Origin of the sequence: Pseudomonas sp. IT-P74 (genome assembly GCF_949768175.1) — a bacterium.
Taxonomy (GTDB): Bacteria; Pseudomonadota; Gammaproteobacteria; order Pseudomonadales; family Pseudomonadaceae; genus Aquipseudomonas.
In genome coordinates this window covers 115,344-169,443 of the sequence record NZ_CATKQD010000093.1, presented here as the reverse complement: position 1 = coordinate 169,443, position 54,100 = coordinate 115,344, and the positions used below count along the sequence as shown (strand labels likewise).

Here is a 54,100-nt window from a genome sequence, read left to right as displayed (position 1 = left end):
CCCTTATTTACGTGCGCGAGCGCGGTATCGTCCTGAATGAGCCATCGGTTGTGGCCATTCGGACACACGGTAACCAGAAAAGTGTCGTTGCTGTCGGCACCGAAGCCAAGCGCATGCTGGGCCGTACGCCGGGCAACATTGCTGCCATTCGTCCGATGAAGGACGGCGTGATCGCCGACTTCAGCGTTTGCGAAAAAATGCTGCAGTACTTCATCAACAAGGTTCACGAAAACAGCTTCCTGCAGCCTAGCCCTCGCGTGTTGATCTGCGTTCCATGCAAATCCACCCAGGTTGAGCGTCGTGCAATCCGTGAATCGGCCCTCGGTGCCGGTGCCCGTGAAGTGTTCCTGATCGAAGAGCCAATGGCCGCTGCGATCGGTGCCGGCCTGCCGGTAGAAGAAGCCCGCGGTTCGATGGTCGTGGATATCGGTGGCGGTACCACTGAAATCGCGCTGATCTCCCTCAATGGTGTGGTTTACGCCGAGTCCGTACGTGTGGGCGGCGACCGTTTCGACGAAGCGATCATCACCTACGTGCGCCGCAACTACGGCAGCCTGATCGGTGAATCCACCGCCGAGCGCATCAAGCAGGAAATCGGTACCGCCTACCCGGGCGGCGAAGTTCGCGAAGTCGACGTTCGCGGTCGCAACCTGGCCGAAGGCGTTCCACGGGCATTCACCCTGAACTCCAACGAAGTGCTGGAAGCTCTGCAAGAGTCCCTGGCAACCATCGTTCAGGCCGTGAAAAGCGCCCTGGAGCAATCGCCGCCGGAACTGGCTTCCGACATCGCCGAGCGTGGCCTGGTACTGACCGGTGGTGGCGCCTTGCTGCGTGACCTGGACAAATTGCTGGCCCAGGAGACCGGTCTGCCGGTGATCGTTGCCGAAGACCCGCTGACCTGCGTTGCTCGCGGCGGTGGCCGTGCATTGGAAATGATGGATAAACACACCATGGACCTGCTTTCCAGCGAATAAGTCGCCGGATTGCCTCTATGCTGTTGAGCGCGCAGGCGGCACTTTGCAGTGCTGCCTGTTCGCGTTTATCTTCTGTCAGTCTGCATCCAGGCCGGATTGCCGCCGTATGAATAAACAGAACATTTGCCTGGGAGGAGCGGCTTATTAAACCGCTTTTCACCAAGGGCCCTTCACTGGGCGTGCGCCTGTTGGTGCTGGTCGTGCTATCGGTCGCACTGATGGTGGTCGATGCCCGTTTCAGTCTGCTCAAGCCTGCACGCAGCCAGATGTCGCTGGTGCTGATGGACGCCTACTGGATCACCGACCTGCCCGGACGACTGTGGGAAGGCGTTGCCAGTCAGTTTGGCAGCCGGACCGAACTCGTCGCCGAAAACGAAAAACTCAAGACCGAGAACCTGCTGTTGCAGGGGCGCATGCAGAAGCTGGCCGCCCTGACCGAGCAGAACGTTCGGCTGCGCGAGTTGCTCAACTCTTCGGCACTGGTCAATGAGAAGGTCGAAGTGGCCGAGTTGATCGGCATGGACCCCAACCCCTTCACCCATCGCATCATCATCAATAAAGGTGAGCGCGACGGCGTGGTCCTCGGTCAGCCGGTACTCGATGCCCGTGGCCTGATGGGCCAGGTGGTCGAGTTGATGCCCTACACCTCCCGCGTCTTGCTGCTGACCGATACCACCCATAGCATTCCGGTGCAGGTGAACCGTAACGGTTTGCGGGCGATCGCCAGCGGCACCGGCAACCCGGAGCGTCTCGAGTTGCGGCATGTGGCCGATACCGCCGACATCAAGGAAGGCGACTTGCTGGTCAGCTCCGGCCTCGGTCAGCGTTTCCCGGCCGGTTATCCGGTGGCGACGGTCAAGGAAGTGATTCACGATTCCGGCCAGCCGTTTGCCATTGTCCGCGCCGTTCCAACCGCCGCCTTGAACCGTAGCCGTTACCTGCTGCTGGTGTTCAGCGACAACCGGACCGCCGAAGAGCGCGTCAACGCTGCCGCCCAGGCCCAGGAAAACCTGGATGCACAGGGCGGTGGGCCGACCATTCCGGCGACGGTTCCGAAGCTGGTCAGCCCCGCGGCCCCCGCTGCACCGGCTGCGGCACCGGCGATTCCTGCCACGGCGGCGCCTGCGGCCACCGCACCCGCCAAGCCTGCCACCACGCCAGCCAAGCCTGCGGCCTCGCATCCTGCGGCGGCTAAACCGCCGACAGCGCAACCCGCTGCCGCGAAGCCTGCCGCCAAACCGCCAGTCTCCGCGCCGGCCACTCCAGTGGGGAGAGAATAATGGGCGGTGTAAAAGCATCCCGAAACGGCTGGATAGTCTGGCTGACGTTTGCCGTCGGCCTGCTGCTGAGTGTTTCGCCTTTGCCGCAATTCATGGAGATCCTGCGCCCGCTGTGGTTGGCCTTGTTGCTGGCATTCTGGGCGTTGAACCTGCCGCAGACCGTCGGGATGGTGACGGCGTTTTGCCTGGGGCTGGCTGAAGACGTGCTCTACGGCACGCTCCTGGGGCAGAACGCCTTGATCCTGACGCTCATCACCTATCTGGTGCTGGCGCTGCAGCAACGCCTGCGGATGTTCCCGATGTGGCAGCAGAGCCTGGTGATCCTGGTGATCTTCGGCCTCGCCCAGCTTGTACAACTGTGGCTCAGCGCCTTGACCGGCAATCGTCAGCCGACGCTCGCGCTGGTGCTGCCGGCACTGGTCAGTGCGCTGCTCTGGCCCTGGATCAGTTTCGGTTTGCGCGGACTGCGTCGACGCTACAAAATCAATTAATTCGCTCAGGCATTGGACAGGGAGAGGTCTTGATGAAACGGTTGTACCTCGCCTCTGGTTCGCCGCGTCGACGTGAGCTGCTCACGCAGATCGGCGTACCGTTCCGCGCCATCAGTGCGGATATCGATGAAACTCCTTTAGCTCAAGAATCCCCGTCGGCCTACGTCGAGCGCTTGGCGCGCGGCAAGGCCGAAGCCGGGCGCGGCAGCGTCGTGTCCGACGAACCGTTCTGCGTGCTCGGCGCCGATACCGCCGTGGTGCTCGATGGAAAAATTCTCGGCAAACCGGTTGATCAAGCGGATGCGTGCGCCATGCTGATGATGCTGTCAGGGTGTGAGCATGAAGTCCTGACCGCGATTGCCGTGCTCGATGGCGAACGTTGCGAATCCCGGGTTGTCACCAGTCGCGTGCGTTTTCGGGATATCAGTCGTGAAGAAGCCGTGGCTTACTGGGCCAGTGGCGAACCACAGGACAAGGCGGGCGGTTATGGCATTCAAGGACTGGGTGCGGTGTTTGTCGCCGGGCTCGATGGAAGTTATTCAGCGGTGGTCGGACTGCCGCTTTGCGAAACCGCGGAACTGCTCGGCCATTTCGGCATACCCTGTTGGCAACCCCGGAACGCACACCAAGCAACGTTCTGAACAGATGCGGCCATTATCGTGAACATGCCTGAACGAGACCCTGCCATGAGTGAAGAGATTCTGATCAACATCACGCCGATGGAATCGCGCGTGGCGGTGGTCGAAAACGGTGTCCTGCAAGAGGTCCACGTCGAGCGTACGCAAAAGCGCGGGATCGTCGGCAACATCTATAAAGGCAAAGTCGTGCGGGTATTGCCGGGAATGCAGGCGGCATTCGTCGATATCGGCCTGGACCGTGCCGCGTTCATTCATGCGTCGGAAATTTCCCTGCGCGAAGGCCCGGCGGTCGAGAGTATCAGTGCGCTGGTGCACGAGGGCCAGAGCCTGGTGGTGCAAGTGACCAAGGACCCGATCGGTTCCAAAGGCGCACGCTTGACCACCCAGCTTTCGATCCCTTCGCGTTACCTGGTGTACATGCCGCGCACCGCCCACGTCGGCATTTCCCTGAAGATCGAAGACGAAGCCGAGCGCGAACGCCTCAAGCAAGTGGTCACCGACTGCGTGGCCAAGGAAGGGATCAAGGAGGCCGGCGGTTTCATCCTGCGCACGGCAGCCGAAGGTGCCGGCGCCGATGAAATCCTCATGGACATCCGTTACCTGCGCCGTCTCTGGGATCAGATCAACGCCCAGATCAAAACCATCAGTGCGCCCAGCGTGATCTACGAAGACCTCGGTCTGGCGCTGCGCACCCTGCGTGACCTGGTGAGCCCGAAAATCGAGAAGATCCGCATCGATTCTCGGGAAACCTTCCAGAAAACCACGCAATTCGTCGCCGAGCTGATGCCCGAGATTGCCGACCGCCTGGAACATTACCCGGGCGAACGGCCGATTTTCGACCTGTATGGCGTCGAAGACGAAATCCAGAAGGCACTTGAGCGCAAGGTCCCGCTCAAGTCCGGCGGTTATCTGGTGGTCGATCCGGCGGAAGCCATGAGCACCATCGACGTCAACACCGGGGCGTTCGTCGGCCATCGCAATCTCGAAGAGACCATCTTCAAGACCAACCTCGAAGCCGCGACGGCCATCGCCCGTCAATTGCGCCTGCGTAACCTGGGCGGAATCATCATCATCGACTTCATCGACATGGAAGATGAAGAACACCAGCGCCAGGTGTTGCGTACGCTCGAAAAGCAACTGGAGCGCGATCACGCCAAGACCAACATCATCGGTATCACCGAGTTGGGCCTGGTGCAGATGACCCGCAAGCGCACCCGCGAAAGCCTTGAACAAGTGCTGTGCGAGCCGTGCAATGCCTGTCAGGGACGGGGCAAGCTCAAGACCCCGGAAACCGTTTGCTACGAAATCTTCCGTGAAATCCTGCGCGAGGCTCGCGCCTATCAGGCGGAAGGCTATCGTGTATTGGCAAACCAGAAAGTGGTGGACCGCCTGCTTGACGAAGAGTCGGGCAACGTTGCCGAACTGGAAGGGTTTATCGGGCGAACCATCCGCTTTCAGGTCGAAACCATGTATTCCCAGGAACAATACGACGTGGTGCTGCTCTGAAGCGTTTCGTATTGATTGTTCGAGAAGGGCTGGCCTCAGCTTTTTGCAAAACTTTTGCCATGGGAGCCACCTGACATGGATCGTCTGACACGCATTTTGGCCGCACTGACCCGCTGGGGTCTGGGCCTGTGCGCGTTGGTTTTGGTGTTGATGGCGCTCTACGTCAGCCTTGGCCGGGAGCTGACGCCGTTAGTCGCCGAGTACCGTGCCGACATCGAAACCAAAGCCAGCGATGCCTTGGGCATGCCGTTGCAGATCGGCGAGCTCGAAGGCAACTGGAGTGGATTCGCCCCTATATTGATGGCCCGCGACGTGACTGTCGGCGAGGGCGCCAATGCCTTGCGCCTGGATCAGGTGCGCGCAGTGCCGGACCTTTGGGCCAGCCTGCTGGCACGTCAGGTACGCATCGCTCATCTGGAATTCAGTGGCCTGAAGATCAACCTCAAGCAGGCTGAGGACGGTCAATGGGCACTGGAAGGTTTGCCGGTGCAGCAAGACCAGCCGACCGATCCGGAACAACTGCTCAATCGCATGCAGATGATCCAGCAACTGTCGGTGCTCGACAGTCAGGTGACCTTGCAGCCGTTTGGCCAGTCGCCGCTGACCCTGACTTATGTCGGCCTGAATCTGAAAATCGGGGCGTCGCGGCAGCGGCTCGACGCACGGCTGACCCTGCCTGACGGGCAACCGGTGGCCATGAGTCTGCGTACCCGTATTCGAGCCAGCGAATGGAAGGACGCTGAAGCGGAGGTCTACCTGAGCCTGCCGCAAAGCGACTGGTCGAAGTGGTTGCCTGAAAGTCTGACCCAGCAGTGGAATTTTTCCGAAATCAAGGCCGGCGGCGAGCTGTGGGTGAACTGGGGCAAAGGCACCTTGCAAAGCGCTGCGGTGCGCTTGAACGCGCCACAACTCAAGGGAGCCTACGCCGAGCGTCAGCCGATCCAGATCAATAACCTGGCGCTCAACGGATACTTCCAGCGCGGCGCCAAAGGCGCGTCAGTGACTCTGGACTCCCTGGCGATGAACCTCGGCGAGACCCGCTGGGAAACGCATTTGCAGCTCACGCAAAGCGCCGCCACTGATAAAACCGAAGAGCTCTGGCACCTGCAAGCCGACCGGGTTGATCTCACTCCGCTGACCCCACTGCTAAACGCCCTGGCGCCGTTGCCAGAAGGTTTTGCCACGGTTGTCGAGCGGCTCAAGGTCACGGGTGGCCTGCGTAACGTGCTGGTCGACTTCCGCCCCAATGCCATCGACGACAGCAAGTTCGGGTTTGCCGCCAACCTCGACCAGGTAGGCTTCGACGCCTATCACGGCGCGCCGGCGGCGCGCAATGTCAGCGGCAGCATCAGCGGTGACCTGGGGCAAGGTGAGTTGCGCATGGACAGCAAGGATTTCATGCTGCACCTGGACCCGATTTTCGCCAAGCCATGGCAGTATATTCAGGCCAATGCGCGGCTGACCTGGAAACTCGACAAAGAAGGTTTCACTCTGATCGCGCCGTATCTGAAAGTGCTGGGCGAGGAAGGCAAGATTGCCGGCGACTTCCTGATTCGCCTGCACTTCGATAGCACTCAGGAAGACTACATGGACCTGCGGGTCGGCATGGTGGACGGTGACGGTCGCTACACCGCCAAGTACCTGCCGGCAGTCCTCAGCCCGGCGCTGGATGAATGGCTGCGCACGGCGATTCTCAAGGGCGCGGTGGATCAAGGCTTCTTCCAGTATCAAGGGTCGCTCAGCCATGGTGCCGCGGACGTCGATCGCAGCATCAGCCTGTTCTTCAAGGTCCACGATGCCGAACTGGCCTTTCAGCCGGGCTGGCCCCATGTCAGCAAGGTCAGCGGTGATGTGTTTGTCGAGGACAGCGGCGTGCGGATTCTGGCCAGCAAGGGCCAGTTGCTCGACACCCAGGTCAACGATATCTACGTCAACATTCCCCATGTGCCGGCCGGGCAGAACGTTCATTTGTTCCTCGATGGCGGATTTGCCGGCGGTTTGGGCGATGGCCTGAAAATCCTCCAGGAAGCACCGATCGGCACCGGGGCAACCTTTGCCGGCTGGGAAGGCGAGGGTGACCTGCAAGGCAAGTTGAAGCTGGATATTCCCCTGGCAAAAGGCGAGGAACCGAAGATCCTCGTCGACTTCAAGACCGCCAAGGCACGCTTGAAACTGGCCGAACCTGTGCTGGAACTGACCCAACTAAAAGGTGATTTCCGTTTCGACAGCGACAAAGGCCTGAGCGGGCACAACATCAGCGCCCGGGCGTTCGACAAACCGGTCACCGCACAGATTTTTGCCGATGGCAGCCCGGGCAGGCTCAATACCCGGGTGGCTGCGTCAGGGCAGGTCGAGGTCAAGAAACTGACCGACTGGCTGAAGGTGACCCAGCCTCTGCCGGTGAGCGGCGTGATCCCGTATCAACTGCAACTGACCTTGGACGGCGCCGACAGCCAGTTGATGGTCAATTCCAGCCTCAGGGGCGTGGCTGTCGATTTGCCAGCACCGTTCGGCATGACTTCCGAGGCCGGGCGCGACACGACGTTCCGCATGACTTTGCAGGGCGACGAGCGGCGTTATTGGGCCAACTACGGGGACCTGGCGAGTTTCACGTTCGCGGCCCCGGCCAGCAATTTCGCCGATGGTCGCGGGGACTTGTTTCTCGGTGGCGGCGAGGCTGTGTTGCCGGGCACCAAAGGCCTGCGGATACGGGGCGTGCTGTCGGAGCTGGACGTTGGCCCGTGGAAGGACCTGGTGGACAGATACGCCGGACAGGACCCAGGCGGCAGCGCCAGGCAACTGCTCAGCGGCGCGGATTTCCAGGTCGGCAAGCTCAGCGGTATCGGCACCACCCTCGATCAGGCCTCGATCCAGCTGGCGCGCAAGCCTTCCGCCTGGGCGCTGCAACTGGACAGCCAGCAGATCAAGGGCAGCGCCAATCTTCCCGATTTGAAGGCCACGCCAATCACGATCAATCTGCAAACCGTGCGCCTGCCCGCACCGGACCCGACCGTGCTGGCCGATGAAAACTCGCCGGATCCGCTGGTGTCGGTGGACCCGACGAAAATCCCCGCGATGGATATCACCATCAATCAGCTATTCCAGGGCCAGGATCTGGTGGGGGGCTGGTCGCTGAAGATTCGGCCAACGCCCAAGGGCATCGTGTTCAACTCCCTGGACCTGGGCCTCAAGGGCATGCTGTTGGTCGGTAGTGGTGGCTGGGAAGGCATGCCCGGCGCCAGCAACAGCTGGTACAAGGGACGCATCAGCGGCAAGAACCTGGCCGATGTGCTCAAGGGCTGGGGGTTTGCGCCGAGCGTCACCAGCCAGGACTTCTATATGGACGTTGATGGCAACTGGCCCGGCTCGCCGGCCTGGGTGGCGACCAAGCGTTTCTCCGGCACGCTCGATGCGACGCTCAATCAGGGCCAGTTCGTCGAAGTTGAGGGCAGTGCCCAGGCGCTGCGGGTATTTGGCTTGCTCAACTTCAACTCCATCGGCCGGCGCCTGCGCCTGGACTTCTCCGACCTGTTCGGCAAAGGCCTGAGTTATGACCGGGTCAAGGGACTGCTGGTCGGGACCAATGGTGTGTATGTCACCCGTAAGCCGATCCAGCTGACGGGGCCGTCGAGCACCATTGAACTCGACGGCACCCTGAACATGGTGGCCGATCAGATCGATGCGAAACTGATGGTGACCTTGCCGGTGACCAACAACTTGCCGATTGCCGCACTGATCGTCGGCGCACCCGCGGTCGGCGGGGCGCTGTTCCTGATCGACAAGCTGATCGGTGACCGGGTCGCCCGTTTCGCCAGTGTGAAGTACAGCGTCAAAGGGCCGTGGAAAGAACCGAAGATTACCTTCGACAAGGCTTTTTGAGATCCTTTTGAAAAGGCGCTCGGCAAGCCTATGGAGTAGCATGGCCGCATACGACTCCAGGAGTGCGCCATGTCTGTAGCGGTGATTCAAATGGTCAGCCAGAGCGATGTGCCGGCCAATCTGGTCCGGGCCCGTCGGCTGCTCGAGCAAGCGGCCGCCGGTGGCGCGAAACTGGCGGTATTGCCGGAAAACTTCGCCGCCATGGGCCGGCGCGACATTGCCGACATCGGGCGCGCTGAAGCATTGGGCGAAGGCCCGATCCTGCCGTGGTTGAAACAGACCGCACGCGACCTCAAGTTATGGATTGTGGCCGGCACGTTGCCGTTGCCGCCGGTGGATCAGCCGACGGCGAAAGTGCATGCCTGTTCATTGCTGGTCGATGACCAGGGCGAAACGGTGGCGCGCTACGACAAGCTGCACCTGTTCGACGTCGACGTGGCGGACAATCGTGGCCGTTATCGTGAATCCGATGACTATGCTTATGGCAACGGGGTGGTCGTGGCGGACACGCCTGTCGGCCGGGTTGGCCTGACGGTTTGCTATGACCTGCGCTTTCCGGAGCTGTACAGCGAATTGCGTGCCGCCGGCGCGGAGCTGATTACCGCCCCTTCGGCCTTCACGGCGGTGACCGGCGCGGCGCATTGGGATGTGCTGATTCGTGCACGGGCCATAGAGACGCAATGTTACGTGCTCGCGGCTGCCCAGGGTGGGACGCATCCGGGGCCGCGGGAAACCTTTGGCCATGCGGCCATCGTCGACCCGTGGGGGCGTGTGCTGGCACAACAGGATCAAGGCGAGGCCGTGCTGCTGGCCGAACGCGACAGCAGCGAACAGGCGTCCATCCGGGCGCGGATGCCGGTGTCCAGTCACCGGCGCTTTTTCTCGCAGGGCGCCCAGCGACCTGCATCAGAACGACGAATTTAAGGCGTAAAGCATATGAGCGAGTTGTTGTCCTCAGTCAGTGAACACCTGCTGGCGCCCGGTGGCGTCACGATCGAGAGCCTGCAAGGCGTACTCGGCGACCTGGCCGGGCCGGGCATCGATGCGGCCGACCTGTATTTCCAGGGGCAGATCTCCGAGTCCTGGGCGCTGGAAGACGGCATCGTCAAGGAAGGCAGTTTCAACCTTGACCAAGGTGTGGGCGTGCGCGCGCAATCGGGTGAAAAGACCGGCTTTGCCTACAGCAATGCCATCACCCTGGAAGCCCTGGGCGCGGCGGCGCGGGCCGCCCGTTCCATCTCCCGCGCTGGCCAGAATGGCACCGTACAGGCATTCACCAGTCAGGATGTCGCGCAGCTGTATGCGCCGGACAATCCCCTGGAAGTGCTGACCCGTGCCGAGAAAGTCGATTTGCTCAAGCGCATCGATGCCGCGACCCGCGCCCTCGACCCACGCATCCAGCAAGTCACCGTGAGCATGGCCGGTGTCTGGGAGCGGATTCTGGTGGCTTCCACCGACGGCGGCCTGGCGGCGGATGTGCGGCCGCTGGTGCGTTTCAACGTCAGCGTGATCGTCGAGCAGAACGGTCGCCGCGAGCGCGGCGGCCATGGTGGTGGCGGTCGCACCGATTACCGTTATTTCCTCGGCGAAGACCGCGCCATGGGCTATGCCCGTGAAGCGTTGCGCCAGGCGCTGGTCAATCTCGAAGCCATTCCGGCACCGGCCGGTACCTTGCCGGTGGTGCTCGGTTCCGGCTGGTCGGGCGTGTTGTTGCACGAAGCGGTCGGTCATGGTCTGGAAGGCGATTTCAACCGCAAGGGCAGTTCGGCTTATAGCGGGCGCATGGGCGAGATGGTTGCGTCGAAGCTGTGCACCATTGTCGATGACGGCACCCTGGCCGGTCGTCGTGGCTCATTGAGCGTCGATGACGAAGGCACGCCGACCGAGTGCACCACGCTGATCGAAAACGGCGTACTCAAGGGCTACATGCAGGACAAGCTCAACGCCCGCCTGATGGGCGTGGCGCGCACCGGTAACGGTCGTCGCGAATCCTACGCGCACCTGCCGATGCCGCGCATGACCAACACCTACATGCTCGCCGGCGAAAGCGACCCGGCGGAAATCATCGCCTCGGTGAAGCGCGGCATCTACTGCGCCAACCTCGGCGGCGGTCAGGTGGACATTACCAGTGGCAAGTTCGTGTTCTCCACCAGCGAGGCGTACTTGATCGAGGACGGCAAGATCACCGCTCCGGTCAAGGGTGCGACCCTGATCGGCAACGGGCCGGAAGCCATGAGCAGGGTGTCGATGGTCGGTAATGACCTGTCGCTGGACAGCGGCGTGGGCACGTGTGGCAAGGATGGGCAGTCGGTGCCGGTGGGTGTCGGCCAGCCAACGCTGAAGATTGATGCGATCACCGTGGGTGGCACGGGTTCGTAAGCAGTGAGGCTGCGGGTGAGCTGCGAGGCAGCTCACCCGATTCGAGAATTAACGCAGACCGCGTTGAGTCTCGTCCAGCTCACGGATGTACTTGAAGATTTTACGGCTGGAAGCAGGAGGCTTGTTTTGCGCAACCTCATGCTGGGCCTGACGGATCAGGGAACGCAATTGCTGGCGGTCCGCGTCCGGGTAGTCGACGACGAATTTTTCCAGAACGGCATCGTCGCCGGCGATCAGACGATCGCGCCAGCGTTCCAGGTTATGGAAGCGTTCGTTGTATTGACGGGTGGAGGCATCGAGTTGATCGAGCAGAACCAGAATGGCGGCAGTGTCCTGATCGCGCATCAGTTTGCCGATGAACTGAAGGTGCCGTTTACGCGCGATGTTCGCGGTGTGCTTGGGCGCATCGGCCAGAGCCCGACGCATTCCGTCGGTCAAGGGCAGTTTTGCCAGCAAGTCAGGCTTGAGTGTTGTAAGGCGCTCGCCAAGGTCAACCAGAGCATGCAGCTCGCGTTTGACCTGGGATTTGCTTTTTTCTCCCGTATCGAGGGAGTCGTCGTAAGAATCAACCATGGTGGCCGTCCGCAAAGAAACGCCGCCATGATAACCAGTCGGGGGCCGCTTGTCCGGCCCGGTCGCTCGATGACCGTTACCGAAAGCAGAATTTGAGTGGAGAACAGCATGAGTGCAGTTGAAAGCGTCGGCCCACAAGCGTTGCCGGCACTGCAGGAGCAAGTCGAGCAGATCATCGCTGAAGCCAAGCGCCAGGGCGCCAGTGCCTGTGAAGTGGCAGTGTCCCTGGAGCAGGGCTTGTCGACCACGGTGCGTCAGCGTGAAGTCGAAACCGTTGAATTCAACCGTGATCAGGGTTTCGGCATCACCTTGTACGTGGGGCAGCGCAAAGGCTCCGCCAGCACCTCGGCCAGCGGTCCGGAAGCGATCCGCGAGACAGTCGCCGCAGCACTGGCCATCGCCAAGCACACCTCTGAAGACGAAGCCTCGGGCCTGGCGGATGCCGCACTGATGGCGCGGGAAATCCAGGATTTCGACCTGTTCCACCAATGGGACATCACTCCGGAACAAGCCATCGAACAGGCCCTGGCCTGCGAAGCCGCGGCGTTTGCCGCCGACAGCCGGATCAAGAACGCCGACGGCACCACCCTCAGTACCCATCAAGGCTGCCGTGTTTATGGCAATAGCCACGGGTTTATCGGCGGTTACGCATCGACTCGCCACAGCCTGAGCTGCGTGATGATCGCCGAGGCCGATGGTCAGATGCAGCGCGATTATTGGTACGACGTGAACCGCCAGGGCAATCTGCTCGCCGACCCGGTGAGCATCGGCCAGCGCGCCGCGCAACGGGCGGCGAGCCGTCTGGGCGCGCGTCCGGTGCCGACTTGCGAGGTGCCGGTGCTGTTTTCCGCAGAGTTGGCTGGCGGCCTGTTCGGCAGTTTCCTGTCGGCGATTTCCGGCGGCAGCCTGTATCGCAAGTCGTCCTTCCTTGAGGGCACTCTCGGGCAGAAACTGTTTCCGGAGTGGCTGACCATCGACGAGCGTCCGCATCTGATGCGTGCCATGGGCAGCGCCGCGTTCGACGGTGATGGTCTGGCAACCTACGCCAAACCGTTCGTCGAAAAGGGCGAGTTGGTGTCGTACATCCTCGGCACCTATTCCGGCCGCAAGCTCGGCATGCCGAGCACGGCAAACGCCGGCGGCGTGCACAACCTGTTCGTCACCCATGGCGACGAAGATCAGGCCGCCTTGCTGCGGCGCATGGGGCGTGGCTTGCTGGTGACTGAATTGATGGGGCAGGGCCTCAATATGGTGACCGGCGATTACTCCCGTGGTGCGGCGGGTTACTGGGTCGAGAACGGCGAAATCCAGTTCGCGGTGCAGGAAGTGACCATCGCCGGGAACATGCGCGACATGTTCAAACAGATCGTTGCCGTGGGTAACGATCTTGAGTTGCGCAGCAACATTCGCACCGGTTCGGTGCTGATCGAGCGGATGACGGTGGCGGGCAGCTAAGCCTCGGCCGCTTCACCAAAAGGCGCGCCACCCATTGGGTGGCGCGTCTTTTTTATTGGCTACAACACAGTTCCCCTGTAGGAGCGAGCCTGCTCGCGATAGCGGTGCGTCAGACGAAATCAATGTTGAAAGTGATGACGCCATCGCGAGCAAGCTCGCTCCCACAATGACCCTGTTGTATTTTTTCGGTATTGTGTTGTTTCTCATTATCATTTAATAATAAATCTCATTATCGAATGAGCCCCGGATCATGAGTTCTGCCTTGCACGAGCAGCCTTACCTCGAAAGCTGGCGCTGGATGAGTCGCCAGATCCGTTGCGCGATGAACCCCGATGAGCCTCGCCTGATCGATCACTACCTGGCCGAAGGCCGGTATCTGGCGTGTTGCACGGCCACCTCACCCTGGACCGTCGCCGAAACTTCTTTCCGTTTGTTGCTCGATACCGCTTCCGATGTCGCGCTGCCGTGGCACTGGCGCACCTACTGTCTTGACCAGGCCTGGCGCCCGCTGCGCGAACTGGAACGCCTTTCGTTGTGCAAATGCCGCCTCAAGCGTTGGCAAAGCTACACCTGGCAACTTGCTACCTGCGAGTTGCAGCCCTCGATTCCTCTTACTGAACTGGTGCAAGGATTTTCTGATGAACAAGACACGTATTGAGCGCGACAGCATGGGCGAGCTTCAGGTCCCGGAAGACGCCCTCTACGGCGCACAGACCCAGCGTGCAGTGGATAACTTCCCGATCAGCGGCAAACCGATGCCGGTTCAGTTCATCCGCGCGTTGATCCTGGCCAAGGCAGCGGCCGCCCGCGCCAACGTCGAGCTCAAGCAGGTCAGCGAAGCCCAGGGCAAAGCCATCGTCGATGCGGCCCAAGGCTTGCTCGAAGGCGATTTCATGCAGCACTTCCCGGTGGATGTCTTCCAGACCGGTTCCGGCACCAGTTCGAACATGAACGCCAATGAAGTGATCGCCACGCTGGCCAGCCGCTTGCTTGGCGAGGCGGTGAACCCCAACGATCACGTCAACTGCGGGCAGAGCAGCAACGACATCATCCCGACCACCATTCATGTCAGCGCAGCATTGGCGCTCCATGAACAACTGCTGCCGGCGTTGACGCATCTGGTGCAGGTCATCGAGCGCAAGGCCGGGCAGGTTCATCGCCACGTCAAGACCGGGCGCACACACCTGATGGACGCCATGCCGGTGCGCATGAGCCAAGTGCTCAATGGTTGGGCGCAGCAGCTCAGGGCCAACATCAGCCATCTGCAGGACTTGCTGCCAAGCCTGCAATCCCTGGCCCAGGGCGGTACGGCGGTGGGCACGGGTGTCAACGCCCACCCCGAGTTCGCGGCGCGTTTCAGCCGGCAGCTAAGCAAATTGACCCATGTTGAGTTCCAGCCAGGCAAGGACCTGTTCGCACTGATCGGCTCCCAGGACACTGCCGTTGCCGTTTCCGGGCAGCTAAAAGCCACCGCCGTATCGCTGATGAAAATCGCCAACGACCTGCGCTGGATGAACTCCGGACCGTTGGCCGGCCTTGGCGAGATCGAGCTGGAAGCCTTGCAGCCGGGGTCTTCGATCATGCCGGGCAAGGTCAACCCGGTCATTCCCGAGGCCACCGCGATGGTCGCGGCTCAGGTCATCGGCAACGACAGCGTGATCACCATCGCCGGTCAGTCGGGCAATTTCGAACTGAACGTGATGCTGCCGATCATCGCCCAGAACTTGTTGAGCAGTATCGAGTTGCTGGCCAATTCCAGCCGTCTGCTGGCAGACAAGGCCATCGCCAGCTTCAAGGTCAACGAAGGCCGGATCAAGGAAGCGCTGTCACGCAACCCGATTCTGGTGACCGCGCTCAACCCGGTCATCGGTTACCAGAAGGCTGCCGAGATTGCCAAGAAGGCCTATCAGCAAGGCCGGCCGGTGATTGACGTCGCGCTGGAACACACCGATCTGTCGCGCAGCCAGCTGGAAGAGTTGCTCAACCCGGAAAAACTCACCGCGGGCGGCGTGTAAGCCCCGTTACCGCTTTGGAGGCGCACCATGGAGCACTGGAAACGCACGATCGAAAGAGCTAACCGTTTTTTCATGCTGGGTGAACTGGTCGATGCCCGCGAAGCGTATCTGCAGGCGTTGGCCCTGGCCCAGGTGCTGTTCGAGCGCTGGGCGGATGCCGACGAAGCGGTGGCGGCCTGCGTGATTTCCCATCACAACCTGGCGGACCTGCACTTGTGTCTGAACCAGCCGGAGGAGAGCGCCGAATACTTGTGTGCCATCCATCAACGGCTGTTGCAGACCATGCAGGACCCGCGTCTGCCGCAGGCATTGCGGGAAGCCGCGTTGCGCCAGAGCAGCAAGACCTACGTCGAACTGCTGAATTTCATCAGTGAACATGGCGAATATCCGCGTACCCATCGACTGCTGCACATCGATGTCGCTTTGTCTGCGCCTCATCATCATGGAGTCCATTGAACATGGCTTTTACCCTGCCTGCCTTGCCGTACGCCTACGACGCCCTGGAACCGCATATCGATGCGCAGACCATGGAGATTCACTACACCAAGCATCACCAGACTTACATCAACAACCTCAACGCGGCCGTCGAGGGCACCGAGTATGCCGATTGGTCCGTGGAGAAGCTGGTGTCTGCCGTTCAGCAGTTGCCGGAAAAACTTCGCGCAGCGGTGATCAATCAGGGCGGCGGCCACGCCAACCATTCGCTGTTCTGGGACGTCATGACGCCCGGCGGTGGTGGCGAGCCCGAAGGTGCGCTGGCCAAGGCCATCGATGAACAACTGGGCGGCCTCGACAGATTCAAGGAAGCCTTTATCAAGGCTGCATTGACCCGCTTCGGCAGTGGCTGGGCCTGGCTGAGCGTGACCCCGCAACAGACCCTGGTGGTGGAAAGCAGCGGTAACCAGGACAGTCCGCTAATGAACGGCAATACCCCGATTCTGGGCCTCGACGTCTGGGAGCACGCCTATTACCTGCGTTATCAGAACCGTCGTCCGGAATACATCAGCGCGTTCTACAACGTGATCAATTGGCCGCAAGTCGCAGCGCGCTATCAGGCCGCACTGGTTTAAGTCTTCTAAAAAACAAATCCAAGGCTGGGCTATGGGCACTGAAACACTGGCGATCGGAAGTGGACGGATGTTTCGTTACGCGTTTGGATCGCTGTTACTGCTGGCAGGTATGAGCCTATTGGTTGCCCACGGGCTGGCATGGCTTGATCTTGAGCCGAAGCTGCTACGTGCACTGCAAGGCGGTGCGATCTGCGCCTTGGGTACCGCGCTGGGCGCGGTGCCGGTGTTGGTGATTAGCCGGATGCCGCAGGTGCTCAGCGACACACTGCTTGGCTTTGGTGCTGGCGTGATGCTCGCGGCGACGGTATTTTCGCTGATCGTTCCGGGCATCTCTGCCGCCGAAGGGCTTGGCCTGTCACCCTGGGCGTCCAGTGGGCTGATCAGCTTCGGCATTATGCTCGGTGCGTTCGGGTTGTTCCTGGTGGATCGGAAGGTCTCCGGGGCCAGCCCGGACATACTGGTCGGCACACTGGAGCGACCGGTCATTGCTCCGCGCATCTGGTTGTTCGTGTTTGCGATCATTGCCCACAACATTCCCGAAGGCATGGCGGTCGGTGTTTCGGCCGGTGGCGCAATGCCTGACGCCGATAGCCTGGCCATGGGCATTGCCTTGCAGGATGTGCCGGAAGGGTTGGTCATCGCTTTGGTACTGGCCGGGGCAGGGATCTCCAGGATCAAGGCGTTCCTGATCGGTGCCGCATCAGGGTTGGTCGAGCCGGTGTTTGCACTGCTATGCGCCTGGCTGGTAAGCCTGGCCGAGCTGCTGTTGCCCTTGGGATTGGCGCTGGCGGCGGGGGCGATGTTGCTGGTGGTGACCCATGAAATCATTCCCGAGTCGCGCCGCAATGGTCATGACAAGCTTGCCAGCCTCGGGCTGCTGATGGGGTTCTGTTTGATGATGGTGATGGATACAGCCCTCGCTTGATTTGTGGCGAGGGGCTTTTGTGGTTGTATTACTCGCCTTCGTCGAAGTAGTTGTTGATCAGCGCCACCAGCGCTTCCAGCGCTTCCTGTTCCTGCTCGCCTTCTGTGCTCAAGTGGATCGTGGTGCCTTTGCCAGCGGCCAGCATCATCATCGCCATGATGCTTTTGCCATCGACCATGGACTCTGGTGTACGACCGGCCCGGATCTGGCACGGGAACTGACCTGCCACCCCAACGAATTTTGCAGAAGCGCGAGCGTGCAGGCCCAATTTATTGATGATTTCGATTTCCAGAGCAGGCATCGCGATGTGAATCCTTTAGCTGAGGTCGCGGTGGCGGACCTGGACGTTCTTCAGGGATTGTTGCAGCGTCTGCCCCAGACGCTCGGTCAGGTAGACGGAACGGTGATGTCCGCCAGTGCAGCCAATGGCAATGGTGACGTAGGCGCGGTTGCTGGCGGCAAAACGAGGCAGCCACTTTAGCAGGTATGTGGAAATGTCCTGGAACATCTCTTCGACATCCGGTTGTGCCGCCAGGTATTCGGCAACCGGTTGATCGAGCCCGGACTGCTCGCGCAACTCCGGTTTCCAGTAAGGGTTGGGCAGGCAGCGCACATCGAATACCAGGTCGGCGTCCACCGGCATGCCGCGCTTGAAGCCGAAGGACTCCACCAGGAACGCAGTCCCAGGTTCCGGCTGATTCAACAGGCGCAGTTTGATGGCATCGCGCAGTTGATACAGGTTCAGGCTGGTGGTGTTGATCTTGAGATCGGCAAGGTCGGCAATCGGCCCGAGCAGGACGCTCTCGACGTTGATGGCTTCGGCCAGCGAGCGGTTGGCGTTGCTCAGGGGGTGACGTCGGCGGGTTTCGGAGAAACGCTTGAGCAGGGTTTCTTCGTCGGCGTCCAGGTACAGCACATCGCACTTGATGTGGCGGGCACGGACTTCCTCGAGCAGGTCGGGGAAACGTGACAGGTGGCTGGGCAGGTTGCGCGCGTCAATGGAAACGGCGACCAGCGGCTGCAACATCTCGGTATGAACCAGGGCGCGTTCGGCCAGCTCCGGCAGCAGACCGGCGGGCAGGTTGTCGATGCAGTAGTAGCCGTTGTCCTCAAGAACGTTGAGGGCGGTACTTTTACCTGAGCCGGAACGGCCACTGACGATGATCAAGCGCATGATTACTGACCGTTTTGCTCGTCCAGGACAACCTGATACAGGGCTTCGTTGCTTGCAGCACTTCGCAGCTTTTCGCGCACTTCCTTGCGGTCGAGCATGCTGGCGATCTGGCGCAGCAGCTCAAGGTGCGCATCGGTGGCGGCTTCCGGGACCAGCAGCACGAACAGCAGGTCAACCGGCGCGCCATCGATGGCGTCGAAATCGATAGGGGCGTCCAGGTGCATCAATGCACTGATGGGCGAAACACAGCCCTTGAGACGGCAATGTGGAATGGCGATGCCATTGCCAAACCCGGTGGAGCCGAGTTTTTCACGGGCGATCAGTGCCTCGAAGACATCTTGCATCTCCAGGGCCGGCACTTCGCGGGCGATCAGATTGGCAATTTGTTCGAGGGCTTTCTTTTTACTGCCTCCCGGCACGTTCACCAGGGAACGGCCGGGGGTCAGGATACTTTCAAGTCGGATCATGGGTAGGGAGTGTTAACGACCGGTTGCGCCCTGGAGGAGGCTCTGGGTCTTTTCCTTATGCTTTTTGAGTTGTTTATCCAGCTTGTCGGTGAGTGCGTCGATCGCGGCGTACATATCGGTATGTTCCGCGTTGGCGACCACTTCATTCCCGGGAATATGCAGCGTGGCTTCGATTTTCTGCTTCAGTTTTTCGACGGTCATCGTGACCTGCACATTAGTGATCTTGTCGAAATGTCGCTCCAATCGTTCGAGTTTTTCGCCGATGTAGGTGCGAAGAGGTTCGGTCACTTCCAGTTGGTGTCCACTGATGTTGACTTGCATACAGCTTCTCCTTCGTTGCCAGTGCATAAAGCGGTAGATCAGATGATCTACCACTGGAACGCTGTGGCGTGGCTCTACATCAACCGCTTGCGTTCGCTCGAAGGCGCGATCCCGAGGGATTCGCGGTACTTGGCGACGGTGCGGCGAGCCACCTGAATGCCTTGTGCCTCCAGTAAACCAGCGATCTTGCTGTCACTCAACGGCTTTTTCTGATTTTCCGCTGCAACCAGTTTTTTGATGATCGCCCGGATCGCCGTGGACGAGCATTCGCCGCCTTCGGAGGTGCTTACGTGACTGGAGAAAAAGTACTTCAGTTCATAAATGCCCCGGGGGGTGTGCATGAACTTCTGGGTGGTCACCCGTGAAATCGTCGATTCATGCATGCCGACCGCTTCGGCGATGTCATGCAGGACCAGCGGCTTCATGGCTTCGTCGCCATATTCGAGGAACCCGCGCTGATGCTCGACGATCTGGGTGGCAACCTTCATCAGGGTTTCATTGCGGCTTTGCAGGCTCTTGATGAACCAGCGGGCCTCCTGCAACTGATTGCGCATGAAGGTGTTGTCGGCACTGGTGTCGGCGCGGCGCACGAAACCGGCGTATTGGGCATTGACCCGCAGCCGTGGCACCGACTCCTGATTGAGCTCCACCAGCCAGCGCTCGTTGTCCTTGCGCACGATGACGTCAGGAACGACATACTCGGCTTCGGTGGACTCGATCTGCGAGCCCGGGCGCGGGTTGAGGCTCTGGACCAGTTCGATGACCTGGCGCAGTTCGTCTTCCTTGAGCTTCATGCGACGCATCAACTGGCTGTAGTCGCGGCTGCCAAGCAGGTCGATGTAATCGGTGACCAGGCGCTTGGCCTCGGCCAGCCAAGGGGTCTTGGCAGGCAGCTGGCGCAATTGCAGCAGCAGGCATTCGCCCAGGTTGCGGGCGCCGATGCCGGCAGGCTCGAATTGCTGGATGCGGTGCAGGACGGCTTCGATTTCGTCCAGTTCGATGTCCAGTTCCGGGTCGAAGGCTTCGAGGATCTCCTCGAGGGTTTCGTCCAGGTAACCTTGATTGTTGATGCAGTCGATCAGGGTCACGGCGATCAGGCGATCGGTGTCGGACATCGGGGCCAGGTTCAGTTGCCACAGCAAGTGGCTCTGCAGGCTTTCGCCGGCCGATGTGCGGGTGGTGAAGTCCCACTCGTCATCGTCGTTGCTGGGCAGGCTGCTGGCGCTGGTCTGGTAAACGTCTTCCCAGGCAGTATCGACGGGAAGTTCGTTGGGAATGCGTTCGTTCCAGTCGCCTTCCTCAAGGTTATCAACCGTAGGGGCGCTTTCCTGGTAGGAAGGTTCCTGAATATCCGTGTTGGGCTTTTGTTCGGCGTTGTCGGCCAAGGGGTCGGAGTTGTCGAAGTCGTCGCCTTCTTCCTGGCGTTCGAGCATCGGATTGGACTCCAGGGCCTCCTGGATTTCCTGTTGCAGGTCCAGGGTCGACAATTGGAGCAGGCGGATGGCCTGTTGCAGCTGCGGTGTCATCGTCAGCTGCTGGCCCATTCTCAAGACTAGCGATGGTTTCATGGCAGGGGCTTAACACCTTATTCGCCGGCGCACATGCGCCATCCACTACAGGGCGCCGGGGCGCCAAACTTAAGCAAATTATATGCCTGAAACTGAAGGATTTGCCTAGAGCGCTGTAACAATAAAAAACTATAAAGTTGTGTTGCTGCGCTGCCCTTGTCGGGGGCTGACCACGCTTGTCGGCACGAGGCGCTGGTGAGTGGGCCGGTCAGGTGCCCGGGCGACTGCCTGGGCACAGCTCAGCGCTTACAGGCGGAACTCATGGCCCAGATACACTTCCTTGACCAGATCGTTGGCCAGGATGGTCTCTGCGTCGCCTTCGGCGATCAGTTGGCCGTCATTGACGATATAGGCGGTTTCACAGATATCCAGGGTTTCACGAACGTTGTGGTCCGTGATCAGCACGCCAATGCCTTTGGCCTTGAGGTGGTGAATGATCTGCTTGATGTCGCCGACCGAAATCGGGTCCACGCCGGCGAAGGGTTCGTCGAGGAGGATGAATTTCGGGTTGGTGGCCAGGGCGCGGGCGATTTCCACGCGACGGCGCTCACCACCGGACAGGCTCATGCCCAGGTTGTCGCGGATGTGGCTGATGTGGAACTCCTGCAGCAGGCTTTCCAGCTCCTTGCGACGGCCGGCCTTGTCGAGTTCCTTGCGGGTCTCGAGGATGGCCATGATGTTGTCGGCCACCGACAGCTTGCGGAAAATCGATGCTTCCTGCGGCAGGTAGCCGATACCGGCTTTTGCACGGCCGTGCATCGGCTGGTGGCTGACGTCCAGGTCGTCGATCAGGACGCGTCCCTGGTCAGCCTGTACCAGGCCGACGATCATGTAGAAGCAGGTGGTCTTGCCGGCGCCGTTCGGGCCAAGCAGGCCGACGATCTGGCCGCTGTCGATGGACAGGCTGACGTCACGCACGACCTGGCGGCTCTTGTAGCTCTTGGCCAGATGCTGAGCTTTCAGAGTTGCCATTACTGGGCCTTTTTCTCGTCGGTTTTCTTCTTCGGCTGGATCACCATGTCGATGCGCGGGCGCGACTCTGTGATCTTGCTGCCCGTGGCGCGACCGGCGCTGGCGAGCTTCTTGTCGGTGTCGTAGACAATTTTTTCGCCTTGGGTGACGTTGTTGTCCTTGTCGACAACTTTGGCCTTGTCGATCAGCACGACGCGATTTTGCGAGGCGTGATACTGGATCGTCACGCCCCAGCCCTGAACAGGCTTGGTATCACCAGCCGTTTGCAATTGCTCGAAGTACGCCAGGTTGCCCACCGAGGTCACTACGTCAATGTCGCCAGTCGAGGTGCGGGTAATGGTAACGGTGTTGCCTGTCACCTTCATCGAGCCTTGGGTGATGATCACGTCACCCTTATAGGTCGCAATGCCTTGCTTGTCGTCCAGTTGGGCGTCGTCGGCCTGAATGCGGATAGGCTGCTGTTGATCTTCCGGCAGAGCCCAGGCGCTCACGCTTCCCAGTGCTGCGCCCAGACTGAGCAAAATCGGGAGGGTTTTAACGAGCCTCATACTGTCCTCTTACGTTCGATAGCAGGTGTATCCTGCTTTCTTTCAAATACGCTTTCATTCCCTTGCCAGTCGATACACCGCCAGCGCCGTCGATTCTAACGTCTTGCTCGGTCTGCGCATATTGCTGCTGCGGGAACACGGTCATGCGGGTGCTGGTGATCAGGGTTCTACGGTTTTTCTCGTCGAAGCGCGTGATGCGCACGTCATCGATCAGTTCGACCTGTGTGCCGTCAGGGTTGACCTCGCCGCGCAGGCTCTGGACGTGCCACGGGAATTCAGTGCCGCGGAACACATTCAGGTCGGGGTTGGTCAGCAATGTCACTTCGGTCGCTTTGAGGTGCTCGACCTTGTCGGACACCAGATCATATTGCAGCTTGCCGTCGGGCAGGTACTGCACGCTGTGGGCGTTGATGGCGTAATAGTCGATCGCGCTTTCATCGACCGGCGTTACCGGCTTGTCGAGGAAGCGTTCCGGGCTGATGTTCCAGTAGCCAACCGCGGCGAATATCGCCGCGATGCAACTGTACATCAGGGTGTTGCGAAACTTTTTGCTCAGCATAGTGGGCTCACAGGTACGCCGCATTGGCCGCATCGAGGCGGTCCTGGGCGCGCAGGATCAATTCGCAGAATTCGCGAGCGGCACCTTCGCCGCCACGGGCGAGGGTGATGCCGTGAGCGTGTTCACGCACGAAACTGGCGGCATTGGCCACTGCCATGCCCAGGCCGACGCGGCGAATCACCGGCAGGTCCGGCAGGTCGTCGCCGAGGTAGGCCACCTGTTCATGGCTCAGGTTGAGTTGGGCCAGTAGCTCATCGAGTACCACCAGTTTATCTTCGCGACCCTGATAGAGGTGCGGGATACCGAGGTTTTTGGCCCGCCGCTCGACTACCGGGGTCTTGCGGCCACTGATGATGGCGGTCTGCACGCCGGCGGCCATCAGCATCTTGATGCCCTGGCCGTCGAGGGTGTTGAACGTCTTGAATTCGCTGCCGTCTTCGAGGAAGTACAGGCGCCCGTCGGTCAGCACGCCATCGACATCGAACACCGCCAGCTTGATCTGTTTGCCGCGTTGCAGCAGGTCCGCACTCATTACATTACTCCCGCACGCAGCAAGTCGTGCATGTTCAAGGCGCCGACCGGGCGGTCTTCACGGTCGACCACGACCAGCGCGTTGATTTTATGGTCTTCCATGATTTTCAGCGCTTCGGCGGCGAGCATCTCGGCGCGGGCGGTCTTGCCGTGTGCAGTCATGACCTGGTCGATGGTAGCGCTATGGATGTCGATGCTACGGTCCAGCGTGCGACGCAAGTCACCGTCGGTAAAGATCCCGGCCAGCTTTCCATCGGCTTCCAGGATCACGGTCATGCCCAGGCCTTTGCGGGTCATTTCCATTAGCGCGTCCTTCAGCAGGGTGCCGCGCTGTACTTGCGGCAGCTCTTGCCCGGCGTGCATGACATTTTCCACTTTCAGCAGCAGGCGTCGGCCCAGGGCGCCACCAGGATGGGAAAAGGCGAAGTCTTCGGCGGTAAAGCCGCGGGCTTCCAGCAGCGCAACGGCCAGGGCGTCGCCCATGACCAGAGCGGCGGTGGTCGATGAAGTGGGTGCCAGGTTCAACGGGCAGGCTTCGTGTTCGACGTGAACATTCAGGTTGACCTCGGCGGCCTTGGCCAGCGGCGAGTCAGGGTTGCCGGTCACGCTGATCAACTGGATGCCCAGGCGCTTGATCAGTGGCAGCAGGGTCACGATTTCATTGGTGGAGCCGGAGTTCGAGAGCGCCAGAATGATGTCGTCGCGGGTAATCATGCCCATGTCACCGTGGCTGGCTTCAGCCGGGTGCACAAAAAACGCCGTGGTGCCGGTGCTGGCCAGGGTTGCGGCAATCTTGTTGCCGATGTGCCCCGACTTACCCATGCCGACCACGACCACGCGGCCTTTGCTGGCCAGAATCATCTCGCAAGCGCGTACGAAATCTGCGTCGATATGGGGTAGCAGGCCTTGCACGGCTTCTACCTCGAGGCGGATGGTGCGTTGTGCCGATTGAATCAGGTCGCTGGATTGGCTCATGTCAGAAATCGTATAGCCTGATGAAAAGGCGGCGATTATAGCGGTTATGATCGAATCCCTCACGCTAGTTCGTCGCGCATTGTCATCCTTGTTGCCGGAAACCTTCTAAACGGGGCTTTCAAGCTGTCATGCAGTTGAACATGTCCTGGCTTTGGCCTTGGGCGCGCAGCCTTTGCAGTGATATAGTTCGCCGCCAGTTCGGCCTGCCCGGGAGGTATGTGCTTTCGTCAGAAAGCCAGGCGTCCAAGTGAGAGGCTGCATCGCAAGGAGTTTAGATGAGTGCCGATAACGCCTACGCGGTCGAGCTGAAGGGACTGTCCTTCAAGCGCGGTGCGCGCAGCATTTTCAATAATGTCGATATCCGTATCCCGCGCGGCAAGGTCACCGGCATCATGGGGCCTTCCGGGTGTGGCAAGACCACGCTCCTGCGTCTGATGGGCGCCCAGCTGCGGCCCACCAAGGGTGAAGTCTGGGTCAACGGTCAGAACCTGCCGAAACTGTCGCGCAGCGACCTGTTCGATGCGCGCAAGCACATGGGCGTGTTGTTTCAGAGCGGCGCACTGTTTACTGACCTTGATGTCTTCGAGAACGTCGCTTTTCCGTTGCGGGTTCACACGCAACTGCCGGAAGAAATGATCCGTGACATCGTCCTGCTCAAGCTGCAGGCCGTGGGCTTGCGCGGTGCCATCGAACTGATGCCTGACGAGCTTTCCGGCGGCATGAAGCGCCGTGTTGCGCTGGCCCGGGCGATCGCTCTCGATCCACAGATCCTCATGTACGACGAGCCGTTTGTCGGCCAGGACCCCATCGCAATGGGCGTTCTGGTGCGCCTGATTCGTTTGCTCAACGATGCGCTGGGCATCACCAGCATCGTGGTATCCCACGATCTGGCCGAGACCGCGAGCATTGCCGATTACATTTATGTTGTGGGCGATGGTCAGGTGTTGGGGCAGGGTACGCCGGACGAGTTGATGAACTCGGATGAACCGCGCATTCGCCAGTTCATGACCGGCGAACCCGATGGCCCGGTTCCGTACCACTTTCCAGCGACGGATTACCGCGCAGATCTTCTGGGGAAGCGCTGATGCGCAGAATTTCATTGATAGAACGCGTTCGCCGCTTCGGCCAGGCCGGCATCGATGTGCTGGCGGTGTTCGGGCGTTCGAGCCTGTTCCTGTTCCATGCCTTGCTCGGCCGGGGCGGTATCGGTGGCGGCTTCGGGCTGCTGGTCAAGCAGTTGCATTCGGTGGGCGTGATGTCCCTGGTGATCATCGTGGTCTCCGGGGTGTTCATCGGTATGGTGCTGGCGCTGCAGGGCTTCAACATTCTTTCCAGCTATGGTTCAGAGCAGGCCGTCGGGCAGATGGTGGCGCTGACGCTGCTGCGTGAGCTGGGGCCGGTGGTGACCGCCTTGCTGTTCGCCGGGCGCGCAGGTTCGGCGTTGACCGCCGAAATCGGCAACATGAAGTCCACCGAGCAGTTGTCCAGCCTGGAAATGATCGGGGTCGACCCGCTCAAGTACATCATCGCGCCACGCTTGTGGGCCGGTTTCATTTCCCTGCCGGTGCTGGCGATGATTTTCAGCGTGGTGGGTATCTGGGGCGGCTCGTGGGTGGCGGTCGACTGGCTGGGAGTCTATGAAGGTTCCTATTGGTCGAACATGCAGAACAGCGTGACGTTCACCGAAGACGTACTCAACGGGATCGTCAAAAGCGTCGTCTTTGCCTTTGTCGTGACCTGGATCGCCGTATTCCAAGGCTATGACTGCGAACCCACTTCCGAGGGGATCAGTCGTGCCACTACCAAGACCGTTGTGTATGCCTCGTTGGCAGTACTCGGCCTGGACTTTATTCTGACCGCCTTGATGTTTGGAGATTTCTGATGCAAAACCGCACCCTGGAAATCGGTGTCGGCCTTTTCTTGCTGGCTGGCATCCTGGCTTTGCTCTTGTTGGCGTTGCGGGTCAGTGGTCTGTCCCCGACTTCGAGCACCGACACGTATAAACTTTACGCCTACTTCGACAATATCGCCGGTTTGACGGTCAGAGCAAAGGTGACCATGGCCGGTGTGACCATCGGCAAGGTCACGGCCATCGATCTGGATCGCGACAGTTTCACCGGTCGGGTGACCATGCAGCTGGAAAAACGCATCGATAATCTGCCGGCGGACTCCACTGCATCTATCCTGACCGCTGGCCTGTTGGGCGAGAAGTACATCGGCATCAGCGTGGGCGGGGAAGACACCCTGCTCAAGGATGGTGGAACCATCCATGACACGCAGTCATCGCTGGTGCTCGAAGACCTGATCGGTAAATTCCTGCTCAATACCGTTAGCAAAGAAGCTAAATGAGGAACAGTTAAATGATCTCTACCTTGCGACGTGGCCTGTTGGTAATGCTCGCGGTGTTTCCGTTGGTGTCCCATGCCGTGGCGGCGCCTTCGGCGCACGATCTGGTGCAGGACACAACCAACCGTATGCTCGCGGACCTGGCTGCAAACAAAGAGAAGTACAAGCAGGACCCGCAGGACTTCTATACGGCGCTGAACAACATCGTCGGGCCGGTTGTGGATGCCGAGGGTATTTCCAAGAGCATCATGACGGTCAAATACTCTAAGAAAGCTACGCCTGCGCAAATGAAGACCTTCGAAGAAAACTTCAAGAAGGGTCTGTTCCAGTTCTACGGCAATGCCCTGCTGGAGTACAACAACCAGGGCATCACCGTTGAGCCGGCCAAAGACGAGTCGGGCGACCGTACCAGCGTTGGCATGACCGTCAAGGGCAGCAGCGGCGCGATCTATCCAGTGTCCTACACGCTGGAAAAGATCAACGGCGAGTGGAAGCTGCGTAACGTCATCATCAACGGCATCAACATCGGCAAGCTGTTCCGCGATCAGTTCGCCGATGCGATGCAGCGTAATGGCAACGACCTGGACAAGACCATCAACGGTTGGGCCGGGGAAGTCGCCAAGGCCAAGGAAGCCACCGACAAGAAGCCGGAGCAGTCAGCCCAATGAGTGAGTCGGCAGTCCGGATGGACGAAGCGGGCGAGCTGCTCCTTAGTGGCGTGCTGGATTACCGCAGCGGCCCTGGTCTGCGCGAGCAGGGCAAGGCGCTGATCAAGGCCAGCAAGGCTGCGGCGCTGGTGGTCGATTGCTCGGCGGTGACCAAGTCCAGCAGTGTCGGTTTGTCGTTGCTGCTGTGCTTTATCCGAGATGCGCAGGCAGCCGGCAAGACCCTGAGCATCCACGGGATGCCCGAAGACATGCGTGAAATCGCTCAGGTCAGCGAGCTGACCGAGCTGTTGGCGCATCCCTAACCCGCATCTATGAACAAGCCCCCCGTCCGAGTCCTGCTTGGCGGGGTTCGCAGGCGCGGGGCTTTTTTGTATGATGTCCGACCCGCGCGCACAGGGCGCCGATTGAGGTTGAGCATGCAGGCCAACGAAGTTAAGAGCTTTCTTGAAGGAAAGCTGCCCGGAACGAAAGTGGAAGTCGAGGGCGAAGGCTGCAATTTCCAGCTGAACGTGATTAGCGATGAACTGGCGGCGTTGAGCCCGGTGAAGCGTCAGCAGCAGGTCTATGCCCATTTGAACCCATGGATCACCGATGGCAGCATCCATGCGGTCACTATGAAATTTTTCAGCAGCGCGGCCTGGGCCGAGCGCACCTGAGCCCAAGGGCGTCGAGATTCTTATGGATAAATTGATTATTACTGGCGGTGCTCGTCTTGACGGCGAAATCCGCATCTCCGGGGCAAAGAACTCTGCCTTGCCGATCCTGGCTGCCACTTTGCTGTGCGATGGCCCGGTGACCGTGGCCAACCTGCCGCACCTGCACGACATCACCACCATGATCGAGCTGTTCGGGCGCATGGGTATTGAACCTGTGATCGACGAGAAACTCGCCGTCGAAATCGACCCGCGCACCATCAAGACCCTGATCGCACCGTACGAACTGGTCAAGACCATGCGTGCGTCGATCCTGGTGCTGGGCCCGATGGTTGCCCGTTTCGGTGAAGCCGAAGTCGCCTTGCCTGGTGGTTGCGCCATCGGTTCGCGTCCGGTTGACCTGCACATCCGTGGCCTGGAAGCCATGGGTGCGGTCATCGACGTCGAAGGCGGCTACATCAAGGCCAAGGCGCCTGAAGGCGGCCTGCGCGGTGCGCACTTCTTCTTCGATACCGTCAGTGTGACCGGTACCGAAAACATCATGATGGCTGCCGCCCTGGCCAAGGGCCGTAGCGTGCTGGCCAACGCGGCGCGCGAGCCGGAAGTGGTCGACCTGGCGAACTTCCTGAACGCCATGGGCGCCAAGGTTTCCGGCGCCGGCACCGACACCATCACCATCGATGGCGTCGAGCGTCTGCACACCACCACTTATAAAGTAATGCCCGACCGTATCGAAACCGGCACCTACCTGGTGGCGGCGGCGGTGACCGGTGGTCGTGTGAAGGTCAAGGATACGGATCCGACTATCCTCGAAGCCGTTCTGGAAAAACTCCGTGAGTCCGGTGCCGAAATCACCTGCGGCGAAGACTGGATCGAGCTGAACATGCACGGCAAGCGTCCGAAAGCCGTCAACGTGCGGACCGCTCCGTACCCGGCGTTCCCGACCGACATGCAGGCGCAGTTCATCTCCCTCAACGCCATTGCCGAAGGCACTGGTGCCGTGATCGAGACGATCTTCGAAAACCGCTTCATGCACGTTTACGAACTGCACCGCATGGGCGCTCACATCCAGGTCGAAGGCAACACCGCGATCGTTACCGGGATCGAAAAGCTCAAGGGCGCGCCAGTCATGGCCACCGACCTGCGTGCTTCGGCCAGCCTGGTGATCTCGGCGCTGATCGCCGAAGGCGATACCCTGATCGATCGCATCTACCACATAGACCGTGGTTACGAGTGCATCGAAGAGAAACTGCAGATGCTCGGCGCCAAGATCCGCCGCGTACCGGGCTAGTTTCTGCTGCATGGGCATAAGGATGTGCCCGTTGAATTGTTGTAAAGTCGAGCCGGTTTCCGGCTCGATGTGTGTCCGGCGCCATTTGCGACCGGGCATGAGTACCTTGATAAGGACTGACGTTTCCCATGTTGACCATCGCACTGTCCAAGGGCCGCATCCTTGACGACACCCTGCCGCTTCTGGCTGAAGCGGGCATCGTGCCGACCGAGAATCCGGACAAGAGCCGCAAGCTGATCATTCCCACGACCCAGGAAGATGTACGCCTGCTGATCGTGCGCGCCACCGACGTGCCGACTTACGTCGAACATGGTGCCGCCGACCTCGGTGTCGCCGGTAAAGATGTGCTGATGGAATATGGCGGCCAGGGCCTGTACGAGCCTCTGGACCTGCAAATTGCCCAGTGCAAGTTGATGACGGCCGGCAAGGTCGGTGCAGTCGAGCCCAAGGGGCGTCTGCGCATCGCCACCAAGTTCGTCAACGTTGCCAAGCGTTATTACGCTGAACAGGGTCGTCAGGTCGACATCATCAAGCTGTACGGCTCGATGGAACTGGCACCGCTGATCGGCCTTGCCGACAAGATCATCGACGTGGTCGACACCGGCAACACGCTGAGGGCCAACGGCCTGGAACCACAGGATTTCATTGCGGCCATCAGCTCCCGGCTGATCGTCAACAAAGCATCGATGAAGATGCAGCACGCCCGTATCCAGGCGTTGATCGACACCCTGCGCAAGGCAGTGGAGTCTCGACACCGCGGCTGATTCACCTGCGCGACGTTAAGTCGCGCCCGTCTATCCGCCTCATAGCCAGAATTCTCAGGTGCCCAAGCGGATGGAGTGCTAGCTTCGGGCGCCTGAGTTTTTGCCATTCCTATGAGGCTCTCGCTATGACCGCACCGACTGCAATTCGCCGACTCAACGCTGCTGACCCGGATTTCGCGCATCATCTGGATCATCTGCTGAGCTGGGAAAGTGTGTCTGACGACTCGGTCAATCAGCGGGTGCTGGACATCATCAAGGCCGTGCGTGAGCGCGGTGACGCGGCACTGGTGGACTTTACCCGCCAGTTCGACGGCCTGGACGTGAAGTCCATGGCCGACCTGATTCTGCCGCGCGAGCGTCTGGAGCTGGCGCTGACCCGCATCTCCGTGCCTCAGCGCGAAGCCCTGGAAGTCGCCGCGGCTCGTGTGCGTAGCTACCACGAAAAACAGAAGCAGGACTCCTGGAGCTACACCGAGGCCGACGGCACCGTGCTGGGCCAGAAAGTCACGCCGCTGGACCGCGCCGGTCTGTACGTGCCAGGCGGCAAGGCGTCGTACCCGTCGTCGGTGTTGATGAACGCGATTCCGGCCAAGGTCGCCGGCGTCACCGAAGTGGTCATGGTGGTACCGACCCCGCGCGGTGAAATCAATGAACTGGTGCTGGCCGCTGCCTGCATCGCCGGTGTCGACCGCGTGTTCACCATCGGTGGTGCTCAAGCCGTTGCCGCATTGGCTTACGGCACCGAAAGCGTGCCGAAGGTCGACAAGGTCGTTGGGCCGGGCAACATCTATGTCGCCACCGCCAAGCGCCACGTGTTTGGCCAGGTCGGTATCGACATGATCGCAGGTCCCTCCGAGATCCTCGTGGTGTGCGACGGCCAGACCGATCCGGACTGGATCGCCATGGACCTGTTCTCCCAGGCCGAGCACGACGAAGACGCCCAGGCAATCCTGGTCAGCCCCGACGCCGAGTTCCTCGACAAAGTCGCCGCCAGCATCGCCAAACTGATGCCAACCATGGAACGCGCCGCGATCATCGAAACCTCGATCAATGGCCGTGGTGCGCTGATCAAGGTTCGCGACATGGAGCAAGCCATCGAAGTGGCCAACCGCATCGCGCCGGAACACCTCGAACTGTCCGTTGCCGATCCACAAGCCTGGCTGCCGCAGATCCGCCACGCCGGTGCGATCTTCATGGGGCGTCACACCTCCGAGGCCCTGGGCGACTACTGCGCAGGTCCCAACCACGTGTTGCCGACCTCCGGCACTGCGCGCTTTTCTTCGCCGCTGGGCGTGTATGACTTCCAGAAACGTTCGTCGATCATCTTCTGCTCCGAGCAGGGCGCGTCCGTACTGGGCAAGACCGCTTCCGTGCTGGCCCGTGGCGAGTCGCTGACCGCTCACGCTCGCAGCGCCGAATACCGCATCGTTGACGAGCTCTTTAATGAAGAGCAGGGGGAGTGAACATGAGTAAATTCTGGAGCCCGTTCGTCAAGAATCTGGTGCCGTACGTGCCGGGCGAACAGCCGAAACTGGCGAAGCTGGTGAAACTCAACACCAACGAAAACCCGTACGGTCCATCGCCGAAAGCCTTGGCTGCGATGCAAACCGAACTCAATGACAACCTGCGCCTGTACCCGGACCCCAATAGCGATCTGCTGAAGAACGCGGTCGCCAAATACTATGGCGTGCGGAGCAACCAGGTGTTCCTCGGCAACGGTTCCGATGAAGTGCTGGCGCACATCTTCCACGGTTTGCTGCAGCACGATCAGCCGCTGCTGTTCCCGGACATCAGCTACAGCTTCTACCCGGTCTACTGCGGGTTGTACGGCATCAAGTTCGACGCGGTGCCGCTGGACGAGCAGTTCCAGATCAACCCGACGGACTACGCCAGGCCGAACGGCGGGATCATCTTCCCCAACCCGAACGCACCGACCGGCTGCCTGTTGGCGCTGGAGGCGGTGGAGCAGATTCTCAAGGCCAGCCCGGATTCCGTGGTGGTGGTGGATGAGGCCTACATCGACTTCGGCGGTGAGACGGCAATCTCCCTGGTGGACCGTTATCCGAACCTGCTGGTGACCCAGACCCTGTCCAAGTCCCGCTCCCTGGCGGGTCTACGGGTTGGTTTGGCGGTCGGCCATCCGGACCTGATCGAAGCGCTGGAGCGGATCAAGAACAGCTTCAACTCCTATCCGCTGGACCGCATGGCGAATGTCGGCGCTGCCGCGGCGTTCGAGGATCGCGAGTATTTCGACAAGACCTGCCGGTTGGTGATCGAGAATCGCGAGAAGGTCGTTGCACAGTTGGAGGAGAAGGGTTTTGAAGTGCTGCCATCGGCGGCGAACTTCATTTTTGCCCGTCATCCCCGGTACGATGCGGCGGGGCTTGCGGCGAAGTTGCGTGAGCAAGGCGTGATCGTCCGGCACTTCAAGCAGGAGCGGATTGCCCAGTTCCTGCGGATCTCCATCGGCACGCCTGAGCAGAATCAGGCGCTGATCGACGGCCTTGGCGATCTCTAAAACGCCACTTCCCCCTGTAGGAGCGAGTCTGCTCGCGATGGTGTGTCAGATAAATCAACGGTGACTGACACACCATCGCGAGCAGGCTCGCTCCTACAAAGGGCGGTGTGAGCTGCTTACTCTTCTTCTTTATCTTTGACCGGAGCCGGTGGCGGACGCAGGCCGACTTCCGCCATCAGCTTGAGTTCCTTGCCGTTGCGCATCACCTCGATCGCGACCTTGTCGGTCGGCTTGATCCGCGCCACCTGATTCATCGAGCGACGGCCATCACCGGCCGGTTCACCATCGATGGCAAGAATCACATCACCCAGTTGCAGGCCGGCCTTCTGTGCCGGACCATCGCGGAAAATCCCCGCCACGACAATGCCCGGGCGCCCGGACAAGCCGAACGACTCGGCCAGTTCCTGGGTCAGCGGCTGCACTTCGATACCCAGCCAGCCACGAATCACCTGGCCGTGCTCGATGATTGACTTCATCACTTCCATCGCCAGCTTCACCGGGATCGCGAAACCAATGCCCTGGGAGCCCCCGGACTTGGAGAAAATCGCCGTGTTGATGCCGGTCAGGTTGCCAATGGCATCCACCAGCGCACCGCCTGAGTTGCCTGGGTTGATCGCCGCATCGGTCTGGATGAAGTCTTCGTAGTTGTTCAGGCCCAGCTGGTTGCGCCCGGTGGCGCTGATGATGCCCATGGTCACGGTCTGGCCGACGCCGAACGGGTTGCCGATGGCCAGCGCGACGTCGCCGATGCGGATGTTGTCGGAACGCCCCACGGTAATCGCCGGCAGGTTCTTCAGGTCGATTTTCAGAACTGCGAGGTCAGTCTCCGGGTCGCTGCCGATCACCCGCGCCAGGGTTTCCCGGCCGTCCTTGAGCGCCACCACGATCTGGTCGGCGCCGCTGGTCACGTGGTTGTTGGTCAGGATGTAGCCTTCCGGGCTCATGATCACGCCGGAACCGAGGCTCGACTCCATGCGTTTCTGCTTGGGCGAGTTATCGCCGAAGAAGCGCCGGAACTGCGGATCTTCGAACAACGGATGATTGGGTTTGTTGATGACTTTGGTGGTGTACAGGTTCACCACCGATGGCGCCGCGGTGGATACCGCTTCGGCATAAGACACCGGGCCCAGCTGCATGCTGGTGGTCTGCGGCGCTTGTTGCAGATTGACGTCGAGGCTCGGGAGCCCGACCCACTGCGGGTAACGCTGGATTATCAAAAGAGCGACAAGCACGCCGGCCAACAGCGGCCAGCCGGAAAAACGCAGCGCCTTGAGCATTAAGCAGTTCCTGAGAGAGTTGCAGGCGGTATGAGACCGCTCATAATGACGCGCATTATACGAGGCCGCACGCGCCTCTGAACGGGATATTTAGGAGTCTTTTATGGCCGTCGCCCTGAGCACCCTGGTTGAAGAAGCCGACCGCTACCTCAACAGCGCCAGAATCGCCGATTATTGCCCCAACGGCTTGCAAGTCGAAGGCCGTCCGCAAGTGATGCGCATTGTCAGTGGCGTCACCGCCAGCCAGGCCTTGCTCGATGCGGCCGTGGAAGCCAATGCCGATCTGGTGCTGGTGCATCACGGCTACTTCTGGAAAGGCGAGAACCCGTGCATCACCGGCATGAAACAGCGCCGCTTGAAGACCCTGCTCAAGCACGACATCAGCCTGTTGTCCTATCACCTGCCGCTGGACCTGCACCCGGACGTGGGCAATAACGTGCAGCTCGCGCGGCAGCTCGACATCACCGTCGAAGGTCCGCTGGACCCCGACAACCTGAAGATTGTCGGCCTGGTCGGCTCACTCAGCGAGCCGATGATGCCCCGGGATTTCGCTCGCCGCGTCCAGGAGGTGATGGGGCGTGAGCCGCTGTTGATCGAAGGCAGCGCCATGATCCGCCGCGTCGGCTGGTGCACTGGTGGTGGCCAGGGTTACATCGATCAGGCCATTCTGGCCGGTGTCGATCTGTACCTCAGTGGCGAGGCTTCCGAGCAAACTTTCCACAGCGCCCGGGAAAACGACATCAGCTTCATCGCCGCCGGTCACCATGCGACCGAGCGCTACGGCGTTCAGGCGCTGGGGGATTATCTGGCTCGCCGGTTTGCGCTGGAGCACATCTTCATCGATTGCCCGAATCCGATCTGACGAAACGCCATCCCTGTAGGAGCGAGCTCGCTCGCGATGAACCTGAGAACACCGCAGGGTGTCAGGCTCCCAGCGTTATCGTTGACGACCATCGCGAGCAGGCTCGCTCCTACAGGGGGTGCGTTTGGCCCAAACGCCGGGGCATATTCATATGCTCTTTCGATCTAGTTGGCGTCCTGATTAGAAGTGGTCGCTGTGCTAGCATCCCCGCTCGAACACGGCCCGCTGGCCGTTCATAAGAAAGTTTTCGTGAGTAGCCATGGTCGACAAACTGACGCATCTGAAACAGCTGGAGGCGGAAAGCATCCACATCATCCGCGAGGTGGCCGCCGAGTTCGATAACCCGGTGATGCTGTACTCCATCGGTAAAGACTCCGCCGTGATGCTGCATCTGGCACGTAAGGCGTTCTTCCCGGGCAAGCTGCCGTTTCCGGTGATGCACGTCGACACTCGCTGGAAATTCAAGGAGATGTACAGCTTCCGCGACAAGATGGTCGCCGAGCTGGGCCTTGACCTGATCACCCACGTCAACCCGGACGGCGTGGCGCAGGACATCAACCCGTTCACCCACGGCAGCGCCAAGCACACCGATATCATGAAGACCGAGGGCCTGAAGCAGGCACTCGACAAGTATGGTTTCGACGCAGCATTCGGCGGCGCCCGTCGCGATGAAGAGAAATCCCGCGCCAAAGAGCGCGTGTACTCGTTCCGCGACAGCAAGCACCGCTGGGATCCGAAAAACCAGCGTCCCGAGCTGTGGAACGTCTACAACGGCAAGGTCAACAAGGGCGAGTCGATCCGCGTCTTCCCGCTGTCGAACTGGACCGAGCTGGACATCTGGCAGTACATCTACCTTGAAGGCATCCCGATCGTTCCGTTGTACTTCGCCGCCGAGCGTGAAGTCATCGAGAAGAACGGCACGCTGATCATGATCGACGACGAGCGCATCCTCGAGCACCTGAGCGATGAAGACAAAGCGCGCATCGTCAAAAAGAAAGTGCGTTTCCGTACCCTTGGTTGCTACCCGTTGACGGGCGCGGTGGAGTCCGAGGCCGAAAGCCTCACGGACATCATTCAGGAAATGCTCCTGACGCGAACTTCCGAGCGCCAGGGCCGTGTCATCGACCACGATGGCGCCGGCTCCATGGAAGACAAAAAACGTCAGGGTTATTTCTAAGGGGTTGTCATGTCGCACGTATCTGATTTGATCAGCGAGGACATCCTCGCCTACCTGGGCCAGCACGAACGTAAAGAGCTGCTGCGCTTTCTGACCTGCGGTAACGTCGACGACGGCAAGAGCACCCTGATCGGGCGCCTGCTGCACGACTCCAAGATGATCTACGAAGATCACCTGGAAGCCATTACCCGCGACTCGAAAAAAGTCGGCACCACCGGTGAAGACATCGACCTGGCGCTGCTGGTCGACGGCCTGCAGGCCGAGCGCGAACAAGGCATCACCATCGATGTCGCGTACCGCTATTTCTCCACCGCCAAGCGCAAATTCATCATCGCCGACACCCCGGGCCATGAGCAGTACACCCGCAACATGGCCACTGGTGCCTCCACCTGTGACCTGGCGATCATCCTGGTCGACGCCCGTTACGGCGTGCAGACCCAGACCCGTCGCCACAGCTTCATTGCCTCGTTGCTGGGCATCAAGCACATAGTCGTGGCCATCAACAAGATGGACCTCAAGGACTTCGACCAGGGCGTGTTCGAGTCGATCAAGGCCGATTACCTGCAGTTCGCCGAAGGCTTGAAGATGAAGCCCACCACGATGCACTTCGTGCCGATGTCGGCTTTGAAGGGCGACAACGTGGTGAACAAGTCCGAGCGCTCGCCGTGGTACACCGGCCAGTCGCTGATGGAAATTCTCGAGACCGTGGAAGTGGCGGGCGATCGCAACTTCACCGACCTGCGTTTCCCGGTGCAGTACGTCAACCGTCCGAACCTGAACTTCCGTGGCTTCGCCGGTACTCTGGCCAGCGGCATCGTCAAGAAAGGCGACGAAGTCGTGGTGCTGCCGTCGGGCAAGAGCAGCCGCGTGAAGTCCATCGTCACCTTCGAAGGTGAGCTGGAGCATGCAGGTCCAGGTCAGGCTGTCACGCTGACCATGGAAGACGAAATCGATATCTCCCGTGGCGACCTGTTGGTTCACGCCGACAACGTGCCGCCGGTGACCGACAGCTTCGAAGCCATGCTGGTGTGGATGGCTGAAGAGCCGATGCTGCCGGGCAAGAAATACGACATCAAGCGCGCCACCAGTTACGTGCCAGGCTCCATCGCCAGCATCGTCAACAAGGTCGACGTGAACACCCTGGAAGAAGGTCCGGCCAGCGCGTTGCAGCTGAACGAAATCGGCAAGGTCAAGATCGCGCTCGATGCGCCGATTGCCCTCGACGGTTACGACAGCAACCGCACCACCGGCGCGTTCATCATCATCGACCGCTTGACCAACGGCACCGTTGGCGCGGGCATGATCGTCGCCCAGCCTTTGGCCCATGGCACCAGCACGCACCACGGCAAACTGGCCCACGTCGCCACCGAAGAACGCGCACAGCGCTTCGGCCAGCAACCGGCCACCGTGTTGTTCAGCGGCTTGTCGGGCGCGGGCAAAAGCACCCTGGCGTATGCCGTTGAACGCAAGCTGTTCGACCTGGGGCGTGCGGTGTTCGTACTCGATGGCCAGAACCTGCGTCACGACCTGAACAAAGGTCTGCCACAGGATCGCGCCGGGCGTACCGAGAACTGGCGTCGTGCCGCCCACGTTGCGCGTCAGTTCAACGAAGCCGGTCTGTTGACCCTCGCGGCGTTCGTTGCCCCGAGTGCCGAAGGGCGTGAACAGGCACGGGAACTGATCGGCAAGGAACGTCTGCTGACGGTCTACGTCCAGGCTTCGCCGACGGTCTGCGCCGAGCGCGATCCGCAAGGTTTGTACGCGGCGGCCGGGGATAACATCCCGGGCGACTCCTTCCCGTACGACGTGCCGCTGGATGCCGATCTGGTGATCGACACCCAGTCCGTTTCGCTGGAAGAAGGCGTGAAGCAAGTGCTGGGTCTGCTGCGTGAGCGTGGTGCGATCTAAGCCTTAGCCGGAAAATGAAAAACCCGCCGATGAGTAATCACCGGCGGGTTTTTTTATTTCAGATCGACTCGGTCAACTGTGGGAGTGAGCCTGCTCGCGATAGCGGTGGATCAGTCGACATAAATTCTGAATGTACGACCGCTATCGCGAGCAGGCTCGCTCCTACAGGGGATTAGTGTTTGCCTGGATACTCCCGATGCATCTGTTCCAGCAACGCATCCTTGTCCTGCCACAACTGATTGATCCAGCCCTGAAACTGCAAACGGTATTCGCCATCCTGGTCATAGTTCTTGCCAATGAACTGCGGCGGAATCTTCAGCTCTTCAAAGTGCACCACCACGTCCGCCACATTCCCGCACAGCAAATCCCAGAAGCCCGGACGCCCGGCGGGGTAGTGGATGGTCACGTTGACCAGGGATTCAAGCTGCTCGCCCATCGCATCCAGCACAAAGGCAATGCCGCCAGCCTTGGCCTTGAGCAGGTACTTGAAGGGCGACTGCTGTTGCTTGTGCTTGCCCTCGGTGAAGCGCGTGCCTTCGACGAAGTTGAAAATGCCCACCGGGTTGTCGCGGAATTTCGCACAGGTCTTGCGGGTGGTTTCCAGGTCCTTGCCTTTCTTCTCCGGGTGCTTCTCCAGATAGGTCTTGGAGTAGCGTTTCATGAACGGAAAGCCCAGCGCCCACCACGCCAGACCGATAACCGGCACCCAGATCAGCTCCTGCTTGAGAAAGAACTTCAACGGTTGAATGCGCCGGTTGAGCACGTATTGCAGCACCAGGATGTCGACCCAGCTTTGGTGGTTGCTGGTGATCAGGTACGAGTGCTGATAGTCCAGGCCTTGCAAGCCGCTGATGTGCCAGCGTGTGCGGCGCACCAGGTTCATCCAGCCTTTGTTGAGGCTGATCCAGGCTTCGTGGGTATGGCTCATCAGCCAGCCCGCGAGGCGCTGGGTGAGGGCGAACGGCAATACCTTGACGAGCGCCACGCAGAACAGGAACGAGCAGAGCAGAATCGTGTTCAGTGCCAACAGCAGCGAGGCGATTACGCCCCGCAGCGGAGCAGGTAGGAAGTCCAGCATTTACACATCCATAGGTCGGTTGGCAGCTTGAATCGCGGTCAATGCGATGGTGTAGACGATGTCATCGACCTGCGCGCCGCGCGGCAAATCGTTCACCGGTTTGCGCAGGCCTTGCAGCATCGGCCCAAGGCTCACGCAGTCGGCGCTACGTTGTACGGCCTTGTGCGTGGTGTTGCCGGTGTTGAGGTCGGGGAACACGTACACCGTGGCACGACCGGCCACCTGACTGTTCGGCGCCAGTTGCCGGGCCACGCTTTCGTTGGCGGCGGTGTCGTACTGCAAGGGGCCGTCGATCAGCAGTGAGTGCTGTTGTTCGTGGGCGAGCAGGGTCGCCTCGCGGACCTTCTCGACCTCTTCGCCGCTGTCCGACTCGCCGCTGGAGTAGCTGATCATCGCCACCCGTGGCGTGATGCCGAATGCGGCGGCCGAGTCAGCGCTTTGCAGGGCGATCTCGGCCAGTTCGCTGGCGCTCGGGTGCGGGTTCATCACGCAGTCGCCGTACACCAGTACCTCTTCCGGGAACAGCATGAAGAACACCGACGACACCAGGGTGCAGCCCGGCGCGGTTTTGATCAGTTGCAGGGCCGGGCGGATGGTGTTGGCGGTGGTGTTGATTACGCCCGACACGAGGCCGTCGACTTCATCCAGGGCCAGCATCATGGTGCCGATCACCACGGTGTCTTCCAGTTGTTGCTCGGCCATCGGCGCGTTGAGGCTTTTGCTTTTGCGCAGCGCGACCATGGGCTCGACATAGCGCTCGCGGATCGAGTCCGGATCGATGATTTCCAGTCCCGGCGGCAACTCGATGCCCTGGGCGCGGGCGACGGCCTGCACGTCCTCGGGCTTGGCCAGCAACACACAGCGAGCGATGCCACGGGCCTGGCAGATCGCGGCGGCCTGCACGGTCAGCGGCTCGCTGCCTTCGGGCAGCACGATGCGCTTGTTGGCCGCCTGGGCGCGCTGGATCAATTGATAGCGGAAAACCGCTGGCGACAGGCGCATCTCCCGTGGCGTACCGCAGCGCTGGTGCAGCCAGTTGGCATCGAGATGACCGGCGATGAAATCAGTGATGATTTCGGCGCGCTCGCGGTCGTCGATGGGGATTTCCTTGTTCAGGCCATTGAGCAGGTTGGCGGTGTCATAGGAACCGGTACTCACAGACAGCACCGGCAACCCGGCCTGCAGGGCGCCGCGACACAGGTCCATGATGCGCGGGTCGGGCAGGGTGTCGCTGGTCAGCAGCAGGCCGGCGAGCGGCACGCCGTTCAAGGCCGCGAGGCTGACGGCGAGGATGATGTCGTCGCGGTCGCCGGGGGTCACCACCAGCACGCCGGGCTTGAGCAACTCCACGGTGTTGCGCATGGTGCGGGCGCAAATGATGATCTTGGTCATGCGCCGGGTTTCGTAATCACCGGCGTTGAGCACTTGCGCGCCCATCAGGTCGGCGACGTCGCGGGTGCGCGGGGCGTTCAGTTCCGGCTGGAACGGAATGCAGCCGAGCAAGCGGAAATCACCACTGCGCAGCAACGGCGAATGTTCCTTCAGGCGCGAGGCGAAGGCCTCCATGCTTTCTTCGGTCTTGACCTTGTTGAGGATCACGCCGAGGACTTTCGGGTCTTTCGGACCACCGAACAATTGCGCCTGCAACTCGACGCGGCCCGACAGTTCGGTCAGCACTTCGTTTTCCGGTGCCGAGACCAGGATCACTTCGGCGTCGAGGCTCTTGGCCAGGTGCAGGTTGACCCGCGCGGCGTAACTGGCGCTGCGGGTCGGCACCATGCCTTCGACGATCAGCACGTCCTTGCCGATGGCCGCCTGCTGATAAAGGGCGATGATTTCTTCGAGCAGTTCATCGAGCTGACCGTCGCCGAGCATGCGCTCGACATGGGCCAGGCCCAGGGGCTGTGGCGGTTTCAAGCCGTGGGTACGGGCCACCAGTTCGGTGGAACGTTCCGGGCCCGTGTCGCCTGGATGCGGCTGGGCAATCGGCTTGAAGAAACCGACCTTGAGCCCGGCGCGCTCAAGGGTGCGCACCAGCCCGAGGCTGATGGAGGTCAGACCCACACCAAAATCGGTGGGCGCGATAAAAAAAGTTTGCATGCGGATTCTCTAAAGGTGCATTGCAAAGGCGATGACCTATAACTGGTCGTCTACCGAAATTCAGTCGCCAAGGTTATCGCTAACCGAGCCTTGTGCGCACCAACCACAATCAAAGGCTTGGCCTGTTTTTTTCTGGCGCTGCGCAGGATCCATGACCCAGGCGCGCGATTGCCATGGCGGCTGGTGCCGCAGGTGTTGGGTGTGGCCGCAGGAAAGCTCGGCCACCCAGTGGCCGTCCTCGTCCTGATGGAAGCCTGTGATCGTCGAAACCCGTTTGTCCGGGTTGTGTTCGCTTTCGGACGATTGCTTCGCTAAACTTGGCCTTTCTATATTCTTATGCAAAAGGTCTCGCCCCATGCTGATCGCCGCCAATAAGGCTGTCTCCATCGACTATACCCTGACCAACGACGCTGGTGAGGTCATCGACAGCTCCGCCGGCGGCGCGCCGCTGGTCTACCTGCAAGGCGCAGGCAACATCATCCCGGGCCTGGAAAAGGCTCTGGAAGGCAAGGCTGTCGGCGACGAGCTGACCGTAGCCGTTGAGCCGGAAGACGCTTACGGCGAATACGCTGCCGAACTGGTCAGCACCCTGAGCCGCAGCATGTTCGAAGGCGTCGACGAGCTGGAAGTGGGCATGCAGTTCCACGCTTCCGCTCCGGACGGCCAGATGCAGATCGTGACCATCCGTGATCTGGACGGCGACGACGTCACCGTTGACGGCAACCACCCGTTGGCCGGTCAGCGCCTGAATTTCCAGGTCAAGATCATCGACATCCGTGACGCCAGCCAGGAAGAAATCGCTCATGGCCACGTCCATGGCGAAGGTGGCCATCACCACTGATTTCTGCGCTAAGCTCAGATAACTGGAGAGGCGCCCTGTGGGCGCCTTTTTAGTCTGCGGTCGTCCCTGACGACACCGCCAAGTGGCTGTTTCGAGAAGAACACGGGAATCTGGAGTACGCCATGAGTGCTTTTCACGACCTTAAATTGACAGCCCTGGATGGACAGGAGCTACCTTTGGCGCCTTTCAAGGGCCAAGTCGTACTGGTGGTCAACGTCGCTTCCAAATGCGGTCTGACCCCGCAGTACGCGGCGCTGGAAAACCTCTACCAGCAATTCAAGGCCAAGGGCTTCAGCGTCCTTGGCTTGCCGTGCAACCAGTTTGCCGGGCAGGAACCGGGGACCGAGCGGGAGATCAAGGATTTTTGCAGCCTCAACTATGGCGTGACCTTTCCGTTGTCCAGCAAGCTGGAAGTCAACGGGCATGATCGTCATCAGTTGTACCGCTTGCTGGCGGGCGAGGGCGCGGAGTTTCCCGGCGACATCACCTGGAACTTCGAGAAGTTCCTGCTGGGCAAGGACGGCCGTGTACTGGCTCGGTTCTCGCCACGTACGGCACCGGATGATCCGAGCATTATTCACGCGATTGAAAAAGCGCTGAGCTGATATCTCCCCCTCCCTGTAGGAGCGAGCCTGCTCGCGATGGTTGTAGGAACACCGCGGGGCATCAGACCGCCAGCGTTATCGTTGACCACCATCGCGAGCAAGCTCGCTCCTACATCACCAAAATCAATAATGCTGTTCAATGAGTTGGACACTCCATATTATCACCGTCATAAAGTTACTTCCCGTGGAGCGTCCCATGCCCGTCAAAGCCCTGTTCAAACCGTTCCACCTCGGCACCCTCGAACTGCCGACCCGCGTCGTCATGGCGCCGATGACCCGCTCCTTTTCCCCAGGCGGCGTGCCTAACTCCAAAGTGATCGAGTACTACCGTCGTCGCGCCGCTGCGGGCGTCGGCCTGATCATCACCGAAGGCACCACCGTCGGTCACAAGGCGTCCAACGGTTATCCGAACGTTCCGCATTTCTACGGTGAAGCGGCCCTGGCCGGCTGGAAGAAAGTCGTCGACGCCGTTCACGCCGAAGGCGGCAAGATCGTTCCGCAGCTGTGGCACGTGGGCAGTGTGCGCCGTATCGGCACCGAGCCGGACGCCAGCGTGCCGGGTTATGGCCCGTCGGAAAAACTGAAGGAAGGTCAGGTCGTGGTGCACGGCATGACCAGACAAGACATCCAGGACGTGATCGCCGCCTTCGCCCAGGCCGCCAGGGATGCCCAGAGCATCGGCATGGACGGCGTGGAAATCCACGGTGCCCACGGTTATCTGGTGGACCAGTTCTTCTGGGAAGGCAGCAACCAGCGTACGGACGATTACGGCGGCAGCCTGGCCAACCGTTCGCGTTTTGCCATTGAATTGATTCAGGCCGTGCGTGCGGCGGTCGGTGAAGGTTTCCCGATCATCTTCCGCTTCTCCCAGTGGAAGCAGCAGGACTACACCGCACGTCTGGTGCAAACCCCGGAAGCCTTGGGCGAGTTCCTCAAGCCGTTGGCTGACGCGGGCGTGGATATTTTCCACTGCTCGACCCGCCGCTTCTGGGAGCCGGAGTTCGACGGTTCCGAGCTGAACCTGGCCGGCTGGACCCGCCAACTCACCGGCAAGCCAACCATCACCGTGGGCAGCGTCGGCCTGGACGGCGAGTTCCTGCAGTTCATGGTCAACACCGATAAGGTCGCGCAGCCGGCCAGCCTGGAAAAGCTGCTGGAGCGCCTGAACAACGACGAGTTCGACCTGGTGGCCGTTGGTCGCGCGCTGCTGGTGGACCCGGACTGGGCACAGAAAGTGCGCGACGGCCGTGAGGAAGACATTCTGCCGTTCAGTCGTGAGGCGTTGATGACACTGGTTTAAGCCTGATCAAGCCCCATCGCCAGCAGGCTGGCTCCCACAGTTAACCGCGTTCCACCTGAGGCAATGCGGTCTAATGTGGGAGCTAGCCTGCTAGCGATGAGGGCCTCTAAGTCAGCAAAAAATCAGGGCAAGGTCGGCGCATTCGGCACCACCATCTCCCCCGCACACGCCCCGCGCAACTGCCCCTCGAACTGCTCGATGATCGTCGCCCACCCTTGGCGACTGGCATGCTGGCGCGCATTGAGACGCACATTGCGCAAGGCTTCCCGCTCCTCCAGCAGCCATGCCGCTGCATCGCAGAACGCTTCTTCATCCCCCGGCATCGCCAGCACGCCGTTGTAGCCATGGCGAATATGCTGGGCGGCTGCCGCCTGGTCGTAGGCCACCACACCGAGCCCCGAGGCGAGTGCTTCAAGCACCACATTGCCGAAGGTTTCGGTCAGGCTCGGAAACAGAAACACGTCGCCCGAGGCGTAGTGACACGCCAGGGCTTCACCCCGTTGGGTGCCGCAGAAAATCGCCTCGGGCATTTCGTTTTCCAGTGCCTGGCGCTGCGGGCCGTCGCCCACCACGATCAGTTTCAGCTTGCGCTGGGGATAACTCGCCTTGAGGGCATTGAAGGTGCGCTTGAGCAGGCCGAGATTCTTTTCCGGGGCCAGGCGTCCGACATGAATGACGGCGATGTCTGCCTCGGCCAGTCCCCATTGCTCGCGCAGGGCATTCAAGCGTTTGGCCGGGTGAAACAATTCGCTGTCGACCCCACGGGACAGCAACGCCAGTCGCTCGAACTGACGTCGCTCCAGTTCCAGGCGCTGACTGACGCTGGGCACCAGGGTCATGGTCGAGCGGTTGTGGAACCAGCGCAGGTAGTGAGTCAGCAGGCGCGTGAGCAAACCCAGCCCGTACTGGTTGGAGTACTGCTGGAAGTTGGTGTGAAAACCGCTGACCACGGAAATCCCCAGTCGCCGCGCCGCACGCAAGGCCGACAAGCCCAGTGGACCCTCGGTGGCGATGTAGAGCACGTCCGGACGGTGACGCGTCCAGCGCCGCAGCAGTTTGTGCATCGACGACTGACCCCATTGCAGGCCGGGATAGCCCGGTAGCGGCCAGCCGCGGCACAGCAACAACTCATCGTCGCTGCCCAGTTGCTGGTCGCAACCCTGACGCGGTCGCACCAGTTCCACTTGATGCCCGCGCGCGCGCAATCCGTCGCACAAGCGACCCAGGGTATTGGCCACGCCGTTGATTTCCGGTGGGAAGGTTTCGGTGATCAGGGTGATATGCAGAGCTGTCGTCATGACCCCAGTGTCGACCGGGGCCATGTCGTCAGTGTGACGTCGGGATGATGGATTTGTGACTTAGCGCTGCGCCACCAGGTTTTCCGCCCCACGTTCACGCACCCAGAACAGCGTAGCGCCCGCCACGGCCGCCGGCATCATCAGGATGTTGACCACCGGGATCAGCAGCACCAGGTACACGCTGCCGCCGAAGCTCATGCTCTGCCAGCGCTTTTGGCGCAGCCAGGCGAGCATTTCATTCCAGCCCAGCTTGTGGTTATCCGCCGGGTAGTCGATGTACTGGATTGCCATCATCCACACCCCGAACAACAGCCACAGCGGCGCGGCGATGATATTCACCACCGGGATGAACGAGAGGATGAACAGCCCGACTGCCCGGGGCAGAAAGTAGCCGAGCTTGCGCATCTCCCGGGCCAGGGTGCGCGGGACCATCGCAATCAACTCGCCCCAGCTGAAGGCCGGGAAGTCATCGGTGCCGCGCACCACCACTTCGACTTTCTCCGCGAGGAAGCCGTTGAATGGCGCGGCAATGACGTTGGCGAGCATGGTGAAGGAGAAGAACACCATCAACACGACGAGGACCACGAACAGCGGCCAGAGGATGTAGCTGAGAAAACTCAGCCAGTCAGGCAGGGACGGCATCAAGGTGTCGACCCACAGGCTGAATTGATGACCAGCCAGATAGATCAATCCGACGAACAGCACCAGGTTGATCGCCAGCGGCAACAGCACAAACAAGCGCAAGCTGGGGCTCAGCACCAGCTTGAGGCCTTCGCGCAGGTATTGCGGGCCGGACAGAACAGGGGCGGGCATAAGAGGCTCCGGGCAGAGGGGAATCGCGCCGACCTTACCGGCTTTGCCTCACAGGCGAAAGCGCGATGGCGGTATCGACATTCACTGTAACAAAGACGTCGATATCGTCGGCCAGATGGCATAGAGACCACCTATGAGCTGGATTGTTAAACCGTATTTCCTTAATCTTCGCCCCCTCGATATGTTGTACCCAATCTTTTTACAGGACGGTCGGGTTCAAGCCTTCCCCAAGTGCTTACAACCGTTCTTTTTTATTCCAGCCGGCAATCCGGCGTTCCGCGCCAGGTATTCCGGGCCGGTCAACAGGAGCAGGTCATGTCTGAAGTCCGTCATTCGCGAGTGATTATTCTCGGTTCCGGCCCTGCCGGTTACAGCGCCGCAGTCTATGCCGCCCGTGCCAACCTCAAGCCACTGCTGATCACCGGCATGCAGGCCGGCGGTCAACTGACCACCACCACCGAAGTCGACAACTGGCCGGGCGACGTCCACGGCCTGACCGGCCCGGCGCTGATGGAGCGGATGCGCGAGCACGCCGAGCGCTTTGAAACCGAGATCGTGTTCGATCACATCAATGCCGTGGATTTCGCTGCCAAGCCATACACCCTGACCGGCGACAGCGCGACTTACACTTGCGATGCCCTGATCATCGCCACCGGCGCCAGCGCTCGTTACCTGGGCCTGCCATCGGAAGAAGCGTTCATGGGCAAAGGTGTTTCGGCCTGCGCGACCTGCGACGGTTTCTTCTACCGCAACAAGCCTGTGGCTGTGGTCGGCGGCGGCAACACCGCTGTTGAAGAAGCCCTGTACCTGGCCAACATCGCCAGCAAGGTGACCCTGATCCACCGTCGCGAAACCTTCCGCGCCGAGAAGATCCTGATCGACAAGCTGAACGCCCGTGTGGCCGAAGGCAAGATCGAGCTGAAACTGAACGCGACCCTGGACGAAGTGCTGGGCGACAACATGGGCGTGACCGGTGCCCGCCTGAAGAACAACGACGGCAGCTTCGACGAAGTGAAAGTCGATGGTGTGTTCATCGCCATCGGCCACACCCCGAACACTTCGCTGTTCGAAGGTCAGTTGACCCTGAAAGACGGTTACCTGGTGGTGCAGGGCGGCCGTGACGGCAACGCCACTGCCACCAGCCTCGAAGGTATCTTCGCCGCCGGTGACGTGGCTGACCACGTGTACCGTCAGGCCATCACCTCCGCTGGCGCCGGTTGCATGGCGGCACTGGATGCCGAGCGTTACCTCGACGATCTGCAGAACGCTTGATTTTGCTGTTGTTGAAATAAGAAAACCGGCTTCGGCCGGTTTTTTTGTGCCCGCGATTGATTCATCAACCCCTGTAGGAGCGAGCCTGCTCGCGATTACGGTGATTCAGTCGACATCAATGTTGAATGAAAAATCGCCATCGCGAGCAGGCTCGCTCCTACAGGAATTGTGTTCAGGTCAGTTTTGCCAGGCAGGCTTCAAGAATATCCAACCCTTCCTCCAACACCGCAGCCTCAATGGTCAACGGCGCCAGCAAGCGGATGATGTGCCGCGACTTGCCGCTAGGCATCAACAGCAAACCTGCATCCCGCGCCAGGGTCAGCAGTTGGGTCAATTGTGCCGGGGCGGGCGAGCCATCGGCATTGATCAACTCGATACCACGCATGGCGCCGACGCCGGTCAGGCGTCCCAGGTACGGCGTCAGGTTGTTCGCACGCCAGGTTGCATGGCGGCCGACAATCGCTTCTTCCTGTTGGGCGCCCCAGGCATGCAGGTTGGCATCGGTCATTTCGTCCAGCGTCGCCAATGCGGCTGCGCAAGCGATGGGATTGCCGGAATAGGTGCCACCGAGTCCGCCCTTGGGCAAGTTGTCCAGCAGCGACTTGCGCCCGACCACCGCACCCAGCGGCACACCTGCGGCGATGCTTTTGCCGAGCAGGATCAGGTCGGGTTCGATGCCCAGCCGCGGGAACGCGAAGCGCTGGCCGGTTCGACCGAAACCGGACTGGATTTCATCGGCGATCAGCACAATGCCCTTGTCGTCGCAGAACTTGCGCAGCGCTTGGGCGAACTCGGCCTCCATGGCCAGAAAGCCTGCTTCGCCCTGCACCGGTTCGACGATAAAGCAGGCGACATCTTCGACATCGATCTCGACGCTGAACAGGCGCTCCATGGCTTTGAGGGCCTCGGCACAGGTGACGCCGTTGTCCTGGCTGGGGAAGGGCAGGTGAAACACCGGCCCCGGCAGCACGCCGACTTTTTGTTTGTACGGCGCGACTTTTCCATTGAGGTTGAGGGTGGCCAGTGTGCGGCCGTGGAAGGCGCCGTCAAAGGCAACCACAGCGGTGCGCCCGGTGGCGCCACGGACGATCTTCAGGGCGTTTTCCGCGGCTTCCGCGCCGCTGTTGGTGAGCATGCCGCTGACCGGGTAACCCACCGGCATGAACGCACTGAGGCGATCCATCAGCTCGAGGTAAGGCACATGGGGGGCCGCGTTGAACGCGTAGTGGGTCAGCCGGGTGGCCTGTTCGCGAATGGCCTCGACGATGCGCGGATGGCAATGGCCGAGGTTGAGTACGCCGATGCCACCGACAAAGTCGATATAGCGCTGGCCATCGGTGTCCCAGACCTCGGCATTCTTGCCGTGGCTGAGCGTGACAGGGTGAACGATGTTGATCGACTGGCTGATGGTTTCGCTGCGCATGGAGGATCGGCTCGGAAGAAGGAGGACTTCTTTTTATCTAAGCCGTGAGCGGTGGTACGGGGCAAACGAAATAAAGTTGCCGGGTCAATCTTAAAAGTCAGGATGTGCTGTCGATCGTCTGTAGGAGCGAGCCTGCTCGCGATGGTAGTGAACGATAACACGGGGTGCCTGATGCCCCGCAGCGCTCTCAGGTTCATCGCGAGCAGGCTCGCTCCTACAATTTGAGTCAGCGGCGAGTCAGTGGTTGCTGAGCGAACTTCACACCCGCCAGGCCATGGGCGATCAAGGCGCGGATATTGCCATGGTCGTTACCTTCAGGAGTCGCGACTACCGAACGGTAATGCTCGCCAAAAGCCAGCAGGGCTTCTTCATCGCTCAAGCCTTCGAGCAGCGCCAGGCCCAGGGTCTTGCACGAGCCTTCGTTTTGCCCGGCCGCGTTTTCCACGCCACCGTTGTTGAAGGCCTGAGGCTGATAGTCGTAACCGGCGGCGATGAAGGCCAGGGTGTCGGCGAAGGCGTGTTCGCCGCTGTTGAGGCTGGCGCGCAGGGTGTTCAAATCACTCATTGGGTTTTCCTTTGGCGAACGCCGCTTGCTGGTCGGCGCTGGCTTCTTGCTGATATTGGGCTTTCCATTCGGCGTACGGCATGCCGTAAACCACTTCGCGGGCTTCGTCGAGGCTGACCTCGATCTGGCGGTCGTCGGCCGCCGCCTTGTACCACTTGGACAGGCAGTTGCGGCAAAAACCCGAGAGGTTCATCAGGTCGATGTTCTGCACATCCTTGCGGCTGTCCAGGTGGGCCACCAGCCGGCGAAAGGCGGCGGCTTCGAGTTCCAGGCGTTGTTGATCGGTCATGGCGGTCTCTGCGAGACAGCTTCAAGCGGCACGCTTGAAGCTACAAGTTGGATTGCGGTGGCTTGAAGTCTACCGCTTGCGGCTTGAAGCTTGAAGCTCAGCGGCTTGCCGCGAGCGTTATCGATACCGACTCGGCGAATCGCAGCGCGTGGGGCTTGTCGACCTCGACCTCGGCGTAGAGCACCGATGCGTTGGCCATCACCAGGTCGAGAATTTCCTGGGTCAGGCGTTCGAGCAGCGCAAAACGGTTGCCTTCCACATGGGCGATGATCGCCTTGGTAATGGTCCGGTAGTTCAACGCGTGATCGATGTCGTTGTCCCGTACCGCTTGCTGGGCTGCGTACAGAATGGTGAGGTTAATCAGCACATCCTGCTTGTTGAGGATTTCATCCTCGTTGATGCCGATGAAGGTACGCAGGCACAGGTCTTTGACCCGGATGCGTGCCATGCCTGGCTGAAGTTGTGGCATTGCTACTTGCTCCGTCCAATCAATTGCAGGAACTCCTGGCGGGTGTTGCTCGACTCGCGGAAGGCGCCGAGCATCACCGAGGTGTTCATGGTCGAATTCTGTTTCTCGACGCCGCGCATCATCATGCACATGTGCTGCGCCTCGATGACCACTGCGACGCCTGCCGCGCCGGTCACTTGCTGCACCGCGTCGGCGATTTGCCGGGTGAGGTTTTCCTGGATCTGCAGGCGCCGGGCGAACATGTCCACCAGCCGCGCGATCTTCGACAGTCCCAGCACCTTGCCGGTTGGAATATAAGCCACATGCGCCTTGCCGATGAAGGGCAGGATGTGGTGTTCGCAAAGCGAGTACAGCTCGATGTTGTCGACGATCACCATTTCATCGTTGTCGGAGGCAAACAGCGCGCCATTGACGATTTCTTCGACACTTTGCTCATAACCATGGCAAAGGTACTGCATGGCTTTGGCTGCGCGCGTCGGCGTATCGAGCAATCCTTCGCGGTCGGGGTTTTCACCGAGACCGATGAGGATCTCTCGGTAGCTCTGGGATAAGGCGTTCTGGGGCAGGGATAACGTCATGGAAAATCCTCGCGGGACACTTATTTGATGTGCCTTCCGCCGTTGACGGTCAGGGTGGTGCCGGTGACATAAGGGTTGTCGAGCAGATAGCGCAGGCTCTGGTAGATTACTTCGCAGCCGGGTTCAATGCCCAGCGCGGACTTGGCCAGCGCCTTGGCACGGTAGGCCGCGTCGTCCTCAGGGTTGAACAGTAGCAGGGCCGGCGCGATCCCGTTGACCTTGATCGCCGGCGCATACCTGGCGGCAAAGGACAGGGTCAGGCTGTCGAGTCCGGCTTTGCTCGCGCAATAGCCGATATGCTTGCTGCTGCCCTTGCGTGTCACGTCATCGCTGATGTGCACGATGTCGGCGGGGCTCGAGCGTTGCAGCAGGTCGGCGCAATGCAGGTTGATCAGGTAGGGCGCCAGCATGTGCACGCTGAACATGCGGGTGAATGCCGCGGCGTCGGTCTCCGGGGTTTCGGCCAACCATTCGGAGGCATTGTGGACAATCGCCCGCAGACAGTCGGTGTGGGTTTTCAGTTCGCTGATGAAGGCGAGGATCCCGGCCTCGCTGGCGAAGTCCGCGAACACCGCAGTGGCCCCCAGGTCGCGCAGGGCTTGTACGCCGGGGCGCTCGCTGCGGTAGCTGAAAATCACCCGATGGCCATCTTCCAGCAATCGCCGGGCACAGTGCAGGCCGACACGCTGGCCGGCACCGGTAATGAGGACAGGGGCTGCGGAAGAAGTCATGAACGGCTCGCATCGCGGTGAGAGCAAAACTATACCAGCGACGGGAGCGCTCTACCTATTGCAAGGGAAACAACTGTGGGATCAATGATTCTGAGTGGAGGGTTCGGCACTCAATGGGCGTACCGGCGTGCTGTTCAGCCAGCCGGCCAGCAGACGGGTCGACAGGGGAATGAACAAATACACCATCAGCGGCGTCAGGCACAGTGTGCTGAGGAGTACCCGCGGCAGCAGGCTCATGTCACTCATCAGCGGCCCCAGCACAAAGTTGAACAGAAGCGAGACCGGAAAGAACGCCAGCCAGATCGCCACGGCCTGCTTCCAGCGCGGCGGGCGTTGACCGACGGCGCCGAACCAGCCCTCGATGCCGCTGACCCGGTGCTCTGTCGGGTTGGCGAACAGGTCGCTGCCACGTGCCAGCCAGGCAGTGCGCGAGGCCGAATGCTCCCAGGCGTGCAGGGTCTGCTCGTCGGCGAAGCGGAAAATGATCTGGAATTCGTCGTCCTCGGGCGGTGGAGCGAGCACACCGGAGCCGAGATAACCGGGAAAATCGGTGGCCAGTTGTTCGCCTTCGCGCAGCCAGGCAATCAGGTCCTGGTAACGTCCATTGGCAACGCGGCGAGCAACCATCAGCGTGACGGGAGGGGTAGACATTGTGTATCTCCGTAAGGCATTTGCGTCGCTCCGGATAGGAACTTCGCCAGGCACAGCGCCGGGGTGGTGGGCTGCGACTCGAAACAAGCAAGGATTATTCCTGATTCCGTCCGTGGCGTGTGTGACGTTTATCCGCTCATTCGCGGTATCGATTTTTTACGGAAACTTTACGGGGTAGGGGCGTTAGAATAAGGCTCGGACGATACAGAGATGTTTCAACAGGATGCCCGTAATTACAGACGTCGCTTCAGGCTCCACGCAGGCCGTCGCTCTCGAACAGGAAGAACTCTTCCCCATTCGCGAGGTGGCGCGACTGACAGGTGTCAATCCGGTCACGCTTCGAGCCTGGGAGCGACGATATGGCCTGATTGTTCCCACACGCACCGATAGTGGGCATCGCCTGTATTCGATGTCCGATATCGAGCGTGTCCAAAGTATCCTCGGCTGGATCGAGCGTGGGGTTGCCGTCAGCAAGATCGGCAAGCTCCTGGCCAGGGCCGAGCCGCTCCAGACGTTGTCGCACATCATCCCCAACAGCCTTGTGGAAGCCGATTACGTGCAGTGGCGGCAGCAGGTGCTTGCTGCGGTCAACGGGTTTGACGACATTCGGCTGGAGCAGGTCTACGGGCAAATCTTTTCCAGTTATTCCTTGCCAGTGGTGTTCCAGGACATTCTGATCCCCATCTGGAAACAATTATTGCAACGCCAAGACCAGTTCGGTGGAACCAGCGAGTGGCTGTTCCTGGATGGTTTTCTGCGTTCCCGGGTGGTGCAGCGTCTGTTGTTGATGCGCGAAAAACAGCCGCGTCGCGTGGTCATCTGTGCCCTGGATGACAATTGCCGGGAACTGGAACTGCTGGTCGCCGCCCTGTTCCTGAGTTCCGGGCCATCGGCCGTTCGCGTACTGAACATGGGCCAGCCATTCGAGGAACTGGTGCTGATGTGTGAAAGGATCAAGCCCTTGGCACTGGTGCTGTTTTCCAATCATGTGCCAGCTCCCGAGTTACCGCGGCGCATGAATCGCCTGGCCATGAGTCTGGAGTGTCGGTTGTTGTTGGCCGGCGATGCTTCTGACCTGGCACAGGAAAGCCTGGCCGGGTCATCGATCGGTTGCCTGGGCAGTGAAGGGGAGGTCATGAGCCAGCGTCTGAAGCAGTTCCTGGCGGGTACTCTGGATACTTGAAGTTCAGAGATGCAGCGTTGGATGAGTCAAACGATGCTGTTGCAGGATGAACTGGCGCAGACGCTCGGTTTCATCCGTATCGCTCTGGTTCAGTTGATAGGCGTAGAAGCCCTTTTCGTTTTCTTTCTCGAAGGTGCCGCGCAAGGCAATCCGCTCATAGCCTGAAGGACTGAACCACAAGGCGAAATGCTTCGGCGGTTTGGTCTTGTTGCGAGCTTCCAGCAAAACCCCTTTGCACGACACTTCGTGTACCCACAGGGTGCCGGGTTGACCCTTGGCGTTTTCCAGGGCTACCGGTTCGTCCAGTACCAGGCGCCAAGGCCGGACCATCGGCCCGTCTTCATAGATGCTCGGTACGCCGAGACGCAAATGCAGCGCATGGAACTCGTCTTCCACCAGGTGCAGGGGGAAGGTCATTTGCTGGTTTTCGAAGCTGGCTTGAATGGTGACCTGCTCATGGGCCGCCAGGCGGGTGAGCAGGTCACGGATTTGCGACCCGCCGTTGACGAGCAGGCTCGACGTCGCGTCCCGCACATTGAGTTGCGGGTTGTGTTGCATGGTCTGGATGAAATCCAGCTCATCCTGGGTCAGGAGCGCATCGCGTTGCATGGCCAGCTCGAAAGGTATAGTTACAAAGTTATTGGTGATTGTAGTTACTGACCATTAATTCCGGGTTTCGTTTTCGCCGTTCGTCGCCTTGAGCGCGGCAAGCTCGGCCTGGAGTTCAGCCAACTGCGCCTCCAGCTGTGCCACGCGCTGTTGCGCCTTGACCTGTATGGTGACGTCTTTCTGCACACCGACAAAATAGGTTTGTCCGTCCGCCGGATTTTTTACCGTTGAAAGGGACAGCTCGTTCCAGAACGGTGTGCCGTCCTTGCGGTAGTTGCGCAGTATTTCCCGGCAGGATCCTTCGCGGTTCAATGCCTCGCGAATCAACGGCAGGGCTTGCTGATCGCGGTCCCCCGACTGCAGGAAACGACAATCCTGATAGAGGATTTCTTCACTGGAGTACCCCGTCAGGCGTTCGAACGCGGGGTTGACGTAAATGAGGATCTTGTCCTGTTCGCCTTCCTTTTCGGCAATCACGATACCGTCATTGGAGGCGTTGATTACCATTTGCAGCAGTTGTGCATTAATCAT

General features: G+C 60.4%; 58 protein-coding genes (1 of these 58 running past the window's edge). 32 read left to right on the top strand and 26 right to left on the bottom strand.

The window, feature by feature from the left end; genetic code table 11:
• From mreB to tldD, 8 genes are all read left to right on the top strand, one after another.
• Positions 1-974, top strand: the 3' portion of a protein-coding gene (gene mreB, locus ACM6J5_RS28530) for a rod shape-determining protein MreB (RefSeq protein WP_002555108.1). The gene continues 64 nt to the left of window position 1, outside the view; the window shows 974 of its 1,038 coding nt (coding positions 65-1,038); its start codon lies beyond the left edge, outside the window; its stop codon occupies positions 972-974.
• Positions 975-1,117: 143 nt separating this feature from the next.
• Positions 1,118-2,254, top strand: a complete 1,137-nt coding sequence (mreC, locus tag ACM6J5_RS28525) for a rod shape-determining protein MreC (protein WP_150672192.1) — start codon at positions 1,118-1,120, stop codon at positions 2,252-2,254.
• Entirely contained in the window at positions 2,254-2,745 is a 492-nt protein-coding gene (mreD, locus tag ACM6J5_RS28520; protein WP_007970244.1) for a rod shape-determining protein MreD, read from the top strand. The genes mreC and mreD overlap by 1 nt, the downstream gene beginning before the upstream one ends.
• 32 nt (positions 2,746-2,777) lie before the next feature.
• A complete protein-coding gene (locus tag ACM6J5_RS28515) occupies positions 2,778-3,386 on the top strand; it encodes a Maf family protein (RefSeq protein WP_095944254.1) in 609 nt (202 codons plus the stop codon).
• Between the two features lie 45 nt (positions 3,387-3,431).
• On the top strand, positions 3,432-4,889 hold the full coding sequence (gene rng, locus ACM6J5_RS28510; RefSeq protein ID WP_008018726.1) for a ribonuclease G: 1,458 nt from the start codon (positions 3,432-3,434) through the stop codon (positions 4,887-4,889).
• 75 nt (positions 4,890-4,964) lie between these two features.
• A complete protein-coding gene (locus ACM6J5_RS28505; RefSeq protein ID WP_414929771.1) occupies positions 4,965-8,768 on the top strand; it encodes a YhdP family protein in 3,804 nt (1,267 codons plus the stop codon).
• Between the two features lie 69 nt (positions 8,769-8,837).
• Complete coding sequence (locus tag ACM6J5_RS28500) at positions 8,838-9,692, top strand: carbon-nitrogen hydrolase family protein (RefSeq protein ID WP_095944256.1); 855 nt, start codon at positions 8,838-8,840, stop codon at positions 9,690-9,692.
• A gap of 12 nt (positions 9,693-9,704) precedes the next feature.
• On the top strand, positions 9,705-11,147 hold the full coding sequence (gene tldD / locus ACM6J5_RS28495) for a metalloprotease TldD (RefSeq protein ID WP_095944257.1): 1,443 nt from the start codon (positions 9,705-9,707) through the stop codon (positions 11,145-11,147).
• A gap of 48 nt (positions 11,148-11,195) precedes the next feature.
• Here tldD and yjgA read toward each other — a convergent pair whose 3' ends face one another.
• Positions 11,196-11,720 (bottom strand): ribosome biogenesis factor YjgA, encoded by a 525-nt coding sequence (gene yjgA, locus ACM6J5_RS28490; protein WP_056728351.1) that lies wholly within the window; start codon positions 11,718-11,720, stop codon positions 11,196-11,198.
• Positions 11,721-11,828: 108 nt separating this feature from the next.
• On the opposite strand from yjgA, the gene pmbA reads away from it, so the two are divergent.
• The 6 genes from pmbA (at position 11,829) to ACM6J5_RS28460 (ending at position 17,185) form a co-directional block, all read left to right on the top strand.
• Positions 11,829-13,175, top strand: coding sequence for a metalloprotease PmbA (gene pmbA / locus ACM6J5_RS28485; RefSeq protein ID WP_414929770.1), 1,347 nt, complete (start codon positions 11,829-11,831; stop codon positions 13,173-13,175).
• Between the two features lie 250 nt (positions 13,176-13,425).
• Positions 13,426-13,833 (top strand): FagA protein, encoded by a 408-nt coding sequence (locus ACM6J5_RS28480; protein WP_414929769.1) that lies wholly within the window; start codon positions 13,426-13,428, stop codon positions 13,831-13,833.
• Complete coding sequence (locus ACM6J5_RS28475) at positions 13,814-15,190, top strand: class II fumarate hydratase (RefSeq protein WP_095944261.1); 1,377 nt, start codon at positions 13,814-13,816, stop codon at positions 15,188-15,190. The genes ACM6J5_RS28480 and ACM6J5_RS28475 overlap by 20 nt, the downstream gene beginning before the upstream one ends.
• 27 nt (positions 15,191-15,217) lie before the next feature.
• A complete protein-coding gene (locus tag ACM6J5_RS28470) occupies positions 15,218-15,646 on the top strand; it encodes a hypothetical protein (protein ID WP_414929768.1) in 429 nt (142 codons plus the stop codon).
• A gap of 2 nt (positions 15,647-15,648) precedes the next feature.
• Complete coding sequence (locus ACM6J5_RS28465; RefSeq protein ID WP_414929767.1) at positions 15,649-16,260, top strand: superoxide dismutase; 612 nt, start codon at positions 15,649-15,651, stop codon at positions 16,258-16,260.
• 31 nt (positions 16,261-16,291) lie between these two features.
• On the top strand, positions 16,292-17,185 hold the full coding sequence (locus ACM6J5_RS28460) for a ZIP family metal transporter (protein WP_414929766.1): 894 nt from the start codon (positions 16,292-16,294) through the stop codon (positions 17,183-17,185).
• Positions 17,186-17,213: 28 nt separating this feature from the next.
• Here ACM6J5_RS28460 and ACM6J5_RS28455 read toward each other — a convergent pair whose 3' ends face one another.
• From ACM6J5_RS28455 to ACM6J5_RS28410, 10 genes are all read right to left on the bottom strand, one after another.
• Complete coding sequence (locus ACM6J5_RS28455; protein WP_095944265.1) at positions 17,214-17,486, bottom strand: HPr family phosphocarrier protein; 273 nt, start codon at positions 17,484-17,486, stop codon at positions 17,214-17,216.
• A gap of 15 nt (positions 17,487-17,501) precedes the next feature.
• Positions 17,502-18,359: an RNase adapter RapZ gene (gene rapZ / locus ACM6J5_RS28450; RefSeq protein WP_095944266.1), complete on the bottom strand. Its 858-nt coding sequence runs from the start codon at positions 18,357-18,359 to the stop codon at positions 17,502-17,504.
• Between the two features lie 2 nt (positions 18,360-18,361).
• Positions 18,362-18,826: a PTS IIA-like nitrogen regulatory protein PtsN gene (gene ptsN / locus ACM6J5_RS28445; protein ID WP_008046148.1), complete on the bottom strand. Its 465-nt coding sequence runs from the start codon at positions 18,824-18,826 to the stop codon at positions 18,362-18,364.
• Positions 18,827-18,838: 12 nt separating this feature from the next.
• The gene (gene hpf, locus ACM6J5_RS28440) at positions 18,839-19,147 is read right to left on the bottom strand and encodes a ribosome hibernation-promoting factor, HPF/YfiA family (protein ID WP_007941242.1); all 309 of its coding nucleotides are present in this window, start codon (positions 19,145-19,147) and stop codon (positions 18,839-18,841) included.
• 74 nt (positions 19,148-19,221) lie between these two features.
• Positions 19,222-20,715: an RNA polymerase factor sigma-54 gene (locus ACM6J5_RS28435; RefSeq protein WP_095944267.1), complete on the bottom strand. Its 1,494-nt coding sequence runs from the start codon at positions 20,713-20,715 to the stop codon at positions 19,222-19,224.
• A 246-nt stretch (positions 20,716-20,961) separates the two neighbouring features.
• On the bottom strand, positions 20,962-21,687 hold the full coding sequence (gene lptB / locus ACM6J5_RS28430) for an LPS export ABC transporter ATP-binding protein (protein WP_008054366.1): 726 nt from the start codon (positions 21,685-21,687) through the stop codon (positions 20,962-20,964).
• Positions 21,687-22,235 carry a lipopolysaccharide transport periplasmic protein LptA gene (gene lptA, locus ACM6J5_RS28425; RefSeq protein ID WP_095944268.1) on the bottom strand — a complete coding sequence of 183 codons (549 nt, stop codon included), beginning with the start codon at positions 22,233-22,235 and terminating at the stop codon, positions 21,687-21,689. The genes lptB and lptA overlap by 1 nt, the downstream gene beginning before the upstream one ends.
• Positions 22,222-22,794: an LPS export ABC transporter periplasmic protein LptC gene (lptC, locus tag ACM6J5_RS28420; RefSeq protein ID WP_095944269.1), complete on the bottom strand. Its 573-nt coding sequence runs from the start codon at positions 22,792-22,794 to the stop codon at positions 22,222-22,224. The genes lptA and lptC overlap by 14 nt, the downstream gene beginning before the upstream one ends.
• Positions 22,795-22,801: 7 nt before the next feature.
• Positions 22,802-23,326 (bottom strand): KdsC family phosphatase, encoded by a 525-nt coding sequence (locus ACM6J5_RS28415; RefSeq protein WP_095944270.1) that lies wholly within the window; start codon positions 23,324-23,326, stop codon positions 22,802-22,804.
• Complete coding sequence (locus ACM6J5_RS28410; RefSeq protein WP_008046161.1) at positions 23,326-24,300, bottom strand: KpsF/GutQ family sugar-phosphate isomerase; 975 nt, start codon at positions 24,298-24,300, stop codon at positions 23,326-23,328. The genes ACM6J5_RS28415 and ACM6J5_RS28410 overlap by 1 nt, the downstream gene beginning before the upstream one ends.
• A 275-nt stretch (positions 24,301-24,575) precedes the next feature.
• Here ACM6J5_RS28410 and ACM6J5_RS28405 point away from each other — a divergent pair, with 275 nt between their 5' ends.
• The 10 genes from ACM6J5_RS28405 to hisC all read left to right on the top strand — a co-directional run bounded on the left by ACM6J5_RS28405 (position 24,576) and on the right by hisC (position 32,540).
• Positions 24,576-25,385, top strand: a complete 810-nt coding sequence (locus ACM6J5_RS28405; protein WP_008001295.1) for an ATP-binding cassette domain-containing protein — start codon at positions 24,576-24,578, stop codon at positions 25,383-25,385.
• Positions 25,385-26,182 (top strand): lipid asymmetry maintenance ABC transporter permease subunit MlaE, encoded by a 798-nt coding sequence (gene mlaE / locus ACM6J5_RS28400; protein WP_095944271.1) that lies wholly within the window; start codon positions 25,385-25,387, stop codon positions 26,180-26,182. Before ACM6J5_RS28405 ends, mlaE begins: the two co-directional genes overlap by 1 nt.
• Entirely contained in the window at positions 26,182-26,649 is a 468-nt protein-coding gene (mlaD, locus tag ACM6J5_RS28395; RefSeq protein WP_095944272.1) for an outer membrane lipid asymmetry maintenance protein MlaD, read from the top strand. Before mlaE ends, mlaD begins: the two co-directional genes overlap by 1 nt.
• Before the next feature lie 11 nt (positions 26,650-26,660).
• Entirely contained in the window at positions 26,661-27,314 is a 654-nt protein-coding gene (locus tag ACM6J5_RS28390) for a phospholipid-binding protein MlaC (protein ID WP_095944273.1), read from the top strand.
• On the top strand, positions 27,311-27,616 hold the full coding sequence (locus ACM6J5_RS28385; RefSeq protein WP_150672189.1) for a lipid asymmetry maintenance protein MlaB: 306 nt from the start codon (positions 27,311-27,313) through the stop codon (positions 27,614-27,616). Before ACM6J5_RS28390 ends, ACM6J5_RS28385 begins: the two co-directional genes overlap by 4 nt.
• Positions 27,617-27,730: 114 nt before the next feature.
• The gene (locus ACM6J5_RS28380; RefSeq protein ID WP_020796650.1) at positions 27,731-27,970 is read left to right on the top strand and encodes a BolA family protein; all 240 of its coding nucleotides are present in this window, start codon (positions 27,731-27,733) and stop codon (positions 27,968-27,970) included.
• 22 nt (positions 27,971-27,992) lie between these two features.
• Positions 27,993-29,258 carry a UDP-N-acetylglucosamine 1-carboxyvinyltransferase gene (gene murA, locus ACM6J5_RS28375; protein WP_095944275.1) on the top strand — a complete coding sequence of 422 codons (1,266 nt, stop codon included), beginning with the start codon at positions 27,993-27,995 and terminating at the stop codon, positions 29,256-29,258.
• Between the two features lie 128 nt (positions 29,259-29,386).
• A complete protein-coding gene (gene hisG, locus ACM6J5_RS28370) occupies positions 29,387-30,022 on the top strand; it encodes an ATP phosphoribosyltransferase (RefSeq protein ID WP_008018703.1) in 636 nt (211 codons plus the stop codon).
• 125 nt (positions 30,023-30,147) lie between these two features.
• A complete protein-coding gene (gene hisD, locus ACM6J5_RS28365; RefSeq protein WP_095944276.1) occupies positions 30,148-31,485 on the top strand; it encodes a histidinol dehydrogenase in 1,338 nt (445 codons plus the stop codon).
• 2 nt (positions 31,486-31,487) lie between these two features.
• Entirely contained in the window at positions 31,488-32,540 is a 1,053-nt protein-coding gene (hisC, locus tag ACM6J5_RS28360) for a histidinol-phosphate transaminase (protein WP_095944277.1), read from the top strand.
• A 116-nt stretch (positions 32,541-32,656) separates the two neighbouring features.
• Here the strand turns inward: hisC and algW are convergent, their stop codons facing one another.
• Positions 32,657-33,817: a Do family serine endopeptidase AlgW gene (gene algW, locus ACM6J5_RS28355; RefSeq protein WP_095944278.1), complete on the bottom strand. Its 1,161-nt coding sequence runs from the start codon at positions 33,815-33,817 to the stop codon at positions 32,657-32,659.
• 103 nt (positions 33,818-33,920) lie between these two features.
• On the opposite strand from algW, the gene ACM6J5_RS28350 reads away from it, so the two are divergent.
• The 3 genes from ACM6J5_RS28350 to cysN all read left to right on the top strand — a co-directional run bounded on the left by ACM6J5_RS28350 (position 33,921) and on the right by cysN (position 37,764).
• Positions 33,921-34,679, top strand: a complete 759-nt coding sequence (locus tag ACM6J5_RS28350) for a Nif3-like dinuclear metal center hexameric protein (RefSeq protein ID WP_150672188.1) — start codon at positions 33,921-33,923, stop codon at positions 34,677-34,679.
• A 259-nt stretch (positions 34,680-34,938) separates the two neighbouring features.
• Positions 34,939-35,856 carry a sulfate adenylyltransferase subunit CysD gene (cysD, locus tag ACM6J5_RS28345; RefSeq protein ID WP_008046199.1) on the top strand — a complete coding sequence of 306 codons (918 nt, stop codon included), beginning with the start codon at positions 34,939-34,941 and terminating at the stop codon, positions 35,854-35,856.
• 9 nt (positions 35,857-35,865) lie between these two features.
• Positions 35,866-37,764 carry a sulfate adenylyltransferase subunit CysN gene (gene cysN / locus ACM6J5_RS28340; protein ID WP_095944280.1) on the top strand — a complete coding sequence of 633 codons (1,899 nt, stop codon included), beginning with the start codon at positions 35,866-35,868 and terminating at the stop codon, positions 37,762-37,764.
• Between the two features lie 172 nt (positions 37,765-37,936).
• Here the strand turns inward: cysN and ACM6J5_RS28335 are convergent, their stop codons facing one another.
• The 3 genes from ACM6J5_RS28335 to ACM6J5_RS28325 are packed head-to-tail and all read right to left on the bottom strand — an operon-like array spanning position 37,937 to position 41,329.
• Positions 37,937-38,842 carry an acyltransferase gene (locus ACM6J5_RS28335; protein WP_414929765.1) on the bottom strand — a complete coding sequence of 302 codons (906 nt, stop codon included), beginning with the start codon at positions 38,840-38,842 and terminating at the stop codon, positions 37,937-37,939.
• Positions 38,843-40,942 carry a phosphate acetyltransferase gene (gene pta / locus ACM6J5_RS28330; RefSeq protein ID WP_095944282.1) on the bottom strand — a complete coding sequence of 700 codons (2,100 nt, stop codon included), beginning with the start codon at positions 40,940-40,942 and terminating at the stop codon, positions 38,843-38,845.
• A 60-nt stretch (positions 40,943-41,002) separates the two neighbouring features.
• Complete coding sequence (locus ACM6J5_RS28325) at positions 41,003-41,329, bottom strand: DUF3565 domain-containing protein (protein WP_414929764.1); 327 nt, start codon at positions 41,327-41,329, stop codon at positions 41,003-41,005.
• On the opposite strand from ACM6J5_RS28325, the gene ACM6J5_RS28320 reads away from it, so the two are divergent.
• The 3 genes from ACM6J5_RS28320 (at position 41,298) to ACM6J5_RS28310 (ending at position 43,688) form a co-directional block, all read left to right on the top strand.
• Entirely contained in the window at positions 41,298-41,783 is a 486-nt protein-coding gene (locus ACM6J5_RS28320; RefSeq protein ID WP_007901600.1) for an FKBP-type peptidyl-prolyl cis-trans isomerase, read from the top strand. The genes ACM6J5_RS28325 and ACM6J5_RS28320 overlap by 32 nt on opposite strands.
• A gap of 122 nt (positions 41,784-41,905) precedes the next feature.
• Complete coding sequence (locus tag ACM6J5_RS28315) at positions 41,906-42,388, top strand: glutathione peroxidase (RefSeq protein WP_095944284.1); 483 nt, start codon at positions 41,906-41,908, stop codon at positions 42,386-42,388.
• Positions 42,389-42,584: 196 nt separating this feature from the next.
• On the top strand, positions 42,585-43,688 hold the full coding sequence (locus tag ACM6J5_RS28310) for an NADH:flavin oxidoreductase (RefSeq protein WP_095944285.1): 1,104 nt from the start codon (positions 42,585-42,587) through the stop codon (positions 43,686-43,688).
• A gap of 122 nt (positions 43,689-43,810) precedes the next feature.
• Here ACM6J5_RS28310 and ACM6J5_RS28305 read toward each other — a convergent pair whose 3' ends face one another.
• Together ACM6J5_RS28305 and cysZ are read right to left on the bottom strand one after the other, a co-directional pair.
• Positions 43,811-45,010, bottom strand: coding sequence for a glycosyltransferase family 4 protein (locus ACM6J5_RS28305; protein WP_095944286.1), 1,200 nt, complete (start codon positions 45,008-45,010; stop codon positions 43,811-43,813).
• A gap of 36 nt (positions 45,011-45,046) precedes the next feature.
• Positions 45,047-45,799: a sulfate transporter CysZ gene (gene cysZ, locus ACM6J5_RS28300; RefSeq protein ID WP_095944287.1), complete on the bottom strand. Its 753-nt coding sequence runs from the start codon at positions 45,797-45,799 to the stop codon at positions 45,047-45,049.
• A gap of 315 nt (positions 45,800-46,114) precedes the next feature.
• On the opposite strand from cysZ, the gene trxB reads away from it, so the two are divergent.
• On the top strand, positions 46,115-47,071 hold the full coding sequence (gene trxB, locus ACM6J5_RS28295) for a thioredoxin-disulfide reductase (protein WP_095944288.1): 957 nt from the start codon (positions 46,115-46,117) through the stop codon (positions 47,069-47,071).
• Positions 47,072-47,243: 172 nt separating this feature from the next.
• Here trxB and ACM6J5_RS28290 read toward each other — a convergent pair whose 3' ends face one another.
• The 7 genes from ACM6J5_RS28290 to ACM6J5_RS28260 all read right to left on the bottom strand — a co-directional run bounded on the left by ACM6J5_RS28290 (position 47,244) and on the right by ACM6J5_RS28260 (position 51,777).
• A complete protein-coding gene (locus tag ACM6J5_RS28290) occupies positions 47,244-48,494 on the bottom strand; it encodes an aspartate aminotransferase family protein (RefSeq protein ID WP_414929763.1) in 1,251 nt (416 codons plus the stop codon).
• Positions 48,495-48,720: 226 nt separating this feature from the next.
• Complete coding sequence (locus ACM6J5_RS28285; RefSeq protein ID WP_150672182.1) at positions 48,721-49,059, bottom strand: HopJ type III effector protein; 339 nt, start codon at positions 49,057-49,059, stop codon at positions 48,721-48,723.
• Positions 49,052-49,348, bottom strand: a complete 297-nt coding sequence (locus ACM6J5_RS28280) for a DUF1244 domain-containing protein (RefSeq protein ID WP_046040093.1) — start codon at positions 49,346-49,348, stop codon at positions 49,052-49,054. Before ACM6J5_RS28280 ends, ACM6J5_RS28285 begins: the two co-directional genes overlap by 8 nt.
• 97 nt (positions 49,349-49,445) lie before the next feature.
• Entirely contained in the window at positions 49,446-49,817 is a 372-nt protein-coding gene (gene folX / locus ACM6J5_RS28275) for a dihydroneopterin triphosphate 2'-epimerase (RefSeq protein WP_008046220.1), read from the bottom strand.
• A gap of 2 nt (positions 49,818-49,819) precedes the next feature.
• Entirely contained in the window at positions 49,820-50,395 is a 576-nt protein-coding gene (gene folE, locus ACM6J5_RS28270; RefSeq protein ID WP_095944291.1) for a GTP cyclohydrolase I FolE, read from the bottom strand.
• A gap of 20 nt (positions 50,396-50,415) precedes the next feature.
• Positions 50,416-51,126, bottom strand: a complete 711-nt coding sequence (gene folM / locus ACM6J5_RS28265) for a dihydromonapterin reductase (RefSeq protein ID WP_095944292.1) — start codon at positions 51,124-51,126, stop codon at positions 50,416-50,418.
• Between the two features lie 81 nt (positions 51,127-51,207).
• Positions 51,208-51,777, bottom strand: a complete 570-nt coding sequence (locus ACM6J5_RS28260; protein ID WP_150672180.1) for an antibiotic biosynthesis monooxygenase — start codon at positions 51,775-51,777, stop codon at positions 51,208-51,210.
• Between the two features lie 223 nt (positions 51,778-52,000).
• On the opposite strand from ACM6J5_RS28260, the gene ACM6J5_RS28255 reads away from it, so the two are divergent.
• Entirely contained in the window at positions 52,001-52,960 is a 960-nt protein-coding gene (locus ACM6J5_RS28255; protein ID WP_414929762.1) for a MerR family transcriptional regulator, read from the top strand.
• A 3-nt stretch (positions 52,961-52,963) separates the two neighbouring features.
• Here ACM6J5_RS28255 and ACM6J5_RS28250 read toward each other — a convergent pair whose 3' ends face one another.
• Both ACM6J5_RS28250 and ACM6J5_RS28245 read right to left on the bottom strand, forming a co-directional pair.
• Positions 52,964-53,569, bottom strand: a complete 606-nt coding sequence (locus tag ACM6J5_RS28250; protein WP_095944295.1) for a hypothetical protein — start codon at positions 53,567-53,569, stop codon at positions 52,964-52,966.
• A gap of 54 nt (positions 53,570-53,623) precedes the next feature.
• Complete coding sequence (locus tag ACM6J5_RS28245; RefSeq protein ID WP_414929761.1) at positions 53,624-54,100, bottom strand: PAS domain-containing protein; 477 nt, start codon at positions 54,098-54,100, stop codon at positions 53,624-53,626.

What these genes read in the sequence shown, in the direction of transcription:
- mreD (WP_007970244.1), top strand. Translation starts at nt 2,254, where the DNA reads ATGGGCGGTGTAAAAGCATCCCGAAACGGCTGGATAGTCTGGCTGACG.
- ACM6J5_RS28515 (WP_095944254.1), top strand. Translation starts at nt 2,778, where the DNA reads ATGAAACGGTTGTACCTCGCCTCTGGTTCGCCGCGTCGACGTGAGCTG.
- rng (WP_008018726.1), top strand. Translation starts at nt 3,432, where the DNA reads ATGAGTGAAGAGATTCTGATCAACATCACGCCGATGGAATCGCGCGTG.
- ACM6J5_RS28505 (WP_414929771.1), top strand. Translation starts at nt 4,965, where the DNA reads ATGGATCGTCTGACACGCATTTTGGCCGCACTGACCCGCTGGGGTCTG.
- ACM6J5_RS28500 (WP_095944256.1), top strand. Translation starts at nt 8,838, where the DNA reads ATGTCTGTAGCGGTGATTCAAATGGTCAGCCAGAGCGATGTGCCGGCC.
- tldD (WP_095944257.1), top strand. Translation starts at nt 9,705, where the DNA reads ATGAGCGAGTTGTTGTCCTCAGTCAGTGAACACCTGCTGGCGCCCGGT.
- yjgA (WP_056728351.1), bottom strand. Translation starts at nt 11,720, where the DNA reads ATGGTTGATTCTTACGACGACTCCCTCGATACGGGAGAAAAAAGCAAA.
- pmbA (WP_414929770.1), top strand. Translation starts at nt 11,829, where the DNA reads ATGAGTGCAGTTGAAAGCGTCGGCCCACAAGCGTTGCCGGCACTGCAG.
- ACM6J5_RS28480 (WP_414929769.1), top strand. Translation starts at nt 13,426, where the DNA reads ATGAGTTCTGCCTTGCACGAGCAGCCTTACCTCGAAAGCTGGCGCTGG.
- ACM6J5_RS28475 (WP_095944261.1), top strand. Translation starts at nt 13,814, where the DNA reads ATGAACAAGACACGTATTGAGCGCGACAGCATGGGCGAGCTTCAGGTC.
- ACM6J5_RS28470 (WP_414929768.1), top strand. Translation starts at nt 15,218, where the DNA reads ATGGAGCACTGGAAACGCACGATCGAAAGAGCTAACCGTTTTTTCATG.
- ACM6J5_RS28465 (WP_414929767.1), top strand. Translation starts at nt 15,649, where the DNA reads ATGGCTTTTACCCTGCCTGCCTTGCCGTACGCCTACGACGCCCTGGAA.
- ACM6J5_RS28460 (WP_414929766.1), top strand. Translation starts at nt 16,292, where the DNA reads ATGGGCACTGAAACACTGGCGATCGGAAGTGGACGGATGTTTCGTTAC.
- ACM6J5_RS28455 (WP_095944265.1), bottom strand. Translation starts at nt 17,486, where the DNA reads ATGCCTGCTCTGGAAATCGAAATCATCAATAAATTGGGCCTGCACGCT.
- rapZ (WP_095944266.1), bottom strand. Translation starts at nt 18,359, where the DNA reads ATGCGCTTGATCATCGTCAGTGGCCGTTCCGGCTCAGGTAAAAGTACC.
- ptsN (WP_008046148.1), bottom strand. Translation starts at nt 18,826, where the DNA reads ATGATCCGACTTGAAAGTATCCTGACCCCCGGCCGTTCCCTGGTGAAC.
- hpf (WP_007941242.1), bottom strand. Translation starts at nt 19,147, where the DNA reads ATGCAAGTCAACATCAGTGGACACCAACTGGAAGTGACCGAACCTCTT.
- ACM6J5_RS28435 (WP_095944267.1), bottom strand. Translation starts at nt 20,715, where the DNA reads ATGAAACCATCGCTAGTCTTGAGAATGGGCCAGCAGCTGACGATGACA.
- lptB (WP_008054366.1), bottom strand. Translation starts at nt 21,687, where the DNA reads ATGGCAACTCTGAAAGCTCAGCATCTGGCCAAGAGCTACAAGAGCCGC.
- lptA (WP_095944268.1), bottom strand. Translation starts at nt 22,235, where the DNA reads ATGAGGCTCGTTAAAACCCTCCCGATTTTGCTCAGTCTGGGCGCAGCA.
- lptC (WP_095944269.1), bottom strand. Translation starts at nt 22,794, where the DNA reads ATGCTGAGCAAAAAGTTTCGCAACACCCTGATGTACAGTTGCATCGCG.
- ACM6J5_RS28415 (WP_095944270.1), bottom strand. Translation starts at nt 23,326, where the DNA reads ATGAGTGCGGACCTGCTGCAACGCGGCAAACAGATCAAGCTGGCGGTG.
- ACM6J5_RS28410 (WP_008046161.1), bottom strand. Translation starts at nt 24,300, where the DNA reads ATGAGCCAATCCAGCGACCTGATTCAATCGGCACAACGCACCATCCGC.
- ACM6J5_RS28405 (WP_008001295.1), top strand. Translation starts at nt 24,576, where the DNA reads ATGAGTGCCGATAACGCCTACGCGGTCGAGCTGAAGGGACTGTCCTTC.
- mlaE (WP_095944271.1), top strand. Translation starts at nt 25,385, where the DNA reads ATGCGCAGAATTTCATTGATAGAACGCGTTCGCCGCTTCGGCCAGGCC.
- mlaD (WP_095944272.1), top strand. Translation starts at nt 26,182, where the DNA reads ATGCAAAACCGCACCCTGGAAATCGGTGTCGGCCTTTTCTTGCTGGCT.
- ACM6J5_RS28390 (WP_095944273.1), top strand. Translation starts at nt 26,661, where the DNA reads ATGATCTCTACCTTGCGACGTGGCCTGTTGGTAATGCTCGCGGTGTTT.
- ACM6J5_RS28385 (WP_150672189.1), top strand. Translation starts at nt 27,311, where the DNA reads ATGAGTGAGTCGGCAGTCCGGATGGACGAAGCGGGCGAGCTGCTCCTT.
- ACM6J5_RS28380 (WP_020796650.1), top strand. Translation starts at nt 27,731, where the DNA reads ATGCAGGCCAACGAAGTTAAGAGCTTTCTTGAAGGAAAGCTGCCCGGA.
- murA (WP_095944275.1), top strand. Translation starts at nt 27,993, where the DNA reads ATGGATAAATTGATTATTACTGGCGGTGCTCGTCTTGACGGCGAAATC.
- hisG (WP_008018703.1), top strand. Translation starts at nt 29,387, where the DNA reads ATGTTGACCATCGCACTGTCCAAGGGCCGCATCCTTGACGACACCCTG.
- hisD (WP_095944276.1), top strand. Translation starts at nt 30,148, where the DNA reads ATGACCGCACCGACTGCAATTCGCCGACTCAACGCTGCTGACCCGGAT.
- hisC (WP_095944277.1), top strand. Translation starts at nt 31,488, where the DNA reads ATGAGTAAATTCTGGAGCCCGTTCGTCAAGAATCTGGTGCCGTACGTG.
- algW (WP_095944278.1), bottom strand. Translation starts at nt 33,817, where the DNA reads ATGCTCAAGGCGCTGCGTTTTTCCGGCTGGCCGCTGTTGGCCGGCGTG.
- ACM6J5_RS28350 (WP_150672188.1), top strand. Translation starts at nt 33,921, where the DNA reads ATGGCCGTCGCCCTGAGCACCCTGGTTGAAGAAGCCGACCGCTACCTC.
- cysD (WP_008046199.1), top strand. Translation starts at nt 34,939, where the DNA reads ATGGTCGACAAACTGACGCATCTGAAACAGCTGGAGGCGGAAAGCATC.
- cysN (WP_095944280.1), top strand. Translation starts at nt 35,866, where the DNA reads ATGTCGCACGTATCTGATTTGATCAGCGAGGACATCCTCGCCTACCTG.
- ACM6J5_RS28335 (WP_414929765.1), bottom strand. Translation starts at nt 38,842, where the DNA reads ATGCTGGACTTCCTACCTGCTCCGCTGCGGGGCGTAATCGCCTCGCTG.
- pta (WP_095944282.1), bottom strand. Translation starts at nt 40,942, where the DNA reads ATGCAAACTTTTTTTATCGCGCCCACCGATTTTGGTGTGGGTCTGACC.
- ACM6J5_RS28320 (WP_007901600.1), top strand. Translation starts at nt 41,298, where the DNA reads ATGCTGATCGCCGCCAATAAGGCTGTCTCCATCGACTATACCCTGACC.
- ACM6J5_RS28325 (WP_414929764.1), bottom strand. Translation starts at nt 41,329, where the DNA reads ATGGAGACAGCCTTATTGGCGGCGATCAGCATGGGGCGAGACCTTTTG.
- ACM6J5_RS28315 (WP_095944284.1), top strand. Translation starts at nt 41,906, where the DNA reads ATGAGTGCTTTTCACGACCTTAAATTGACAGCCCTGGATGGACAGGAG.
- ACM6J5_RS28310 (WP_095944285.1), top strand. Translation starts at nt 42,585, where the DNA reads ATGCCCGTCAAAGCCCTGTTCAAACCGTTCCACCTCGGCACCCTCGAA.
- ACM6J5_RS28305 (WP_095944286.1), bottom strand. Translation starts at nt 45,010, where the DNA reads ATGGCCCCGGTCGACACTGGGGTCATGACGACAGCTCTGCATATCACC.
- cysZ (WP_095944287.1), bottom strand. Translation starts at nt 45,799, where the DNA reads ATGCCCGCCCCTGTTCTGTCCGGCCCGCAATACCTGCGCGAAGGCCTC.
- trxB (WP_095944288.1), top strand. Translation starts at nt 46,115, where the DNA reads ATGTCTGAAGTCCGTCATTCGCGAGTGATTATTCTCGGTTCCGGCCCT.
- ACM6J5_RS28290 (WP_414929763.1), bottom strand. Translation starts at nt 48,494, where the DNA reads ATGCGCAGCGAAACCATCAGCCAGTCGATCAACATCGTTCACCCTGTC.
- ACM6J5_RS28285 (WP_150672182.1), bottom strand. Translation starts at nt 49,059, where the DNA reads ATGAGTGATTTGAACACCCTGCGCGCCAGCCTCAACAGCGGCGAACAC.
- ACM6J5_RS28280 (WP_046040093.1), bottom strand. Translation starts at nt 49,348, where the DNA reads ATGACCGATCAACAACGCCTGGAACTCGAAGCCGCCGCCTTTCGCCGG.
- folX (WP_008046220.1), bottom strand. Translation starts at nt 49,817, where the DNA reads ATGCCACAACTTCAGCCAGGCATGGCACGCATCCGGGTCAAAGACCTG.
- folE (WP_095944291.1), bottom strand. Translation starts at nt 50,395, where the DNA reads ATGACGTTATCCCTGCCCCAGAACGCCTTATCCCAGAGCTACCGAGAG.
- folM (WP_095944292.1), bottom strand. Translation starts at nt 51,126, where the DNA reads ATGACTTCTTCCGCAGCCCCTGTCCTCATTACCGGTGCCGGCCAGCGT.
- ACM6J5_RS28260 (WP_150672180.1), bottom strand. Translation starts at nt 51,777, where the DNA reads ATGTCTACCCCTCCCGTCACGCTGATGGTTGCTCGCCGCGTTGCCAAT.
- ACM6J5_RS28255 (WP_414929762.1), top strand. Translation starts at nt 52,001, where the DNA reads ATGCCCGTAATTACAGACGTCGCTTCAGGCTCCACGCAGGCCGTCGCT.
- ACM6J5_RS28250 (WP_095944295.1), bottom strand. Translation starts at nt 53,569, where the DNA reads ATGCAACGCGATGCGCTCCTGACCCAGGATGAGCTGGATTTCATCCAG.
- ACM6J5_RS28245 (WP_414929761.1), bottom strand. Translation starts at nt 54,100, where the DNA reads ATGATTAATGCACAACTGCTGCAAATGGTAATCAACGCCTCCAATGAC.